This is a genomic window from Paenibacillus sp. TSA_86.1 (genome assembly GCF_052691815.1).
Genome location: NZ_JBQZGE010000005.1, coordinates 173,015 through 230,685, shown reverse-complemented (window position 1 = coordinate 230,685; position 57,671 = coordinate 173,015). Strand labels below are relative to the sequence as shown.

Here is a 57,671-nt window from a genome sequence, read left to right as displayed (position 1 = left end):
ATTCTCCTGAAAACTTTTCTGCGAGATGGATGTTACGCTGCTGAGTGTACCCGCCGTAATCGTTGCTCCGAGCACACTGGTGATCGTACCGTTCAGCAAATTCGTCAATGTTCCGGCAGTGACTGTCGCTCCTAGTACGCTCGTGATCGTCCCTGCTGTGATTGTTGCTCCAAGTACACTGGTGATTGTACCGTTCAGCAAGTTGGTCAGCGTTCCGGCGGTCACTGTCGCTCCCAACACGCTCGTGATCGTCCCTGCTGTGATCGTTGCACCTAACACACTGGTGATTGTACCGTTCAGCAAGTTCGTCAGCGTTCCGGCGGTCACTGTCGCTCCCAACACGCTCGTTATTGTCCCTGCTGTGATCGTTGCACCTAACACACTGGTGATTGTACCGTTCAGCAAGTTCGTCAGCGTTCCGGCGGTCACTGTCGCGCCTAGCACGCTTGTTATTGTCCCTGCTGTGATCGTTGCTCCGAGCACACTGGTAATCGTACCATTTAATAAGTTCGTCAATGTTCCAGCAGTTACCGTGGCTCCAAGTACACTCGTGATCGTACCATTCAGTAGGTTCGTCAACGTTCCGGCAGTGACTGTCGCGCCCAACACGCTCGTGATCGTTCCTGCCGTGATCGTTGCACCTAGCACACTTGTGATTGTACCGTTCAGCAAGTTTGTCAATGTTCCGGCGGTGACTGTCGCTCCCAACACGCTCGTGATCGTACCATTCAGGATGTTGGTGATTGTACCTGCATTAATAGTCACCGTGGTCAGACCTGAAATGTTGCTGATCGTCCCGTCCAGAATGATACCTACTACATTTCCACTTGTATCCGTTCTGACGGGCTGGGCCGTACCCGTACTATCCTGACCAAAAATCAGTGTTCTCAGGTTATCCGGATTTGTATTAAACGTTGTAAAGTTAGGCATGAGCCTCGTCCTCCTCCCTGGACAATCTGGGTAATAAAGCTACCTTACGAACATACGCTGTGCCTGAAAATAAACATCAAGCCGGGTTGGCTGAGCCGAATTCACAGGCAAGATAACTAACCGGGTATAATGCAGAAATCGCAAGGGAACAATCGCCTTGGTCTGGCCTCCCTCAATGACTTCCTGACTATCTACTGCATAATCTACAGCATTCGGGCTGACCTGAACTTGAACGATAGCTGGATGTTTTCCACGATTCACGACGCCATAGCTGTACATGCTCAGAGATGAGGTATCCTGAGGCGGGAGGGCATATTCACCTTGACTTGTCTCTGCTCCGGTATAGGTATGCTCTGTAAAACAGTGTGTAGCACCAGGGAGTTTCGTGCGTGAGAAAACACCCTGTTTGAACCGGGGACGAGTAATCCGGGAACAAGGGGGCTTCAGCAGTTTGGCGCGGCGAGAACAACGGGATGCATGGCGACTGACATATTTGGTTGTCTTTTTGATGGTCTGCTTGGCTGATGGTTTTGTTCTCTTCCTGCTTCGCTTCGCTGTTCGACTCATCTCGATTTCCCCTTAAAAAAATGTGCTTACGCATCGTATGCCCGAAATAGAAATACGGGCACGGCACCCGCCGTTATTTGGAGATTCGTATGGAATCCCCAAACGCTTTTCCTTCCTTTTACATATCATGCTAGTAATGAGGACAGGCGAAATAACGCAGGATATAGGCTTTTTCATCTATTCCATGGTTCAGAGGAGGTCAAGCGGGATGACCAATACGAATGTGTTCAACCAGTCCAATGGCCCTTTATTCACACAGCTGACCAACACATTTGCGGCCCCGGGAATCGGAGCGGCTCCAGACACGGGTGCGGCTGCGGCAGGCAGTTTTTTCGCCCTGACCACGAACAATACATCGATCCCCTCCAACCAAAATCTACTTCTGCAAATTTTGAATGCAGCAGGTAGCGGCAGAACGATACGCATTGCGAGCCTCTCAGGGGGCACAACAGCAGCAGCTACACTCGTAGTCTATTCCGGCGGAACCGTGACTGTCGGCAGCACACCCGTGCCTGTCAATACACTGCTGGGCAATGCCAATACCAGCATCGTAACGACAAGACAGAATACAGGGACTCTCGGGGGAACCTTCACAAGCCTGCTCAGTATCCCGCTCACTTCAGGCCTATATGCTTTGGATTTGAATGGCTCCATTGTTGTTCCCCCAGGACAATCGTTATCTATTAGTTTGGGCATTGGTAATCAGACCGGAGCGATTAACCTGTTTTGGTGGGAATTCTAACCAGATTTCAGATCAAAGGTGGTGCACAACGTGCCAAATAATAATGTGTTTAATCCATTAAATCGCCCCGTCTATACGTCGAATACCAACACATATATCTCGCCCGGTATTGTTGCCCCACCCGAGAATAGTGCGGGCAGCACAGGTAACCTGTACAATGCAGGTTCCACTAACTCCACCACACTGGGTTTGCTTGGAGGAAGCGTAACGGCCACTTTGCAACTCGCCAATCCAACTGGAAGCGGCAGAACATTGTATGTTTCCCGTTTGTCTGGTGGAATTACTGTTGCACTCAATCTGCTGTCTTCGTTCAGCGGCACGTTGACCCTGACTGCAAACGGTACACTCTCATCGCCAAATACACTTACAGCCGTAAACAGTAATCTGTCCAGCAGTAACACAAGTGTTGCTCTTGTTCGATTTTCTACAGCAGCCCCATCCGGTGCTACCGCTATCATGTCCATGCCTCTGCAAGTTGGTCCATTTCAATCCAACGAGTTCGGTAAATACGTGATCCCTCCTGGTCAGGCCATAAACCTGTCCGTCACCGGATCACTCTCCGTTGCCGGTTTATTAGCCTCCACAACGTATTTCACTTGGTGGGAAGTGTGAATATCTGCAGCCACATCTGATAGATAAATATCAAAAATAGCCACGTTCGGATAAGGACCGAATGCGGCTATTTTGCATGCTAAGATATGGTGGACAGAGCCAAGAGGACTTAACGCAACACGGTGTCCATCTTTTTGAATTGCATTCCCCATTTGAAGAACTCCCGCGATGCAAACAAGCCATTTATGAAATCCCCTGCTGTGCAGATCCCACCTTTTCACTCGAAGTGGATCTTCTGTTAAGCGACCACAACATACGCTGGAACAGGATGCCTGTCAGACCAATGGCTAGCGTAGCCAGACCGATCATTTGAAACGTCGGGCTTGGTCCCGCCGAGCGGATAATCGCACCGCCTGCCAGCGGGGCAGCGACCAGCACAACGCTGTATAACGAGTTTTGAATGCCGAATACACGTCCTACATAGTCAGGAGAGGTCTCTTTTTGCAGCAAATAATTCATCGTGACCATAAACAGTCCATTCCCCAGACCTGTACACAGACCCAACATAATAATCCATGCCGTCGACGTATCCGGACCAACCCAGCCAAGTCCTGCAATTCCGGCGCCAATGAGAAAATATCCACCACCTAGACCCCATCCGTACCCTATTCTTGGCAATCGGTTTAACAGCAAAATGATCACAACAGCTCCTGTACCAACCGATGAACCGAGCCAGCCGAGCATAGATTCATTCCCTGGCTTGATTTCCCGAAACAGGGTCGTAAATTGATATTCGACCATCAGAATAGACATGAGGCCAAGACAGCCAAACACGATGGTATTCCTGACTGTGTGGGTGTGGCGTAGATACTTCCAGCCCTGCTGCCACTGCTTGAAGAAGGTCTCGGGTTCCTTCTGATTCTCTTCGTTATGCTCATCGGTTACTCCAGCTTCTTTCTTCTCTACCAATCGTCGCAAAGGCCATAGTACAGCACCCGATAACAGCCGAGCACACGCATTGATCAGAATACAGATTTGTGGAGAGAAAAAGGCCAATACGACTGCACCCAATAGAGGACCAGCTATCTTCGCACACTGATTCACGAACCCGTTCATCGACGAGGCCTGAAACAGCTGCTCCTCTGCAACGATCTGCCTAGTCAATGCCTGCTGGGCAGGAACGTGAAACACACTCATCATCGCACGCAGAGCCAGAAGTGGCAGCAGCCATGCCGGACTTGGAGCAAATAAGATGCCCACCGTTAGTGCGATGGTAATACCATCACAAAGTATCATGATTCTCACTTTATGCAGCCGATCAGCGAGAGCACCAGCTACCGAGCCAAACAAGATACCCGGCACAGCCATACAGACAGGGATCAGCGCGATGATCAACGGATCGGCTCCCCAACGGTAGGCGACCATCACTTGGATAGCGAGTGTATCGAACCAATCGCCAAAGGTGGCGAGTGCGTAAGCAATAAACAGACGCACAAATTTGAGATTAGTCCAGAGGCTTTTCGAGGTTTTTGCAACAGATTCACCAGATGAATTACCTGCTTTAGACGAATCGGATGTGTCGTTTCTTGATGAGTTAGCTGTCATACATGTACTTCCTCCCTTGATTACAGCGGTTTTGCGAACATGATGTCCTTGGCTGTAATCTTAGGTGAGTTATGTCAGAGGAAGATCAGAGGATAAGGAATCAGCGGATAAAAAGTCACGGATCGTCTTCACGATCTGCTGCCCATATACGGGAACGCCATAGGATTTACTAATTTCTGTATAAATCTGTTGATATTTTTTGCGGAGCCTTCCTTCAACTCGGTGATGATCCATGAACAGGAGAATTTGATACGCTGAATTAAGATAAAGCGGTGCATGGAGTGACATTTTCAATACTTCCAGACCATCATCCATTCGCAGTTCAGCTTCTCGTACCCGTCCCTGCCGCAGTAGCCATAAGCCCTCCATCACCTGGAAACGGCCGATTTCTCTCAGATAAGGAGCGTCTTTTAATTGAGTTCGCAGAACGGCTATACGTTCCTCAACGGCCTCACCGCTCCCACCCCATAGTTCAACAGACAATGCGGCAATACTCACAGGTAACTTGAAATAGATTAACTGGTTTGCTTCCATCACCCGATATGTTTCTTCCAACTGCTTCTTGGCTTCCTGATACTGGCCTGTCTCGGCATAGATATCGATGATATTAAGAATCCTAAGTTCCTGGCAGTGCTCTGCGGGCAGAACAGATGAATGAATCGCTTGTTTGTATAACATCAGACTTTCCGTAGGTTCAACGAGAGCATGAACATAGATCAGCAGCCAATACAGACGCTCCTCCAAAGGAAACTCCGCTGTATTCATTAGCCACTCCAGATCTCCCTGTATGAAATGCAGGTATAACTGGTAGTACGGTTCAATTCGTACGCCGAGTGCCTCCTGTTGACGAACCAGCATCTGGATTGAATTCCCTTGGCCAAATAGATGATATTTCCGAAGCAGTCCATGCACAACTTCCTGCATCTCGGGATCATGGATAGACGGATTCGGGGGCAACATGGCTTTATAGTCCCGTAAAGCGAGCCGATATCCATAACCACGAACCGTATCCAGACTGACTTCATCCCAGCGCTTCAACTTCTTACGGAGACGATAGATGTGATCGTCTACCGTGCGTTCCACCGGATATTCTAGCGGCCATACCCGATCCAGCAGTTGACTGCGTGTGAAGACCTTATCTTTGTTTTCGTACAGAAAATGCAAAAGCGCAAACTCCTTCGCCAGCAGGCGAATGGAATCCATTTGCTGAGATACCGTATAGGTTCCCTCATCAAATTGCAGAGACATCCTCGTTCCTCCCTTGTGTGCTCTCATATATGTCATACACAGATCAGCAATCTGCTTTATCTTTTCTTTCTAATGTATCTATGTATCTCTCAAGTATTTTTCAATTGTCACTTTCAACATACCATAAAAAGGCCCTTTGCGATAACGCAAAGGGCCCTGTTTCTCAACGATAGTTGTGGATCTGACTTCACATGAATTCCACCCGTTTTGGGGTAAGAATGTGAACTGCATTTCCAGAAAGAATCCCTGCACATTGGTAGCTTATCCCAGTATCACGCGGTCATCTGCCATCTTCTTGCCGCTAATCCGCTCGAATTCGCCAAGCAGCTCAGGCACCGTAAGTGTACGTTTGTGTTCCTCGCTGACATCGAGAATGATTCGGCCTTTGTCCATCATGATCAGACGGTTGCCCAGACGAATCGCCTGCTCCATATTGTGCGTTACCATGAGTGTGGTAAGCCTCATCTCGCGGACAAGTGTCTCCGTCAGTTCTGTAATGAGTTCGGCACGGGATGGATCAAGTGCTGCCGTGTGTTCATCCAGCAGCAGAATCTGTGGCTGGGTGAAGGTCGCCATCAGCAGACTAAGTGCCTGACGCTCGCCACCAGACAGGAGACCCACCTTGGCATTCGGCCGTTTCTCCAGTCCAATGCCCAGCTTCTCCAGCTGCGCGTTGAAGATTTCACGTCTGGCGCGTGTCACGCCAAAGCCGAGTCCGCGTCCTTTGCCGCGTTTGTACGCCATTGCCATGTTCTCTTCAATGGACATATGCGGTGCCGTTCCGGCCATCGGGTCCTGAAAGACGCGTCCGATCCAGCTGCTGCGTTTATGCTCTGGCAGATTTTTGATCGAACGATCGTTGATGAGCACGTCGCCCATATCCGGTTTCATCACCCCTGAGATAATGTTCATCAAGGTTGATTTCCCGGCGCCATTACTGCCAATGACCGTGACGAAATCGCCCGGATTCATCGTCAGATTCACACCAACCAGAGCTGTTTTCTCATCCGTTGTACCCGGATTAAACAGTTTGGTGACTTGTTTAATTTGCAACATACTACATGCCCCCCTCTGCCTGTTGGCCGCCGGATTGCATCAGTTCTTCGGTTCGTTTGCGAGCGAGACTGCGCTGTTTCATCGAACGCTGTATCGTCGGGAAGACAAGTGCGATAATAACGATCACAGCCGTGATCAGCTTCAGATCAGATGTATCAAACCATTCCACTTGCAAGGCCAGTGCCACCACAATCCGATAGATAATGGAACCTATAACTGCTGCCAGTGTTGCCCAGAATACCGTTCTGGCACCCAGGATCGCTTCGCCGATAATGACGGAGGCCAAACCAATGACGATCATGCCAATGCCCATTGTAATATCAGCAAACCCGGATTGTTGGGCAATAAACGCACCAGACAAGGCCACCAGTCCATTGGACAAACTGACTCCAATAATGGTCGTTACATCGGTATTCGCGCCAAAACTGCGAATCATCCGTTTGTTATCCCCTGTAGCGCGAAGCGCAAGTCCGATATCTGTTTTCATAAACAGATCCAGCATGATTTTAAATACTAGCACAACGATGATGATCAGGATCATGACATGTTCACCCGAAAACGGCGTTTCTACGCCCATAATGGATTTATTCGGTGCACCCAGAATACGCATGTTGATCGAATATAGGGCAATCATCATCAGAATCCCGGACAACAGTCCGTTAATTTTGCCTTTTGTATGCAACAGACCTGTGAGTGCTCCAGCCACCATGCCGCCAGCCATGGCAGCCAAACAAGCCAGCCAAGGGGAGTAATCATTGGAGATCATGACCGCCGCAATCGCGCCTCCTGTAGTAAAACTTCCGTCTACGGTAAGATCGGGGAAATCCAGAATGCGGAACGTAATGTACACACCCAGTGCCATCAGCGCATATAACAGCCCCAGCTCAATAGCCCCTTCAATGGAATTCCAACTTATACTCACACTGCTTCCTCCCTGTCTATCTCTATCCGAAAAGAATGAGGCGAACCCACATACACGTTCGCCCCCCATCCGTCTGCCGAAGTATTGTCATACTGTCAGCTTCTCAATAAATTAATTTGGTCTTTGGTTTATTATTTGATAATGTTGTTCGCCTGATCTTTCACTTCCGCCTTCATCTCGTCCGTTACTGTAATGCCTTGAGCTTCAGCCGCTTTCAGGTTCAGGATCAGATCCAGCTTGTCGGGCACGGTAACCTTCATGTCGCCTGGTTTGGTTCCATTTTTCAGGATGTCCGCAGCCATCTCACCTACTTGATAGCCGTGGTCATAATATTTGAAACCTACTGTTGCAAAAGCGCCTTTCTCCACCGTATCCCGATCACTGGAGAAGAACGGAATTTTATTTTTGTTCGCTGTCTGGATAATCGTATCCACCGCACTTACCACCGAGTTGTCAAGTGTAATGTAGAACGCATCCACTTTGCCTACCAGCGAGTCTGTTGCCTGTTTTACTTCCGATGTATTGGTCACTGGTGCTTTGACCAGCTTGATGTTGTGAGTTGCCAGAGCCTTCTCTGCATTGTCAGCCATCACCACTGCATTCGGTTCACCTTCGTTGATGACCAGTCCCACCGTCTTTACATTCGGTAGATTTTTAGCAATAAAATCAGCCAATTGTACAATGGCCTCTGGATTGGTATCCGATGCACCAGTTACATTGCCGCCCGGCTTGTCCATGTCACTCACGAGCTTGGCACCCAGTGGATCGGTTACAGCTGCAAACAGGAGTGGCTTGTCCTTTACTTGTTGCGCGAGAGCCAGTGCTGATGGGGTAGCAATCCCGAGCACGAGGTCGTTTTTGGAATCGCCTGCAATTTTCTGTGCAATGGACAAGTTATTCGTAGAATCACCTTGCGCATTGTTGTAATCGATCTTGAGGTTTTTGTTCTCTTCAATACCTGCATCTTTCAGGGCTGCGATGAAACCTTCGCGTGTAGCATCCAGAGATGGATGTTCAACAATCTGGGAGATGGCAATCTGGTAGGATTTTTCGGCGCTGCCTCCACCTGTAGTACTTTCTGATCCTTTGGACTCCGAGCCTGTACCGCTGTTATTTCCGCAACCTGCCGCTACGATCATCGAAGCAGCCATCATCAGTGACATCCAAAACTTTTTTTTCATCTGTAAGAACCCCTCTCCAATGGTTAAAATGTGGTGTCTTCTTATAAGTGTTGCCTTAGTCGATAAGGCGGGACAAAACGACCGCTTCAACGCATTGTTGCTTTGATCGACAAAAGCAGACAAAACTAGACTTTTGGCATGCGACGGAAGTCCATGCTGTGTTGCTCTTTTATTGTTTTCCTAATATTAAAGTGCATCCCGCCTTCCGTCAATGGTTGAACCGCTTCCATTTTAGTTTATTTCAGATACGTGATAGAAAACTTTACATAAATAAAAAAAGACAACCCCCATATCATGCGGGTTGCCTGATTTCACATGTCTATTTTAATAAAACATGACTTCATAAATACCTCTTAGTCTATTGCGTATATAAAACTACAATTTAAACTTCTCAATCTGTGAACGCAGTTTCTCTGACATGTCGGCAAGTTCTGCAGATGAGGAAGCCACTTCCTCCATGGAGGCCATTTGCTGCTGTGCAGCGGCCGAGACATTTTGGGTCTCTGCTGCCGTCTCGCTAGCTGACTCCGATATGAGGCGAATGGAGCCCACCAAGCTCCCTGTGCCAGAGACAATTTCCTCCGCGGCAGCCGTCACGCTACGGATACTGTCAGCGACCTGCTCCACAGAAGAGCGAATATTCGTAAATAGCTCACTTGCAACCTCGCCTGCCTGTTTACCCTGAGCAGCCTGCTCAACGGTCTGTTCAGATGCATGAAGTGTACGCTCAATTTCCACCTGAATGCGCCCAATAAAACCGGCAATCTGCTCTGCGGATGCAATCGACTGTCCAGCAAGATTACGAACTTCATCTGCCACGACAGCAAATCCCCGGCCAGCCTCACCAGAACGTGATGCCTCAATTGCGGCATTCAGGGAAAGGATATTCGTTTGCCGTGCAATGTTGCTAATTACACCTACAACCTCACCAATAGAATTGGACAAACTGCTTAGGTTCTGAATGGTGTTCGACAACTCACGAATACCATATTCCATCTCATCCATCTTCTTGCCCATATCATTCATCGCAGCAGATCCATCTGTTGCCAACACATTAGCCTCCGAAGCAACGGCTGATACATTGGAGCTATGTGTGGCAACACCGTTAATTTGCACTGCAATATTTTCTGCTGCCTTGCTACCATCTTGTACACTGGACGTTTGACGCTCCGAGCTCTCCGCGACAACCATAATGGCCTCCGTAATGCTCTGTGATGCATTGGAGCCTTGCTCGGCACCGACCGCAAGCTGTTTCGCAGAATCGGTTAATTGGCCGGACAAATCCGTAACACTTGTCATCAACTGATGTAGTTGCTCACTGGATCTATTAAATGAATGTAGTGCTACGCTAATATCCGTTTTCCCTTTTACAGGAATACGATACGTCAGATCTCCTTGTGCCAGCAGATCAATTCCGTGTGTCAGTTGACGAATCGGCCGTACAATTTTGGTCGCGATTAAAATACTTAGTAACAATGCTGCCGCAACGATAATAATCCCTACGGTAAGTATAAGTCTTAGTAGATCGTTAACCGGTTTCGAAAACTCACTCTCATCCATATATGTAACAACAACCCAATTCAGTTCTGTTTGAGTCATGTAGCCAAGTCGATTTACACCATCTATTTGAAAATCAAAAGCAATGTAATTGCCCTTTACCGCTTCAGAAAATGCTTTATTCATATTGGTGTTACCCATATCCGTAATATTACTATTCATAATCTTCGTCTCATCTGGAGAATAGATAAAGATTCCACTCGCTGTTGTCAACACCGCTTGTCCCGTGTTGCCGTGCTTAAATGCACTTACATCTTCAACCAATTCATTAATCTGATATCCAGCTGTATAGAAACCAACCGGCTGACCATCTTTTATGATCGGCGCACCAATGGCAACGCCAAGTTTATTATCCACTACAGAAATTAACGGTTCAGAGACATAAGGACGCCCCGCCTGAATTTCTTTTAAATAAGGCCGCTTCGATAAGTCATATTCTTTACCTGTCGCGTCCATCGCAAACTGTCCTGTTACATCAGGTGAATACAAAACTGTAGTAAACTCAGGATGCTGCTCTTTTAAACTGGAGAGAAATTGCATCTGTTGCTCTTTATTGTCCCCGATCGACACACCTCGCTCGGCGATCATTTTTACGACCGTTTGTTGCTCTTTCATTTTGATGTCCATTTCTTTGGCCAGCAATTTTGTATCTAATACGAGCTGTTTCGTTGAATAGCTTTTGACCTGATTAGATGTAGGAACATAGAAGGTAACCGAAAGGACCGCAACACAGACAATGACAATGATCAGTGAAGACAACATGATCTGTCCTGCCGTTTGCCGTAATGAACAAAATGTGAGTATTGAACGAAGAAAACCTGATTTTTTCCGAGCCATAACCTATCCCCTTTTTTCTAGAAGCTATATTTTTTATATTATATATATCGGTAGGATAGTGGTTGTTTTTAATCAGTAAATTACCCCTTTCTAAAAAAATAATTGGAATTACTTTCAGATAACAAGAGCTTTCCCTCACTTATGTTCATATTGAGATATGAATGTATACATTAAAGATATAGCGTTTTGAAGTAATTTTGTTGCGTATATACGTTTCTTTTGTACGTAAAAAAAGACTGCTTCGAACATTCGAAACAATCTCATAGATAAGCTTGCTATTATTACTTCCCTGACACCTCACGAATCTGATACGTGCATTTCTTGCCGCCATCGGCGTAACACTCGGTGCGCTCGACATCGGCTTTCAGCAACGAACGGAACAAATCCAGTTCACAGCGACAAGCCTGCTTGTATACACTTGCGACTTGCACAATCGGGCAGTTTAGTTCGGTAATGACGTACGTGCCATCTTCTTCTCTGGAGGCATCCGCCATATATCCGTTCGCATTCTGGATGCGTGCCAGTTCCTCCACACGTCCGGCGAGATCATGCCCCTCCATCTGTGGCAAACCACTGCGAAGCAGCTTGTCACGGCGACTTTCGAAAAGGCCATCCACGACACGGCTGCCTGCTGTGTCCGACAACTCTTCGAGTAATTCCAACGTTAATGAAGAATATGATTTGGGGAAATAACTATCTCCGCGATCTGTCAGATGATATACCGAGGATGGACGCCCCGCGGTAGCCCGGGCCTCGCGTACCTCAATCCAGCCATCCTGCTCCAGTGCTGTCAGATGGCGACGAATCGCCATACCGGTCAGTCCCAGCTCCGCAGTTATCTCGCGGGCCGTCATCGTTCCTTGCTGCTTCAGCATGAACAGAATCCGTTCACGCGTTGTACGTTCTTCTTCACGCTTCACGTTCAGCACCTGCTCTCCTGCTTATGCGTGTACGGGCGCTGCCTCCCGGCAAGCATCCGAGCAAAAGCGGTTATGCGTCTCTTCGCAATCCTCACAGCATACATGCTGCAGGTTGCAGGTCGGACAATTAATATATCGGTCATGTGTCGTGCCACAGTGATAACAACTGGCGATGACAATATCCTCATCCGTCTGATTGATCGGCACCGAGATCCGCTCATCAAATACATAACATTTGCCATCAAACAGACGTCCTTGCACCTCAGGATCTTTACCGTAGGTCACAATTCCGCCTTCCAGCTGGGCAACATCCTGAAAACCTTCCTTGATCATGAACCCAGTCAGCTTCTCACAGCGAATACCGCCCGTGCAGTACGTAATAATCGTTTTGTCCTTCATATCACCGAGGTTCTCCCGAATCCACTCCGGGAACTCGCGGAACGATTCCACGTCCGGACGGATAGCGCCGCGGAAATGACCGATCTCGTATTCATAATCATTGCGGCCATCGATGACGATGACGTCATCCCGTTGCAGATGCTCATGGAATTCTTTTGGCGAAAGGCGTTTACCACTGGTCTCGTTCGGATCAAGCTCTTCATCGACGCGGAACGTCACGAGTTCTGCCTTATGACGCACAAATATTTTTTTGAACGCATGCTCTTGCACATCATCAATCTTAAACACCATATCCTTGAACAGCGGGTTGGCATGCATGTCTTTCATATACTGCTCCGTCTGTTCAGGTGTTCCCGATACCGTACCGTTGATCCCCTCGGAAGCGATCAGAATACGGCCTTTCACTCCCAAATCTTTGCAGTATTGCAGATGCTCCTGCGTAAACGTCTCGGGGTCTTCAATCTTCACGAACTTATAATATAAAAGCACGCGGTACGCGCTGTTACACATGTATATCACCTGTTCCTATTCAATGTTGTTGGTAAAAAAGAAAAGAAACAGCCGCTCGAAACATCGTCTCGAACTGCTGCCTTACATTCGACTTTATATTCCTGCATACTAGTTTATCGGAAGCGGAAGGACTTAGTCAATATAAATGTATAGAAAGGCATGAAAGATATGGAACATCTCTTCTATGCTGCCACCATTCTTTTTTTCAGTAACTATTCCGAGATCGTAATAATAGAGGTCACAAAGTGGTACTTCTCATTTTCCATCACCGATTGTGACAACAGTATTTTATTCCCCTCCGTACTCCAGGCTAACGGATCGGACGCTAGGTCCATATTTGCCGAAATCTGAAATTGCTCTGCGGACTCCGTGTTAGACACGAATAATCCCTTTTCATTATCTTTCTCGGAATTAATGGTGTACGCGATCTTCGAATCGTCACCTGACCAGCTTGTGCCAAAAATCTGAGTGCCCCTGGCGAGTGTGGCCTTCTCATTCCCTTCCAGATCGGTGAGCACCAGCGCCCGTTTGGTGTCCGCTGTTCTTTTCACAATGGCAAGCCTTGTTCCGTCGTTCGAAGGAATGACCCACTCCACGCTTTTAAGCACCTGTCGTACTTCGCCCGTCTTTGCATCATAGGCATTCAACTGACCGTCTTCTCCCGTGATGTAATAGATCACGTTGTTTGACGCTTTGATACTACGCACATTGAAGTTGCCCGTCTCCACCAGTACTTTCGTTGTACCGTCCAGTGCAGCCGAGATCAGATCGCCTTTCATATTGGAAAAAACCACATGTTCATTGTCCAGCCATGCACCCTCCTGAATGAATCCATCCTGTTTACCCGCAGCTACCGCTTCTCCGCTCTTCAGGTCCAGAATGAAAGGCCAGCCTGTCGTCTCCTCCGTCTGCCAGTAGAACAGATGCTGCCCATCTGGCGACACCTGCGGTGCTCCCAGACTGACCTCACTTTCCTTGATCGGTGTATCTGTGCCTTTCGTCAGATCATACATATACAAGTTATGCGGATACCGCTCTTGTCCCTCTACATTAACCGATTTCATGGATGTGTTTTCTTTGTCTGTAACCATTGAACTCTCGTTCAACCAAGCGATTCCGCGCATATTAGGCAGCTTCTCTATTTTCTCCAGCTTGAGACTCTGGTAGACGGATGTGTTCGTGTTATCTTTCACTGTAATATCTGTGCCTGTTTTCGCACCTTGTGTATTGCCAGACGGCTCTGTTGTGCTTCCACAGGCAACCGTTGTCAGTAACGCAGCTGCTCCCAGCGCCCCAAACGTCGCTTTCATCCATTTCATCATGTCGTGATCCCCCTCGGTTACTTATGCTATACACCCATCATAAAGCCGGCATACTTCCAAAGTTATTCAGACTTGTTTCCAACTTGTAAACTTGTATCTCGATCTTAATCTACGAGTGGGAATACGAGTTGAAATGTCACGCCTTCCTGATGCTCATGATCACTGGGCATTAATGTAATGGTTCCGCCCTGCTTCTCGACAAACTGCTTCACGAGGGATAGACCGAGTCCAGTGCCGCCTGTTTTTCGAGCTCGATCCTTATTCACGGTGTAAAAGGGTTCGAAAATCTTCTCCCTTGCCTCTTCCGGGATTGGCACACCTGAATTATGGATACGAATGACGGCTTGACGCTCGTTCATCCGCAATTCGTTTTCGACCCGAATAATGCCGCCGGGGATGTTATATTTGATCGCGTTATCCAGCAGGTTAATGAAGATATGCATCAGACTCTCCCGGTCACTGTGAATGACGGCAGGTTCAAGCTTCATTTCCATGTTCAAAGCGAACTTTTCCACCTTACCTCGCATGCGTCCACAGGCATCCTCCAGCAATGCCTTAATCTCTACATCTTCTGCCTGATTTTCAAAATCGTACTTCTCGAGCGCAGACAGATGCAGCACCTTCTCCACCATTTCATATAATCGCTCGGTTTCTTTGCCAATACTATTCGTAGCATCATCCAGCAGTTGCGGATCATCCTTGTACATGTTCAGCAGCTCCACATACGCCTTGATGGACGTCAGCGGTGTCTTGAACTCATGGCTGATATTGCCGATATATTGTTTCTGCTGCTGCTCGAGTGCCTGTAACTTCTCAATGGCCAGCTGCAGCTTCTGCTGCTCGGCATGCATGGCTGCAATATTCTGTTGAATAGACGTGCTCATATAGTATATCCCTTGTCCCAGATCACCCAGTTCATCCTTGCGTTTGACGGGAGATTCGGTGATGTAGTTCCCCTCCTGGATGGAGGCCGCTGATTTTTTCAACCGGGTGATGGCTACAGCAAAACGGTTGTAGAACAGATACCCCAGAATGAAACTCAGGGCAACTACCGTGATACCTGCCCACAGGAACAATTGTTGAATACGGGCGTAGAACTCCTGATAACTCTGCACAGAATATTGAACCCAGATCGCACCGATCTGTCCCTCAGGGCCATCCAGCGGCGCGGCATAAAGCAATGTCTCATCTTGCTCATGATAGGCTATTTTATTTTGCAAAGCATAATTCAGGGTTTCCTGAACCAGTTCACTTTCACTTGGGAGGAACGAGGCTCCCACTTGTTTTCCGCTCATGTCATATAATGCAATCGGCAAGCCTGTTGAGTCGGCAAGAGCTTGCACCAACCTGCGCCCATTTTGCTGCAAAAACAATTCCGGTTCCTGGCGAATCGCTTCCGTATAGTACGCCTGGCGCACATTCAGATTAATCAGACGTGTCTGCTGGGCGAGAATACTCTCCACCTGTGACTGCTGATTAAGTTCAATCCCTCGCAGCACGAGTGAGCTCAGCACAACCACGGTGAGAATGAGCAATGCTGCCAGAAACACACTGAACTTCAGCTTGATGCTGACCCTCATACCGCCCCGCCTGTTTCGGGGGCCGTCGCTTTGTAACCGATACCGTATACGGTCTGCAGCATTTGCTGATCCGTATCCCCGATTTTTTTGCGCAAACGCTGGATATGAATGTCTACCGTCCGCGTACCGCCCGCATATTCCATACCCCACACCCGATCAAGAAGATCATCCCGCGTGTACACCCGTTCCGGGTTGGACATCAGGATGGTCAACAGGTCGAACTCCTTCGGTGTTAAATCCAGCTTCTCTTCACCAACCGTGACCGTACGGTGAGCAACATGGATACGCAATGTCCCGTTGACAATTGCCTGGCTCTTGGAATCGTCCTGCGGTGGCGTACCGCTCTTCTCCACACGACGCATCAGCGCTTTTACACGGGCCAGCAATTCACGGATTTCAAACGGTTTGGTCATATAATCATCTGCGCCCATTTCCAGACCGACAATTTTATCAACCAGTTCGTTTTTGACAGTAAGTAAAATAATGCCGATATCCTCTCGGTCTTCTAACCGGCGGCAGACGCCATATCCGTCCAGCTTGGGCATCATCACATCCAGAATCATCACCTGAGGATGGAACAAAGCAACCTTTTCCAAGGCCTCTTCGCCATCATTTGCCGTCTCCACTTCATACCCTTCGCGCCGCAGCGCATATGCAATGGCACTGACGATGCTCGATTCATCATCAACAACAAGTACTTTTTTATTCATCGGATTCATCCTCTTTATCTGTGTCATGAGTTATGAATTTATGTTAACAAGATCGCGATCATTACGCCATAAACTTTGGTCGTTCCCAGCAGAATCTCGATTCTTCTCCGCAAGGACGTTGCCCTTCTTCTTTTATACCCTAAAGACAGCAAAAAGAGCCATTCCGCAGATGGGTTGGCTCAATATTTATCTATTAAATGTTGACTGTGGCAATGTAAAATTCACCGATAATATTTAAACTCTATTCGCACTTACTGCTAAGGTAGCAGCTTTCGAATCTCCTCTTCGGAAAGACCCGAGGCTTTCACGATAGTGGACATGTCCACACCGAGCCCCAACAACTCACGAGCCATCTCTTGCTTGCCCTCCCGTAAGCCTACCTGTTTGCCTTCTCGTAGGCCTTCCTGTTTACCTTCTCGTAAACCTTCCAGCCTGCCTTTGACCGTCCCTTCGGCCCGCGCACCCTCAATCATCGACTTCTCATCGCTCAGGGCCTTCATCCGGGCATCATACGCCATACGGGTAGATGCATCATGACTCAAAAATTCCAGCGTATCCATCGCTTTCTTCAACATCGGTTCATTCATGGCCAGCACCTCCCAATTTGATATGTTGATCCCTTTCAGAAATAACCCCCACAATTTGATTTCTTATTCCTCAAACGATAGATTTAAAGGCTCGTCCGACATCTCATATTCTGTCTCCATATGGGTCAATGGTGTGTTCAGATCCACTTCCTCGAAGCGGAAACTGTCCACCCAGACCTTGCCTTTCCCGTTCAAGAGTACCCCAAACGAGATCACCGCACTCTCTGCCGGTACATCCAGCACAATGCTGTACTGATTCCATGGCTGCGTACCGGAGATCGGCCGGTCATGCATGTTATCAAACTGCAGCACATCGTGCACTTGATTATCCACACGCATCCATAGTCCGCAGAAGGCTTCCACACGATCCGTTTTGATAAAACCGGTCAACTTCATCCGTTTGCCTACATATTTATCTGCCCGGAACTGCTGCATCATCGTAGCAAATTCATTCGGTTCCATAGGCGTAACAGCCTTCAAATAACCTGAGGCCTTGCCTTGATGTACCTCGGCAGGGTCAAGTCCCATCTCATAGTTTTGCGGGTGACTTCCCGTTAACATCCAACCTTTGATTACCGTTGCAGAATTCATCTGTAATTCTCCTCCTCTGGTTTTTCCACTGAATAGTTTTAGATCGAATAATTTGCGAAAACGTCCAGGCGGCATGCCATACATTTTGCGAAAAGCACGCGTAAACGCTTCCTGACTTTCAAATCCGCAGGCAAGCGATATGTCCAGAATCCCTGTATCCGTAGAGCGCAGTGCGGTGGATGCCAGACTCATCCGCCGATGGCGAATGTAATCAACCACCGTCATACCCACCCCATCCCGGAAGACCCGATGATAATGATAAGGCGATAACGATGCCTCGGAAGCTACGTCTTCCAGTCCAATCTCTTCATGCAGATGGTTCTCGATGTAGATCAGACTGTTCTGAATCATCTCCTGATATCGACTCAATTGAGGATGCCTCCCTTCCATATCTTTACTATACGTGTTCGCACAGGAGCCGTTTTGATCATTTTTGCGGAAAATAAAAAAAAGAAAAGCCAGACCAGGGACAACCATGTCCCTAACCGACTCTTCGTAGATACTGTTACTTTAGGCGAACCGAGACCACGCCAGTCCACCGTGCGACAGCTTAACTGTTCTTTACTTCGATACTCTCAAAACCACAGGCGGACTTATACTGCTGGAACCGGCTGTGCACTAACCTCTTCTTCATCATGCTCTACCAGCTCATGTTTCTCCCATGCACGGCTCTTCCAGCGGAAGTACATAATGACCGCTCGAGTCCATTCATCCGCTGCAATGGCAAGCCACACGCCTGCCAGCCCCATATTCAACTGGAACACGAGCAGATAGCCAAGAGGCAGACTCATGCACACCATGGAGATTAGACCCATGTAAACCGGAAACTTCGCATCCCCTGCCGCACGCAGGGAACCAATAATAACGATATTGCAGGTACGCCCGGTCTCAAGCACGAGACTGAGCAGGAGCACTTGTGCGCCCATCTTGATAATCTCCGGATTCTCCGTGAAGATACTCATCAGCGGTACACGGAAAATAATAATGACCACATCAATAACAACGGTTGCCAGTAGCGCCCATTTCACGCTGTCAAATACACGTTTGTACGCATCATCCTTACGGCGCGCTCCTACAAGTCGGCCAACAATGATCGACGTTCCCATACCAATCGCCATACTGAACAGATAAATGTAGCTTGAAATATTGCCCGCATATTGCTTGGTTGCCATCGCTTCTGCGCCCAGATAAGTCACGTACAACGTAAATACGAGCTGGCAAGAGTGATATACCATGGATTCCATCGCAGATGGAATCCCGATCCGCAGAATTTTCCCAATAAATTGTTTGGACAACTTAATGTAATATTCAAAATCGACACGAACCTCACTTACACGGTACAAGAGCCAGAAGAAGATCAGCAAGCAGATGAAACGGCTACCTACCGTCGAAATTGCTGCTCCTTCTACGCCCAGCTTCGGCAAGCCGAAATGTCCAAAGATCAGCGCGTAGTTACCAATCACGTGAATCACGTTCATAAACACCGATACATACATCGTTTCCTTCGTATAACCATGTGTACGAATCGTAGCCGCCAGTGCATTAATGAGGGCCTGCAGGAAAATCCCGCCGCCGACAATGCTTATATAGGATCGTGCGTAATCATAAATTTCACCTTGTATATTTAAAAGCGACAGCAGATGTCCACCAAACACCAGGAAGATCACACTCAGAATCAATCCAACCGCCAGGTTAAGCGTGATGGCATTACCTGTAACCTGAGCTGCTTCAGTCAGCTTTTTCGAACCGATATATTGGGCTACAACAATCGCAGCACCATGACCAATGACTTCGAGTACCAGAATTGCAATGGAGATAATCTGGTTGGCTGCACCCACCCCGGAGACGGCATTATCCGATACCGAGCTAAGCATGAGCGTATCCACGCTCCCCATCAACATAAACAAAAAGAGTTCCAGGAATATAGGCCAGGTTAACCGAATCAGCTTCAGATCCTGGGCATCTGAACGGAGAGACTCTTTGGTCGAGGATATTGCTGTCATTTTCTCACCTTTCCAACGTTTGCTTTAATTCATAGGGTATGTTAGCACAGGTGATTTGAAAATGCAGTAGTTTTGCGAAAATAATTGAAAGTTTTTTGTAATTCCAGAAATAGGAATTGTATTATTTTCATAAATCTGGTCTTGTAGTTACTCATGCATGGCTCTCTGCCACATCATCAAGACACAATAAAACCCTTCCACCACGCATATCCTGCGATCAATGGAAGGGTCTCAATTTTATTACATTTTAAATATCAGAAGCATCTTATACGCACTGACAGACAATCATCCTTTCACCGAACCTGCCGCAATCCCCTCCACAATTCGTTCACTCAGCACAAGGAATGCAATCAGAATCGGCAGGATGCTGATCATCAGCGTTGCACCAATGGCTCCCCAATCGGTTGTATACTGCCCGATAAAGTTCTGTACCCCGACGGTCAGCGTTTTGTACGCATCGGAACTGATGAAGGTATTGACGAAAATAAATTCGTTCCAGTCATAGATCATATTAATGATCGCGGTTGTTGCAATAACGGATGCTGTCATCGGCAGTACAATGCGGAAGAAGATGCGGTTCACCGAGCAGCCATCCATCACCGCCGCCTCCTCGACCTCTCTCGGAAGCGCATAATAGAATCCGAGCAGAATCATAATCGTAATCGGCATATTAAATGCAATATAAGAAAGAATGACCGATAACGGATGATCCGTAAGATTCAACTTCAAGAACAGGCTGAACAACGGAATCAGCGTGGAATGCACCGGGATCATCAGACCCACCATGAACAGTCCGAGCACCAGTGAACGTCCCTTCCAGCGCATCCGTGTAATGGCAAAGGTTACGAGACTGGCAAACAGCACCGTAAACACGACAGAAACCACCGTAATCCATACACTGTTGAAAAAATATAAGCTGATATTACCTTCCGTCCATACCTTGACATAGTTCTCCCAACGCGGCGTAGCCGGTAGTGCAAAAGGAGCCATGTCGAATACTTCCTGATTATTTTTGAGTGAAAATAACAGCAACCAGATTAAAGGCAAGATTTGAAGCAAAGCCACCAGAGACAGAAGCACATATAACAGGACGTATCCTAACCTTCTTATCCATGCAGAGCGATGACCTGTCTCCGGTCTCACGGGCAACCGAACAGCCGGTTCCATCTTCAACGGAATGACCTCCTTTCATTGTACGTATGCGTCAGGAATATTGAATTGTGTCTTTGGATGCCGTTGCCTTGCGCAGCAGCCAGGTCACGACCAGACAGATCAGAAGCAGGAAGAACCCTACCGCACTGCCGTATCCAAAGTCAAAACTGCGAAACGCCTGACGATACATGTAGGAGGCCATGACTTCGCTGGAGCCATTCGGACCGCCATCTGTCATGACGTAGATCAAGTCGAAATATTTGAGTGATCCTACCACGGCGAGTACCACGGTCACTTTAATCACTTCGGTAATAAGCGGCAGCTTAATACGGAAAGCAATCTGCCACGGGTTCGCACCATCAATACGGGCGGCCTCCACCAGTGATTCCGGAATGTTTTTGAGTGCCGCATAATAGATCAAAATATAGAAACCTGCATACTGCCATAGAATAGGCACGAACAGTGCATACAGCACGAGTGATGGTTCCGCCAGCCAGGCTGGCGGATTGCTAAATCCGATGGCTTCCAGAAAGCTGTTTAACACACCATTGCTGGGGTGATAGATTTTCAGCCATAACTGGGCGATGGCAACCGAAGATAGCAGCATCGGAATCAGATATATTTTTCGAAAAAAATTCGCGCCCTTAATCTTGCCTGACAGCACCAGTGCAATCATCAGATAACCAATGAGACTCAGCGCAGAGAATAAGGCTAGCAAAAAGGTATGATTGGCACTCTGCCAGAACGTACTATCCTGAATCAATCTGGCGTAGTTATCCAAACCAATAAACGTCATCGCTCCAATCCCGTCCCATTGCATCAACCCGTAATATCCGGTGAGCACAATCGGGATGTAGACCAGAACCAGCAGCAGAAGCAGCGCAGGAAGCACATATAGCGCAGCCACCAGACGGTTTGACATGACTTTGTCCAAGACGTAATCCTCCCTTCAAGCGTTTAAACATTCCTGTGGTGTACGTGTCGGTGAGGTGTACATCAGTTGCCCTTGTCGATGGCCGCCTGATGGTTCTTCACAAAGTCTTCCGGTGTAACTGCTTTGCCAAACAATGCCTGAATCATGTCCAGATGTGCCTGAGCGGCTGCCGGTTTCATCTGCACGTCTGCAAAGAGGGTCAAGCTACTCGCCTGATTCAACTCGTTCAGCAGATCGATGTAAAGCTGTGGCAGCTGTACCGTAGCTGTATCCACTTTGGTCGCCGGGATGACCCCTGCTTGGGTCACCGAGCTTTCGCCCCATTTTTCCACAAAGTATTGAATGAATTTCTGTGCTTCATCCTTCACTTTTGAGTTCTGAGCCGCAAACAATCCTACGCCTGGCCCGCCTACCCAGCTATTAATGTCACCTTTGCCACCATCAATCGTCGGGAATTTGAAGAATCCAACCTTATCTTTGAATTCCTGTGGGATGTCCGGGTTCGTTGTAAAGTTTGGTAGTTCCCAAGTTCCCATCAGATACATTGCCGCTTTGGAATTCATGAATTCGGATTTGCCCTCATCATTGGACAAACCGTTAAACCCTTTGTTGAATGCATTCATATCTACCAGCTTTTGCACTTCAGCCGCAGCCTGTGTCAGTGCCGGATCATCAAACTTACCGGAGCCGTTAATGGCTTTCTCAAGCGCATCCCCGCCTACACGATTCGCCAGGTACATGTACCAGAGTGACCCCGTCCATCGGTCCTTGTTCCCCAGTGCAATCGGCACTTCACCGTTATCGGTCAGCGTCTTCACCACGTTCAGGAATTCATCATAGGTGGCTGGCGGCTGCAAATTATATTTTTCAAAAATCGCTTTGTTGTAATAAATAGGTGAGATATTCAGCTCGATCGGCAGTGCATACGTTTTACCGTCTACCGCGTAAGCCTCAGTCGTTCCAGCGATAAACTTCTCGCCCAGGTCCCCTTTCAGCAAATCATCGAGTGGTGCAAACAGATTACCCTTCACATAAGGCTCCAGGAATCCCGCAGCCCAGGTTACGCCCACATCGGGGAGTTCATTGGAAGCAGACAGAATTTTCAGTTTGTTCTTGTATTGTTCATTCTCCAGCACTTCCTGTTTAATCGTCACATTTGGGTTATCGGTCTGATACTGCTGGATAATATCGTTGACCAGCTTGTTCTGTTGTGCGGAGCTGCCTGCAGGCCAAAGATGCATGAACTTTAAAGTTACCTTGCCATCTCCGCCACTGTCACCGCCGCTTGCATTACTGCCGGATTCCTTGCCTGAACCAGAACCTGCATTGTTGCATCCCGTCAAAATGACAGCCAGAATCAGCGTCCATGACAGAATCATAGCCAGTGTCTTTTTATTCATATTTCCAACCCCCAATAGTGGAATTCCGGTTAATGTAACCGCTTTAACAAAATTGTAGCATGGGCACCTCTAGCCAATAAGGGTAGAATGATTTGGAAAAACTCCACTATTTTGAGTGTTTATTACCTGTTTTATTGGACGAGAGAATTTTTCTTAAGCGGATATGTTAACTCTTTTCATTTACGGCATGGCGATATTTGCTTGGACTGATGTCCTCCAGGCTTTTGAATACTTTGATAAAATATTTATCGGTCTGATAGCCAACTCTCTCGGCAATTTCCGAGATGGGCAGGTTCGTCTGCACCAGCAGTTCCTTCGCTCGCTGTACCCGTTTGCGCATGAGATACTCACTGAAATTCAGTCCGACCTGCTCTTTGAACAAAACGCTAAAATAACTGGAGTTCAGGTGCAGGGTATCCGCAAGCTCACGCATGGTCATCGGCTCGCCCAGATGTGCCTCGATGTAAGCCAGAGCTTCCCCAATGGGTGTATCCTCCTGCTGCTCTCTCCGTTCCCGGATATCAACCAGCTTCGGATCAACCATCTCCTGCATCGTTTGAATACGCCGTTGCTGCTCATGCAGTTGAAGAGCCTTCTGTACGGTCTGAAGTAGCTGCTCTTTATCAATTGGCTTGAGCAAATAATCCACCACGCCCAGCTTAATGGCCTGCTGAGCATAATTAAAATCCGCATACCCTGACATAATCAGAACCGCTGGTTTACTCGGAAAATGCTGAATGGCTTCCACTAAGGATAGGCCGGAGAACTCTGGCATACGCACATCGGTAATCAGGAGATCCGCAGGCTGACTTGCAAGCCATTCCCTGGCCTCGACACCACTCGCAGCCGTCTGAATTCGGTTCTTTCCGGCAGACCATGCCTCCAGTGTCTTGCGAATCCCTTCTCTTGTACGCGGCTCATCGTCCACAATCAGAATCGTTCTCTCATGAATCATGTTCAGCCTCCGTTCCCCTCGGAATTTCAAAACATATGACTGTTCCTATTCCTAATTTGCTCTCTATTGTTAGTTTGGCGTGTTCGCCAAGCTGGCTGCCAAAGTACAGCCGGAGGCGTTGATGTACGTTAACCAGCCCTACACCGGTTCCTCTCCCAAGAGCTACCGGATCACCATTGTTGAGTGCATGTCTAATGGTCTGAAGACGTTCCTCATCTATACCCGGCCCAGTATCACGGACCTCGACACACACCTCACCTGTCTTCGAAGAAGGATGAATGCCGATTTCTATCCTTCCAGGCTTTAAAGAACTCTCGATGCCGTGCAAAACTGCGTTCTCCACCAGCGGCTGAATCAGCAGCTTAGGCATAGGTACATTGCGTAGTTCATCGCTGAGCTTGATCTCCCACTGCATTCTGTCACCCAGCCGCATCTGCATAATGTTCAGATACCGCTCTACATGTTCAAGCTCGTCCGCCAGTGTAACCCATTCATCCTGATGGGGGTTGGAGATAATGTAGCGAAATAACCGAGACATGGCGATAACCATACGCGCCATCTCCTCCTCTCCTTTTTCCTCCAGTGACCAGTAGAATGCTTCTAATGTATTGAACAGAAAATGAGGATTAATCTGGGATTGCAAAGCCTTCATCTCAGCCCGGGACTGCATAACTTCCTTCTCATGTACCACCCGTGTCAATTCATTCTGCCTGTAGACCATCTGGTTATACACCTCATTCAGCTCATTGATCTCCAAGGTAGAACTGACCATAAGGTTAGGTCTCATCGCCCCCGGCTGCGCACCTCGCATCGCCCGCATCAACCGAATTAACGGACGAGTAATCATCGTGGAGAGGAAGAAGGACATGATCAGAAAAAGCACAACGCCAATGATACCCGATACGAGCAAAGCTGTTCTCAAAATCGATACGCCTTCAGTGGTCTCTCGCAGTGGTGTCAATACAGCCAGTGTCCACCCCGTTAACTCGGATTGCTGCTTCACCACGATATAAGATTCCTTGCCGTTCTGAACAACCGATTCACTGTTCATCACCGCTTGAGGATCGAGATGCACATCCAAATTAGACGTGACCACTTCACCGCCGCCGTCCAGCAGCATAATCGAATCCTGTGAGCCGTCTGTCCCGTCCGAATCATTGAGTTGAAAAAAACTGCGCTGCATACGCACGACCACGTATCCCCCATGCTCGAAGGAACGATCCAGCAAGCTGATTCGCCGAACAGCCAGAAGAATGCTTGGATCATCGGGATCAGAGCCTGCCCATACCAGCCGTCCCTTCCCCTCATCTGCCTTGACAATCCAGCTCCGTTCCAGCCTGTGATTTAAGGAGCGATCATCCATCGGGAAGATACGGCTATAATCGGTCGTGTAGATTTCCATGCTCTGTGCGCCATTGATAAAGGATTGGTAACTGCCCGCAATCTGCAGCAGTGCCTGACGCTGATTAAAGGTCGCCTTCTGTCCCCGCTTCTCCTCACTGAGCAGACGCTGCACGTAAGTATCATCTGCAACCTGAGCAGTCAAGGAATTCACCTGAGCGATCAGTGCATCCAGTCTACCACTGGCCTGCACCGCGGTTTGATGGATATGCTTTTCGGCATTGCTTTTCAGCAAAGCCGCTACACGGTCATAGGCTGTGATGCCAGCGAGCAATAGAACAATGATCATGACCATCACAAAACCGACAAAAATCTGATTACGAAGTGAGTTAAAATGTCTCGTTTTCCGCTGCAATGTCCAAACGTCCTCCTCTTTCTGCATGTAAAAGAAACCACCATCTCACGCCCTTATGTTGCATAACGGGATACACTCGATGCCGGATTCATCTACGTTATTCTGTTAAGGTGATATTGAAGCGCTTGCAAGAGAAATAAAAAAAACGATCTCGCTTATGTTGTTTTTCCTCTGAGCGGTTCTACTTTGTTTATTGATTAAATTAACGAGTTCAAAATATCACATATTAGTTTATGAATCAATGGATTTGGCCGTTCTCCGTAAATCAAAACAGAAAAAGAGAGAGAAGCAAGCACTTTGTTTGCTCACTTCCTCTCTCTCTCTTTCTAATATGCTCTTTTACACCTTTTTTAAGGTTTGAGCTGACTCAACAATTATACCAGTGACAAACTAGTTAGCATTGACCTTGTAGTTTACTGGAATTTTCCAATCTAACGTCTCTACTTTCGAACCTAGGAAACTAACATCAAATTTCCAATTAATATAGGCTGTAGTACTTTCGTTTTTTGTTTCTTGAGATCTCCAAGTAGAAACGAAAAGACCTAAATCAAGGTAGTGACTAGCATCGTATAGATATCCAGATTTATCAATTTTATAAGAGAAGCCACTTGTATTACCAATTACATTCTCATACGTATTATTACTTACATTTGTAGTGGTTGTATTATACGAGATACTTGTAAGTACATCATATGCTGATTTTCCAGCAGCATAGTAAGGTATACTTTTTGTGAAATAGCCTACAATAACTGGCCAGTTAACTTTAACTTCTGAACTAGATTTTTTGTATACCCCACCAATCAATCTGGAAGTTATTTTTGTATTCTGGCCCGCTGCGATAGTTCCAAGAGTCTGAGTTCCTCCACTTGTCACCCCGCCTATTTTATAACGTTGCTCAATACCTGTTGTTGTATTTCCATTCACTCTTACATGTTCTGCAACTGTTAGTCTGGACGTCCAGTTGGCACTAGATGATGAACCAACATCAACGATATCACCCTCAACTTTAGGACAGAAATAAAATTCTGCTACATCTAAGCCAAAAGGGACTTTGGAATAGTAAACAGTGGAACAAGATTTAATGTAGGAATGAGTTGAAAAAAGGCTAATTTCATCGTTAGTAATTTTATGTGACTCCGCAGGCGCAAGAATTTGTTCAAACCAATTGCCATCCAAAAGGCTATCTACATATGATCCATCCGTAGTGATTTTAGAAGTATCTATATTTAAATTATTTAATTTCTCTTCGAAGTACAAAATACCGCCTTTTTTATCTTGAAGGTATAATTTAATATTGGCTGTGTTTCGTAAGTCCGTAGAAATAAGACTTGTGTCGGCTTTATCATTGGTTTTTATCTTGAAATGTAAAACTTTAAAGTTATCATTATTCTCCTTCAAATCTCCAACATAACTTTCAATTCCATCGGATTGTTCTCTACTTGAATACATTTTACCATCCAATTGAAGTGGAATAGCCCCCCCATTGTATCTAACAAGCCCATTAATATGTACAGCATCGCCATCCAGCGTTAAATTATCTATTAATAGTTTAGTCCGATGCACTAACTTCTCTTCAGCGATGTAATTTGAATATTCTTCAGATCCTATGACCCTTTGAATGTTCTCTTTCGAAACCATATATCCCGGAATAGATGTTGCGGTTTGAGGAATCTCCCCTTTTTCAATAACAGACTCACTCGAAGCGCTACTAACTCCACTAAAGGATACGACTAGTGTAATAATTAGAGACAGCAAGGTTACATTCTTTAATACCGCTTTCATTTTACAATACCTCCCATTTGACCTTATTTAAGTTATAAATATATTTCAGGATACATATATTGTCAAGGAGTTGAATAAAATGGATAATGCGATTAAGATAGAGTGTATGCACAGTTGTACATCAAAAGTTATTCTAAGGAGAACCTTAACTTATGAAAAAAATGAGCCAAAAAAATCTTATTATTATATTAGCTCTTGCTCTTGTAGCGTCTCTAGTTGCAAATGTTATTGGTTATAATTCAAGTAATGGAAAACTAAAAGATTATTTAAATCAACAATACAGTCAGGTACTATCAGATTACGAGAGCGGTATTCTTTCCACTTCGGATTCAATCTTGTCAACTTTGCAGAGCGCTATAGATAAAAAGAAGATTAGTAAAGAGGATTTACTATTCTTATACAAGAGCTATGAACAGTTAAATCAAAATCAGAATCAATATGCAAGCTATGTACAGATATATAACTCTCCTGATGGAAAAGAAGCTTTCTCTCTGGACATGACAGAACCTATTACTCTTAATTATGTCCCTGGTTTTATCTACTTTAATTCAAGTATAGCTATGTTTGAAAAATTTCTTTTGCAGAGCAACTCTACTCTCGAGGTAGTTGTAACAGATAACCTTGAAAAAAGTTTAAATCTTGCAATTGAAATCGTCCAAATAAACACAGCCATTTATAAAAAATATATCAATGAAAATTTTGCTCAATTGTCAAACGAAGAGGCAATCATGGCCCGGCTATACTTACAAAAGGATCTGACAACCTCGTCTGCAAAACTAGCTGAGCTTGATGCAGAACTATTCAAATCATATGACTAAATCCTTTAAAAAAAGTCACAATAACAAAGAGCCGAAGCAGGATTAACCTCTGCTTCGGCTCTTTTGCCACCATACATTAGACCAATCATTGGTTATATCCATTAACGTTACCCTTTAGGCAGTGCATTACGCATACGCTTCTCCCGATACCGCTGATATGCACGAATCAGCATGCCGATGATGATCATCACCACGCCAATGTTAATTGCCACATCTGCGAGGTTTAATATGCCCCGTCCTGACGGAAACACAAGAAAGTCCGTCACTCGAGCATAAACAAAGCGGTCTATGGCATTGCCGAGCGCACCGCCGACCATGAATCCTGCCCCGGCCTGCATCCAGAATCCCCGTATCTCACCTTTATGCCGATAATAGAGCATACCTGCGATAAACAGCACGGCAATGACCCCGAATAAACGTGCATTACCTTGAAACATGCTTCCGGCCATGCCACTATTTTCATAATGCTGCAGCTGCATTCCTGAATCCCCGAGCCGCATCACTTCGCCAACCTCCATATACATCCGAACCGCAATTTTGGTACCCTGATCCACAAGCGTAACCAGCACCGCGATAAAATAAAACAGCATCGTTTTCCCCCTGCCCGCCTGAGCCGCTCTTTATTTTCTCAATTGTAGAAAATCCTTATAACGTTCCCCTTACTTTACCACAGCGGCTACAACGTCTCCAAATGATCCGGTCTTGAATCTCTTCTAACATCAGATAGAGTGTGTAATTCAGTGCGAGCAGGAAGAACAGGAACTGGTATGGGATACGTTCAACTCCGAAACAGCGCTACAACTCGGCCTGCATCTAAATCAGGAAGCGAAGCGCCGGTCACAAGCTGTGACCATCGATATTACACTAAAGGGGCATCGTCTCTTTTTGCATGCGATGGAAGGCACTCACCCCGGTTAAGGACGATCACGGTATCAGGTCTGCCTGATGAGGAAGATCATGATCTTGTTACCACAGGCATTCGCTTTTTTTTAGAGGGTAACACGTACTTACAACTGTGTTTCTTGGACGTTTTACGCATAAAACCCGCCTTATATGATTGAATAAGGCGGGTTCAGTATTTTTAACTTTTCCGCTCCAGAACGCAGTTAAGGATCAGGATGGCTTTTTATTTTTCATAATGTGATACACGTTGCTAAAACTGCCAGAGAGAATGCCGACGATCGGGAAAATCGCCCAGTTAATATCCCAGCGCTGGTAGACGAAACCCGTAAAGAGGAAGAACGCTGTCGCGAGCGGCCAGACCACAGCCTCGACGGCTCGTACTGCTCGTGCCTCTTCTCTCTTGACTGCATTCAAGTGCTGATCCTCCAGCAACATCGTATAGGAACCCTGAATATTACCGTAATAGACAAACAGAAACACACCAAGCCCCGCCGTCGCCAAAAGAGCCGACACCCCGTAAGCTGCATACGTATCATTCACATAGGTCCCTGCAAAGATGAAAACAGGAGAAAGAATGCACAGACACACGCCCGTAATGAGTGCCACACGATATGTGAGTGCAAAGCTTGCCTTACTACGCTGAATAGTCATCATCAGGGAACGAGGGAGTTGGAACCCTTTCTCCATATACTCAAACCGCCCCAGTTTCATACCACTGTAGATGAACATGCCCACAGCAACAGCCGCCAGCACAAACATACCACTCATGCCAAGTACAGAGCCAATACCAACCGCACCTTGATCTGATGATGTACCCATGCTTTCGAACAACGTATCCATTAATATGAGGAAAGCTATTCCCGCCGAGGACAGCCACACGCCAAGCCCCGTCCAGAAGCCTGCACTTCGTTTAGCCGCGAGATAGGCCTGAACCTCTTCTTCGGTCAGCACGGGATATGTTACCTCGGCATCCTCAGTCTGAATACCGAGCTCTTCCATCAGTTCCTCAATATTGCCAAACTCAGAGATGACAATGCCAACCGCCTCATTCTCCGATCTGCCCTCCTGTTTTAACTCCAGATACTTATCTTCCATACCCGAAAGAAGCTCCTGTTTCATGCGCTCCACCTCAGGACTTCTCGGCAATCCCGCAAACATATTGTCCAGATACACCATTATTGTCTCCATATCCGATCACAGCTCCCTGATAAACAGATTAACGACCTCTTGCGTAACCTTCCATTCCTCGCATTTTTCCCTATAATAGTCCAGGCCAGCTGCCGTGATCCGGTAATACGTGCGGCGTTTGCTCAGACTTTCATCCTGATAAAAAGATTCGATATATCCGTTTTTCTCCAAGCGGGTGAAGGCCGAATAAAGAGTGGTCTCTTTCATGACATACTTCTCATCCGTCAGCTGCCTGATGTTCTTGGAAATCTCGTATCCGTACGATTCCCCTTCAAGCAACATGTAGAGGATCAGCGTATCATTATAACCGCGTATTACATCACTGCTGATCACAAAAGATATTCCTCCTCATTACTTCATCTGTCGTAGTAGTTTAAGTATAGCACAGTTACTACGACAGATGAAGTAGTTTAGTTGAACATAGGCAAAATAAAAATCCGCACCTGGTTAGAGGTACGGATTTGAAATCATATATCCTTTTCATCTGACAACGATCTCTACAATCACCCATCATTTTCCCTATAGATTTACCGAGTGCTCCCTTGCTTTTCGGTTTAAACTACGGTGATGCGCCCTAATTACTTAATCGCTGACAGCACATCCAGCAGCATGGACTTGAACTTCGGACGATCAATCGCTTCACAGACACGTACATTCGGCGCTTTGCCCAAACGTCCGTTGATATCTACCACGCTATATCCTCGCGTCAATTCCCCTGCTGCTTCCACATCGACATAATAATGCCCGGACTTCGTCATGAGTGACTCATCTGCCGCTACCGCCATTAACAGCGTATCGGGGTGTGTTGTTCCGTTCAGTTTATGTACCGACTTGTTGAACTGCATGACCACTTTATTGATCGCTATGAAAAAATCGGAACCCGAGGTATCCAATGCATCAATCTCGGCATGATCGTCATCGTCCATGACAGAATATTGAGTACACATCTCCCAGCCAACCATCGTAATCGGGATGCCTGCATGAAGTACAATTTTGGCTGCCTCCGGGTCTACGTAGAAGTTATACTCTGCTGCCGGTGTAATATTGCCCAGTGCATTGTTCGTCCCCCCCATGATATATAGATGAGCAATTTCAGGGATAATCGTTGGATCTTTCTGAATAGCCATCGCAATGTTTGTTAGCGGCGCAATCGCCAGCAGTTCGATCTCCCCCGGGTGTGCGTGCACCTTCTCAATAATAAAATCAACCGCGTGGCCGCTCTCCGGACGCTGATCCGCCTTGGGGAAATGTGCGCCGCCCATGCCGTCATCGCCGTGCACGTCCTCCACCGTACGATGCTGAGCTTGACCATAGGCCATGAGTGGACGCTCGCAGCCCTTGTATACTGGAACCTTGCCGCCGTGTCCGGCAACTTGTACGGTGTACAGTGCATTTTCAACCTCTTGGTCAAACTGCACGTTGCCGCCTGTAATCGTAATGCCTTCCACCTGAAAATGATGTAGTGCCGTCAGGATCGCAATCGTATCGTCTCCTGCTGTATCCGTATCAATGATGACTCTTCTCATGCTGCCGTGCTCCTTCTTCTGTATAATATTCGTTCTATATCCGTTGAACGTCCCTCGTCTATATCACCATGTTCATTCAACGGACATATCTATGCGTAACGTCAGGGTTTATTTTACATCAAAAACGTACCAATGACGATGGAAACGCCGATAATTACGGAACGTAACAACTGTGCTACCGCCATATTGCCTCGTGCAATTTCATCACACACTCGCATTTTCGGGATCAGGAAATCAAATATAATATAGACCAGGCACAGAATAAGGATACCCAGCACCGACCACAGCAGCATATCCAGCCACGCATGCGTCGAGAAGGACACCATCCCTACAATGATGCACAGTCCCAGCAGCTTGCTACCCATGTACATACCTGCGGCTTCATTTCCTTTTGCAATCTCTTCACTATCGTTATAACGAGTCAATTTACTGAACGCAAAATATCCTACAATTAATACCACTAACAGAATGCCAATCCCCACCGCAACATTCACGAGGTTCAATCCTAGCTTTTCCATTCCTTCTCCTCCTCGTCAATCATCTTGTCGCGTACTGCAGCGGCGCAATAATACGCCATATCTCCGGTCACTTTCTCCCCGACCCTGGGCAACATCCCGGCAAAACGTCCGCCAATCACAAATACACCCGTCAGCAAATAACCACGGTATTCTCCATCCTCTGTCTGAATCACAGCCTGTTCCATCGGCACGAGTTGCTGATATACCTTGGGCTGGTTTTCATAATAAGCAGTCACATCTTCATCTTCATCTTCATCTTCATCTTCATCTTCATCTTCTTTGTTCAGGAGTATAGATTCGTCTGCTGTATTCGTATTTTTATCCGTACCTGTACCCCTATTCGTATCTACGACTTCCACCGAACCTTGGACTGCTTTATGATCCAGCAAAAGTGTTCCACGACCCTCGCGCCCCCAATAGCTCTTGGCTACGTAAGGCACATCGCTCTGCTCAAACGGCTCCGCGGTGAAGTAGGTTGGCAGCAAATAACGAGAAATCACTTCCAACTCCGTTTCGTCAAAAAGCGTAAATCCACAATACTCTGGCGTCTGCTCATTCCGCTCGTACAGCGACCAGATAGCAGCCATAAAACCTTTGCTCTGCATCAGCACATGCTGGACAGGATTCATCAGGCCAAGTTGCCCTTCTCGTACCAGTTCAATCAGAGCAGCGCCAATGTCCACATCGGTCGTCTCATCCCGATCACCAATCAGATATTCCAGCGGGTATAACCGATATAACAGGCGAATCTCACGTCCCTGATGATACAGTGCCTCGCCCGGCACAATCTCAAGCTCCTCCAATGGAGCATATAACACCTCGTATCCGGCTTCACGACAGCGTTCCATCAGGTAGACGGTGTTGGTTCGATCCTCCACATGATCGCCGTAAGAGGTGAATGTGACCGGCCCTTCCAGCCCTTGCTCGGCATAAAAGGTTAACCACAATCGGAAACACTCTCGAATATGTTCATCCATATGTGCGGAGGGTGCAGTCCATGCCTGGTCAGCTGTCTGGCCGATCAGAATACGTTCGAGTGCCGCCGATTCAGGGATACCTGTTGGCGTATCCGTGTTATTTTCAATACATTTCAGACCAGCTTCGCCAATAATCCAGTCCTGACGAGTGATTCCGCCGATAACCGCTTCCATGCGTGCTGCGGGGATCAACCCCGGATGGATGCCAAGAGGATGCTCCAGAAACGAGTCTGGCATATTTCGCTGAATAAAACGCATGACTTTACTGTAAATCGCATCCACCGCTTCCGTCGCAGTGCGTAGCTCTTCTAGTTCTTCCGGTGTATAAACCGTCAATGCAGGCACACAATACTGTTTGCCATACATGCGATGATATGGGATCTGCTCTCCAGCTTCACCCGAGAAAATCTCCTCGTGACGGAATGGCATCGAGTACACTTCCCTCATCCTGCCAGCCTCCCCCAGATGATACGGTGAATATTCGCTTGCTTCATAATGCAATCAACCTCCGGAACTTCGGAAAAAGCTACCGAAGCCGCTCGATTTCGATTTGGATGAGCTTTTATAAGAGCTACTACTGTCCTTGCTACCCCGATAAGATGAGCCGCCGTATCCGCCATAATAGTAGTGACCGCTGCTGGAATCGTACTCACAGCCTGTATCATATTGGGGGTCACATTCGTCATTGCTACTGCCACATCCCGTAAGCACCGCAGGTACAGCCAGCATTAGTGAAAATGCAACCAGTTTGGCTTTGGAGCCCGGTTTTGGTTCTGATTTGGGGCTTGGTTTAAAGCCTATTTCAGAGCCTAATGTGGATGATGATTTTGATTCCAATGCATTGCCAGATGCCACTGCAGTCTCAGAACTAGACTGTAATGCGAATGCAATTTCATCACTGATGACGGCTCCAGACACTTGCCCGGATAAGGATCTTAGCACCTCTTCTTCCTTCATTACAGATCCACCTCTTTCATAAAAAACAGAACTTTCTTCCGATCCGCATCCAGCACCGAGTACAAAAATTCGTACGTCCTGCCTTCGCGTACCATGTAGTGATCCAGCAGCTGCTCGGCCAGCTCCATCGTGTAGCCAGAGGATTCCGCAAGCTCCAGCTCATCAAAAGAACGTCCGTTCCACAGCATATATTCCGGGCTGTACATGGAAGACATTTTACACATTGCCAGTGCTGCATCCGCAATAGCAGCACCATGCCCTTCCGGCATCTGCTGTTCATATGCTGTTACATAAATGGCATGATCCCGCCGATCCTGACACTCATTGGACAGATGGGCCCATAATTTGTTTTTCATCAGGGTAGCATCCACCAGCTTGCGCATAAACAGTTCATCCCGCGTCACTGAAGCCTGCTCAAGCGCACCCGTCTCTGCCTGTTTATCCTCCGACCAACTGCGATACATCAATGAATAATACATGGTGATTCCCTCCCGATCTGCAAGCTCGTAGATGAGCCGATTCAATATACACAAACGTATTAAACGCATGAGAAGGAAAAAAGTTACACTATTCGCCGAGACATGTAAAAAGAAACATGGGAAATTTATGATGTGCCTTTTAACTAAACTCCAGTCTGGCTATCAGACCTACTTATCTACTTACCTACATCATCTGCCTGCCTAACTGCCTGCCCGCCTCACAATTTTATCTCCCGCTCATTCGCTAACGATCACCACAGAGCTTATTGGGCGGAAAAACAGGCTGCCCAAATTCTAACGATCAGGAGAAACGTTATTTCGGAGAAAAGCCAGTGAACTCAGCTAAAATCTCTACATTTCACGGAAATAACGTCGCTGGTGAACGTTAGAATTTTAAATCACTAAATTACAGCCAAATAGCCTCTCCTCAGACCGTTAGAATGTGCTACGTCACAGACAGCACTCTTGCGTCAATTATAGTTACCCTTGAGCGCATGAAAATCAACACACTCACCTCGACAGGACTAACCCCTGAATTACTCTATCGCAACGCCCTCCAGAAAAGTAATATCACACAAAAAGGACTGCCCCATGGCAGTCAATGCATACCAAATGCATATCAACTGTGAGACAATCCTTTTACGTTCCCTTTTGCGTCCTTACGCTCTAGTTAGTTTCCTACACCTTTAACTATTGGGCTTCAACAATCAGCCTTGCATTCACACTTGTTCAGTGAGGGATGGCTGTTTTTTGTTAATCGATTGTGCCATGCTTTCGCTGTTCGTACTCTACCATCACATCTCAGCCCATTGAGCTAATAACTCATCGTATGCCCCGGATAACTGCTCCCGCTCGTTCCAGATTTGTTCCAGCGCTACCGCATCATTGGCTAACGCTTCAAGCTGCTGATCAAGCTCCTGAATCTGTGTTTCCAAACGAGCCATTGCCTGCTCCAGGTGCTGAGCAGACCCGTGATTCCCTTGACTCCCACGTTTGCCACCAGTTCGGCTTTGACTACTACTGCGGTCACCGTTCCCATTACTGCTATCGCTTCGGCTGCGGCTTTGATTGCTAACGCGGTCACGATTTCCGCTTCCGATACTCTTGTTCCCCCGTCCAGCATCCAGCTCAGTTTGAGCTAGCTCCAACACACTCGCTCTGCTTGCAGATGCAGCATCATGTCCGTCGCTTCCGGCTTTCAGTCGGGCACCTCTGCTCACTCCCGTCTCTGCTGACTTCCCGCCGATTCCTGTTCCTGTTCCCGTTCCTTCCACTCTTCTCCCCGTCTTCGATCCGTTTCCAGAACCACTTGCCCCAGATGCCCGTGATACCTCTGCCGCTATGCGAGCCTGCAAATCAAGCTTCTTCTCCCGATATGCTTCGTAATCTCCAAGGTATGTCTTCAGTTGCCCATCCTCCAGTTCCCAGACACGGGAAGCCAGACGGTTCACAAAGTATCGGTCATGTGAGATGGCAAGCACGGTTCCTTCAAAATCAGCCAGAGAATCCTCCAGTGCCTCTCTGGATGCAATATCCAGATGGTTCGTCGGCTCATCCAGCAGAAGTACATTCGGTTTGCGCTGTACCAGCAACGCCAGCCTCAGGCGAGTCCATTCCCCGCCGGACAGCTGTCCTACCGAACGGAAAACATCTGCACCATAGAACAGATATCGCGCTAGAATGCCACGAGCTTCCCCTTCCTCCACGCCTGCTTCCTGACGGAAGTACTCCAGTACGTTCAGCTTGGGATTCACAGGTTCCTCCTGCTGAGCCAAGTATCCCACATCAACGCGTGCGCCCCATTCCAGCTTGCCTGCATCCGGCTGTTCTTCACCAAGCAGCAACTTGAACAGTGTTGTTTTACCGGAGCCATTGCGACCGATCAAAGCCGTTTTGTCCCCATATTCCAGTAAAGCAGATACGCCTTGTAAAATGTCCCGGTCACCATAGCGTTTTTCCACGTCTTCCAGCACCGCTACACGTTTACCTGTCCGATCCGTCGGAAGCACATCAAAATCCGCCTGACGACGCTCCAGCACAGGGCGCTTCACCTGCTCCATCCGCTCCAGCGCTTTGCGCATGGAGGCTGCACGACGGAAGAACTTTTCGTTACCGCCGACACGGCCCCATTCTTCCAGCTGGCGGATTGTTTCCTTCATTTTTTTCATAACCTTCTGCTGCTCTTTGAACTCCTCAAACTGCTTCAGCAGCCGCTGTTCCTTGACCTTCATATATTCGGTGTATCCGCCCGCAGCGATTTCGGCCTCTCCGTCCTCCAGCTCCAACGTGCGTGTCACGACCCGATCCAGGAAATAGCGGTCATGTGAGATCAGAATAACGGTACCGGAATAATCTTGCAAAAATCCTTCCAGCCACTCCACCCGCTCCAGATCCAGATGGTTCGTCGGCTCATCCAGCAATAACAGATCAGGACTGACGATCAGCTGCGAAGCCAGCACGACACGTGTCTGCTCGCCGCCAGAGAGCGATCCGAACCGCCAGCCGTAATGCGCCTTCGCAATATCCAGCCCGTCTGCAACTTGGTCAATCCGTGCATCCATCTCGTATCCACCTTCGCGTTCGAACCGCTCCTGCAGTGCTGCATACCGTTTCAGCAGACGCTCCAGTTGTTCTGGATCTGCCGCACAGGAAGGATCGGACATCTGTTGCTCCAATTCGGTCATCTGGGTACGGCAGGCGATAAGTTCCCGAAAACCAAGGCCCAATACATCCAGCACCGTGCGGTCATCCATTCCTTCGGGTACTTGGGCAACATAACCGACTCGTGTATCTTTTTTCAGCATCAGTTGACCTTCATCCGGCTGGCTTAACCGGGCCATCAGACGCATCAAGGTGGTTTTGCCGCTTCCGTTGCGGCCGATCAGGGCCACCTTGTCCCCTTCCATAATTTCAAATGTAATGCCGTCCAGCACCAGATGTGCTCCGTGATATTGTTTCAGCTGTTGCGCGCTAATAATCATCATAATAAGGTTCCTCCTATGGTGTAGAAGAGCCCGACCGCAACACAAAAAGAGCCGCAGGAGGTTAGCTCCGCGGCCCTTCAGAATTCAAGCAAATATGCTTATCGTCCGAATGAGGTCAAGGCAGGCATCTTCTCGTACATGTTAACTTCCGTATATTCATAATTGGACAGACTTCTCCCGTTGTTCGAAAAAGTGTGAACAATGCCAGCCATAGCAATCGGCAGCTGGCTAATACGGTTGTTAAGCATCTCGTGATTCACCTGTCTTCACCTCCCTTGTCATAAGTAATGTCAATATATCACAGACGGTTGCATCTCTGCAACCATCTCATGCAGCTAGCTTCCTGTCATGTTCCCTGTGCCATTGATATGTGGGTGCACCCATGGTTTTCATAAAGCCATTCTCCATCAGCATTTTCCATTCCCTGACTACTCTTGCTGATCTCGTGCCGATCTTCTACCGATCTTCTACCAATCCTCAGCCCAGCAAGCCAATTATCATAGCCAAGTCATCTGGATATCCACTAGAGTCTGCAAATTAATCTCAATGCGCAGTTCCTCATGCTCATTGATCGCAATTAATGTATTACCGTTGACACTTAACGTTTTGATCGGGTTGGTATCCTCAAAAAAGATCCCCCAAACCAAACGGTCTCCTGCATCAGTGCAGGCAATAAAGCCCTCATTCCCCATCTGCCCGTCCCCGCCAATGATTTTCCCGCCTTGATAATCCACACTTGTCCATGCATCCACCATCGTCCAACAATCATCGTTATATTTCACAATACTATCCATCGTTGTATCACACACCGGAGAACAATACATGGTACGCTCTTTGTTGTTAGGGTCGACATATGTTCGGATATCCAAAATGATGACCTTGCCATCTGCAAAAGCGATGCAATTCATACCGGGCAACTCACGCTGTTCAGCAGACCAATGTTCCATAATTAAGCTGTTCATCATATGTTCCTTCCTCGACGCCGTAGCACCAGAGCTGTAATGGCGACTGTGATCAGCGTTAGCAATCCTGATGTACCTAGAGCCGCACCAAGCAGCGCGTACCCGAGACCGTTCCAACCGCCAATATCGATACTGATCATAATCACAACTGCCCCGCCAAGCAACGTCAGACACGGTAAAATGGACTGGATCCACGTCATCTGACGCCCCTGCGCCCGATACACGATCCACTCGATCACTAGCTGCACCACCCACATGCCAAGCGTCCACAAAATAACGATATCCACTAAATCCTCTCCTTATGATTGGATATTCATATCGGCTGCTACGAAGCTGTACTCTTTGTAACCTCTTCATAGAGCATGAACTGAATGATCAGCCTGACAGAATGACATAACATCAATACTCTGCAATCCAGCTTTACCGAACGAGCCCGTTGTACCAGTACAATCCGTACCTTGGCGCCTTACTTCAACCAGTCTGCAAAAAAGTTCCGATACCCTTCCTTCATCATGGTTCGTGAAAAGGCACCAAACGCGTACTCGCGGTTGTCTTCCGATACACTGCGCGGCGCAGCCGCAGCCATGTTCACCAGTTCAAACCAGTTATCCTCGTTGCCGGCAAAGGCATGTGTGGATCTGATGTGACCGTAGCAGGCATGCTCGGGCTTCACGACCATTTTCCCCATCGCCATCGCTTCCGTCAGTGGCATCGCAAACGTATCAAATGCGGAACAACTCCAGTACACCTTGGCCGAATTCATCAGCGTAAATATCTCATCCTGAGTAAGTGCAAACTTCAGCTTCACGTTGCTTGGGATATCATATTTCTTCATGGTCTCCTGGTAGCGCACACCGCCAAATACCATGTACACTTCTTTGTCCGGGTTCTGCCGGGCATATTCAAGCACAAGGTCGGGGCGGCGGTTCGCCTCATCCCGCCCGATCCAGAGCACGCGATTATGCACGACCTGACTCGGGTCATAATGGCGGTGTGCCAGCTCTTCGTTGAAGCCAATCGGAATGACGTTCACGTCATGCACGCCGAAATTGCGCCCCAGCTCTCTTTTCAAAAACTCCGTCTGCACAATCGCTTTATCCACCATCGTATAGAACGGCTTCATCATCTCATATCCCGTCAGTGCCGGGTCTGGGAAACTATGTGGAAACAGTACACTCTTCGGCAAAAACATTTTCAGAAATGTAAATCCCGATACCGTATAGATCACATGCTCGATATTTTGGCTATGAATCTGATCCAGCACGATGTCATAGTTCACCAGGTCACCCTTCTCATGCTCGTACCCCGGCAACCAGTCGTATCCACTGACATGACGCTCGGGCGAGATGAACACGATGTCCACACCCAGCTCCAGCCCGATCTGCTTCAGTCGATCCGCGAACACCCGCGGCCCCTGAGCCTCCGTGAATTGAATTTTACGCATAACCAGTCCGACTTTACGCAAATCTGTCACCCCTTATTTCCATATTGCACTTCAACCGTCTATTCTCTCATCCCGTCCAAATGCCCCATGCATTGCTCCAGCGTTGCAGCCGTCTCATGCCATTGATTGCGCAGCTGTTCCTGCGGCCACACACAGTCCGGATTCTTTAGATCACCGTTGATCATACGTAACATCCAGAGCGAGAATACAATCGCATAAGCGTCATACCACTTGGCAAAAGAACCCCCTTCAACCTGCACGCCGAGGCTCTCCAGCTTGTCCAGATAAACCTTCATCACACGCGCCCGCAGCCCCGGCGTCATCGTACGAGGAAAGAGCGGATGCGACAAGTCCAGCAGATGATATACGTCCCACAGCGGCGTATTCAGGTGAGCATGCTCCCAATCCAGAATGACCAATCTGCCTTCCACCTCGGCTACGTTGCCGGGATGCAGATCGCCATGACACAGAACTTGTGGCAGCTCATCTTCTGCCGTGAGGATCAGCATCGTTAGCTTGTCCCAGTCCGCTGCGGACAACGCCAGATTTAAGCTGCATAACAGCTCATCTGTCCCTGACTGGTACAAACGCAACTCATGTAACATGTCCCGGATAGGCGGTTTGTGTCCGACCCGCGGAAGTTCTTCCCACGCTGCAACGGGAAGTGCATGCCAGGCTGCCATATGTGCGGCAGTAGTGGGCAGGGTCGATTCGCACAAATGATGCTCCAGCTGTCCCATGTCTTCGTAGATCATCCAGCTCTGTGAAGGAGCTGCCGCCTGATCCGAAGCCGCGATGAGCTGCGGATATACGGGTGGCAATTGTGCCATCACATGCTCGTACATCCAGCGTTCCCGTCCGTACTGTGCAGAATTCGTCAGCGGTTTGAAAATATAAGACTGGCCGGATTGCGCAGTAAACCGTTCCACATGCCTGCCGTTCAACCCTTGATAGAGAATCTGCCGGCCTGTAATCTGCTGTTCATCTAATATTCCTTCGCGTGTCACCCAGCGCTCTGAATGTCTGTCTTTCTCCATATTCCCCATGTCCCCGAAATTTTCTGTGTCCTCTATATTATCCATGCTCTTCATATACTCATCCTCCCATCCGTCTGACCTTTCCGTACAGGATTTCTATTCATCATACGTTCCAGGTGAACGACCTGCAAGGGTAACTGCGGCGCAAATTAGGTATAAATAAAAACAATATTGACGGTATATATACTCCGAGAGTCTGTTTAAGAGTTTAAATAGGGTTATTCGTACCTGTCCATCGTATGTGGAAATCATCTCCTCATCCTATCGATATGAAATAAAGGAAATTGCCCAGCCTACAATCCATAAGCACATAAAATAACAATATCCCAATCCCTTCGTAAAAGAGGCCAAGCCGGTATTCCCGACTTGGCCTCCTTTACTTTCATATGAATTACATTTAATAACAATCATGATCTCGCTGACTCTATCTATCAAAAAACATATTAAAAGAAAAAAATGAATTTATCTATCCTAGTTGTAGGATCTCAGTTTCATGCAACGTCTATCTAAATAGTATTTTAATATATTTCAAAAAATCATAAAACCAGCTATAGAAAGTAATTAGGCTCCATTAAAACTTATTTTAATGCAACAAATACTATAATTAGTCAGGTTGTTATGAGATTTTATCAATGATATATTTTTTAGGATAAATTATACATATTTTAAATAATTTAAATTCAGGAGGTCATTATTAGATGATACTACAAAACGAACAATCAATGGATAAATTCTCCTCGATCTTAAAAAAACTGGTAGACATTGCAGCTGAGGATCATTATAACCCCTATAAGGAGTTTGAGTGGGTAGATAGCCTTGACCCCAATCAAATGTGGATGAGCCCGAGTTTAATGTCTATTTACAATACTAACTTTTATAACGATCTGCCTGAAGCCCAAATTCAAGCATTAAGTAAATGGGAGAGTATCAATTTTTACAGTTTGAATGTTCATGGGATTCGCGAGTTGTTAATAGAAGTAATAAAAAGAATACATACCGAAGGTTTCGAGCTGCCATCCGAGTTCTTTCACCATTTTGTAGGTGAAGAAAATGAACATATGTGGTTTTTCTCGAAGTTCTGTCTCAATTACGGAGGAAAGATTTATGTCGATAAAAAAGTGAAAGTTGAAAACAGTGGCAAGGAAGTGTTCGAAAACTTCTTAGTCTTTGCTCGCATTCTTATTTTCGAGGAAATTGTAGATTATTTTAATATTTGCATGGGAGCTGATCAATCACTTCATCCTATCATTAGAAAGATTAATAAAGTTCATCATATGGATGAATCACGCCATATAGCTTTCGGCCGAGAGATTGTGAAATTGTTGCACAGTGATTTAAAGGAGACCCAATCCATCGAACAGTTATATTTACTTGAAACATATATTAAACGTTATATGGTCTCAAGTATTCATTCTCTATATAACCCTACAGTTTACAAGGATGCAGGATTTGATGAACCTTACGCTTTTCGCAATACATTAATTGATCTTCCGGAACGAATCGATATACATGAAAAAATCTTGAAGAGAACCACTGACTTCTTTGTTAAAAGTGAGATTTTCACCAAGAAGGAGTTGTTTTAAATTGCAAGACCTTACCCAAAAAGAAATGGTTCAAGTAAAACAATGGGTCCTTCAGAATAACACCTCCTCGACTGAATTATTATATGAAACGGATTTAATTGAAAATCGAATCATTGACTCATTACAATTCGTTGAATTTATTTTGTTTTTAGAATCAATTACAGGTAAAGAAGTATATACAAAAAATTTCAATCTCGAAAGTATACGATCTTTGCAAGCTATTGAGCTCAATTACTTTAAGAAAGAGGATTTGCATGGATAAAAATAAATATTTCACTATATCAGATGGCCTTGCAGTATTTGGTCCTGAGATCATCCAAATATTGAATAAATTAGACGCCATTTTTGTAGACATGTCGAAAGATTTCATGGCAGACAATATGATTTTCCCTGCCTTGATGAGAGTGGAAGACCTAAGTTCTCTAGATTATTTCAATAATTTCCCACATTTAGGTTTGGCAGTGGCTGGATTAACAGATGAAGCCTGTGGCTGTTTGACATCACAAAAAGAGAAGGTTACGACTATCCGTCAGAACAACATCAAAAATAGTGATTATCTATTACCTTCTGCTGCTTGTTACAACGTGTACCTCCATCTTCGTAATGAAGTAGTGACTCAAGCCAAATATTATACAACTGCAGCTCGTTGTTTTAGAAACGAAAGCGAGTACAAAGGTTTAGAGCGTCTATGGAGCTTTCAAATGAGGGAAATTATCTGTATTGGTAGTATGGATGAAGTTCAAGCTTTTCTTTCCGTTTACAAGGATAAGGTATCCTCACTAGCAGAACAGATTGGGATTATATTTGACATTGAAGTTGCAACAGATCCTTTTTACGACAAACAAGGAACTAAAGCACTCATGCAAAAGCTCCAACCTGTTAAAGAAGAGTTTGTATTTGAGGGCACGGTTTCAGCAGCATCATTGAATTTCCACCGCAATTTTTTCGGAGAAAAATGCAATATCCTAAACAATACGGGGGCGGCAGTATTCTCCGGCTGCGTTGCTTTTGGCCTTGAACGCTGGCTTCATGCTCTTCTTAAAACATATGGACATGACCTGGAAACGATTCATGGGAAATTGAATAATGTTTGAATCTCTTTTCCTCTCCACCTTCGAGCTTAAGACTCCTCTCATTCAAGCTGGAATGGGTGGTGTATCTGGTGTTGAACTGGCTGCTAGCGTGTCTAATCAGGGGTGTCTGGGAGTGTTAGCTCAATATAAAAACTCTCCTCAAGAAGTTATACGAACAATACAGGAAACACGTCATAAAACTGCCTGTTTCATCGGTGTTAATTTTATTCCAGAGGTCTCAGGAACATCACTACTGGATAAGCAAATTGAAGCATTAATTCAATGTGGAGACAACAAGTTAACCATTGTAATGTACGGTTTACCACCGAAGCATGTAGCCGAGAAGATTATTTCATCCTCTATCCCACTAATTATTCAGGTTGGTACCCAAAAGGATGCAGAGGCAGCTTATCTAATGGGTGCCACATGTATCGTGCTTCAAGGAATACAGGCTGGAGGGCATCTTTTAGGTGAAGTAACAACTGAAGAATTACTTAAGGATGTACTGAGTTGCAAGTTTGAGGTTCCTCTTATTGTTGCAGGAGGAATTTCAAGCGGTATAGATTATTTATACTACAGAGATCAAGGCGCAAGTGGCTGTATGTGCGGAACAATGTTCGTAACGTCACATGAATCGAATGCCCATCCGAAGTACAAGCAATTAATTGTAGACTCCGCTGCAAAAGATACGATTATGACAGACCTCTTTCATATAGGGTGGGAAGGTAGAATACACCGAGTTTTAAAGAATGAGACGGTTCGTATTGGACAGGAACAATCGATAACGTTCATTGCCGAATCTGAAATCTTCGGCAAACGATATCCCGTGCCACGCTTTAGTTCAGCTGCTCCCCTAAAACAAACTAACGGCGCTATTGAACTGATGGCCTTGTACTGTGGAGAATCTTGCGAAAACATACAACGAATCGAGCCTGTAGAAGCAATTCTCGAAAGATTTTGTTCGGAAATAATCTTGCATGAGTAAGGACGATGAGTATGAAAGAAATTTTTATCATTAGACATGGGGAAGCCGAACATTTGGTAAATGGAACCGGTGGAGGCTGGGTCGACACCCCCTTAACAAAAGTAGGACGTGACCAATCACGACGTGTAGCCTACCGTCTTAAAGAATTAGTAAGTGACAAGCCATGCGATATTTACTCAAGCGATTTGACTAGAGCACACGAAACGGCAACCATAATTGGAAGTGTTTTAGAAAATAATCTTTCCACCAGTCCGCTTATTAGAGGCTTGTCACTGGGCATTGCTGGAAGCATGCAAAAGCAAGATGCTGAATTAGTTAAAAACCCAATTTCAATGCCATTATTTGATTGGATTCCATACCAGGATGCTGAAAACTGGGCAATGATGCAAGATAGAGTTGATTCATTTATGACAATGTTATGCGAAAGCAGACATGACACCTCCATTATTGTAACTCATGGGAATTCAGGAGTTTCCGTTTTATATTGGCTATTAGGAATTAATAGAGATTTACTGACCAAGTTGGTTAAACCCTCCTTTCAATTAGATCCTTGCAGTTTGACTCATCTAATAAAAAAAGAGGAAAACAAAGTCAGATTGGTGAAAATTAACGATATGAGTCACATCAATATATGACATTAAATGAGGAGCAACAATGAAAGAATTAATTATAGTTAATAGCAAGGTTGATACAAACCAAATTTTACTGCCTGAGTGGGAAAGCAGATTAAAAAACATAAGCAATAATATAAAGAAATACACTGGTGAAAATTATGTAAGCTTATACAACATTGGCGGAGAACATATGTATAATACTGCCGATCGTTTGTCCACTGAACTAGAACTCCCTTTAAAAAAGTGGGACGAATGTTCTACTTATAGTCAGCCGAAGAATTCCCATCAACACGAACTTCATGACTCAATGGATCGTTTATATCAAACTGAAAAAAGCACAGTTATTGTCACTATTTTAAATCAACAACTATCTGATCTCATTGGTTGGTGGTTAAAGTTACCTTATGGCCTATGGAGTAATTGGGAGTTAGTAACTGAGCAGATTGGATTTCATGTGTTGAATATTAATAAATCAGGCGATCGTACCATTTATAAGTTCAATGAGAGCTAACCAAGCCGACCATTCAAGGGAGAACATTTATGAATGCGAAAAGAACATTGGTAATCAGCGATATCCATGGTTGTCACGCGGAATTCAAACAACTCTTGGAAATTGTTAATTACAATCCAGCGCAAGATAGACTTATTCTTATTGGAGATTATGTTAGCAGAGGTCCTGATAGTAAAAAAGTGGTTGACTTAGTAATTGAATTGGTGCATGAAAACGGCGCAATTGCTTTACAGGGCAATCATGACCAACGTTTTGTAAGAGTAATCAAGAATCAGGCAAGTGAAAAAGAAGTTTCCAAATTTTTTGACAAAGGTGGACGTGAAACTTTACAAAGTTACTGCCAAACTAATATAGTCGAAAATTCATATCATATGAAGGAAGTCCAAGATTTCGTTATGGACCAATTCTCTCATCACATCGATTTTCTAAAAGATCTGCCTTACTTTTATGAAGATGATGAGTACATCTATGTGCATGCAGGATTGAATCCCCTTGTCTCTAGCTTATCTGAACAAGATCCTCATGACCTACTGTATATTAAAGAGTATTTTTACACGAACAAAAATCCCATGGACAAAATTATTATTTTCGGACATACCGTTACAAAGGATATTCATAATTCTTTTGATATCTGGTTTGGTGGAGACAAAATAGGTATTGACGGTGGTTGCTCCTTCGGAGGTCAACTTAACTGTTTAGAGTTAGTTAATGGAAAAGCAATCCAAAATTTCAGCATTAAAGCTGGGGGTCATCATTTGTGAGTACTGTTCAAGTCGAACAAACCCCCTTGGAACAGAAGCAAACATCTGTAATTAAAATTTACCTCTGGGTATTATCCTTTATGAAGCCTTATTACGGGATGACCATTTTATTAATTTTGATGGGGGTCATCGTCTCAGGTTGTGAGTTAATGATACCAAAAATCATACAATACTTTATTGACATTGTTTACCCAACCGGAGATTACCAAACATTCATTCAACTGTTCATGATTCTGCTTATAGTCACAGTTACAATCATACTATCTACAATGGGACAAAATTTACTGCAACGTATACTCTCCGAGAAAACAGCTAGAGATCTTCAACTAGCTGCATTCCGTAAAACTAGGGAGTTAGGAATTCCGTATTTTGAAAGCAAGCCGCCTGGTCAAATTCTATCTTTACTGAATAATCAAGTATCCGCCATACAAGAAATATACAAGTCATATATGCCCGTATCTATTCAATTCTCCATTTATTCCATTCTATCCATTGCAATTATGTTATCCATGAATGTCAAACTAACCTTAATCATGATACCCGTATTTCTCATTTATTATATAATAGGGCCGTACTTTGCTCGTCGAGCCGTGCTTTTCGGAAAGCAGTCTGCCGATTGTAATATAGAGTTGAATAAACAGATTTACGATAGTGTGTCGGCTTTGCAAGAATTCCGCGCAAATGATTGTCACGATTGGGATATGGAACGACATGAGAATAGCGTAAAACTCTATTTAAAGGCTTATTTAAAAACTAATTTATTCTCCTTTCTAAGAGGGAGCGTACGGCGACTTTGTAATAATGCCGGTGCAATAGCCATATTTGCATATGGATCTATTCTTTCAAAAACAGAAGAGATCACTGTTGGTGAATTTGTTGTATTCATACTCATCTACTTCTACACCATTTTTGTCCTGACCAAGATTGTTTCTCTAGCAACTGAGCAAAGACAATTACTTTTTCAGGGTGAAAAGCTCTACGAATTAATGAATAGTGAACCTGCAATTATTGAGAAAGAAAACCCGATTCTAATCAAAAAAGTGAGAGGCAATATATCGTTCAAACAAGTTCAATTTGCATACTCGAAAGATAAACCCATTTTGAAAAATTTCACTTTGGATATCCGTGCTGGAGAAAAGGTGGTTTTAGTAGGAAATAGTGGTTGTGGCAAATCTACGATTTTAAAATTGGCTAATCGTTTCTACGAGACCTCAAGCGGAAGTATTACATTAGACGGTGTGTCTATAAAGGATCTTTCATTGAAACAACTTCGAGAAAATATAGGCTGTGTCTTTCAAGAAACCTATTTATTTGGCTATTCAATTCGAGATAATATCGCTTTTGGTAATCCTTATGCATCGGAAGAAGATATACTAGCCGCAGCTAAAGCCGCTTGTGCTCACGATTTTATTATGGAGCTTAAGGATGGGTATGACACCTTAGTAGGAGAAAGAGGCGTTAGACTTTCTGGAGGACAGCGACAGAGAATCGCCATTGCCCGAATGTTTGTGAAAAATCCATCCATTATTTTATTAGATGAGGCCACGTCTGCACTGGACAATATTAGCGAAAGGGATGTTCAGGAAGCTCTAAACCGATTAATGGACGGGCGGACTACAATCATCGTAACCCATCGAATGACTTCTGTAACCAATGCTGACCGCATTGCTGTGGTAGATGAGGGAGAAGTTCTTGAAAGTGGGACCTATGATCAGATTATACAATTGCGAGGGAAGTTCTATAATCTAGTCCATGGGAAGATACTAAAATAAACAAGTTGTGCAGCGGAGGAATAATGAGCTACAAGCAATGGATTGTTCCAGTACTAATGCGACATAAATGGAGTTTCATCATTACATCCATCTTATTGATTACACAGGTAATATTAGAAATTATAATGACTGGATTGCAAAAATACGTCATTGATGATGTTTTTATCGCAGGAAATTATGGACGACTGATTCCTCTCTTAATTATTTTTGGTGCGGTCATCGCTGGCTATACAATACTATTCACTGTGGTACCGTATTTAACCAAAAAAATCGAAACCGAAATCTATCTTCTGTTAAGTAAAGGTCTAAAGGAACAGCTACACCGATTAACCATTCATCAAATTCATAACAAAAGAACCGCTCAGTTTATTCAATTGTTAACATCGGATACGAAAAAGGCTGCTGCTTTTATTGGAGTTGATTCGTTTAGCGGGATTCGTCATACCATCACAATTGTCCTATTGATTATTATTATTGGCACTATAAACTATCAAATTCTTTTATTTGTACTAATCATGAGCATATTTTATATTTTCACAGCTAAAAAGTTCTCCCCTAAACTTCGGAAAATATCCAAGTCCATAGAAGAAAGTCGGGGAAATCTATTAATTCACTTGGAAGAAGGTATTTCATCCACGAAAGAAGTCCTTTCTTTTAACCGATTAGAGCACGAGGAAAGTAAGTACCAATCCTTATTTAACCGCTACTTGGAGAATGTGGTCAACGAAGGCAAACTATTAAATAAACAATTAGCAATAAGCGGGCCTTTAAAATGGGGGGTACGCCTGGCATTATTCGGTTTCGGAGGTTATGAACTACTTCAAGGTAATATCTCATTAGGAATTTTCGTTATTGTTTGGCAATTCTCATGCAACTTAATTGATGAAATTTATTCCTTGTTTCTATTTGTATCCCACATATCGATAAACCTGGCTTATTTAGATCGGCTTAAGGCTGTCCATGATGAAACCCAAGTTGCAGACGGCACCATTTACTTAGAAGAAAAGATAATCAGGCTTTCTTTTGAAAAAGTATCATTCTCATACAACACGCATTCACCTCTTATACTCGATCAACTCCACTTCGACATTCCCATCGGTAAAAAAATTGCTTTTGTTGGTGGAAGTGGAGGTGGAAAATCCACAATTGCCCAACTACTGATTCGCTTTTTTGAACCTACTATGGGAAGTATACATGTGAATGGATACCAACTTAGTGATGTGAAGCGTAGTTCTTGGTTGCATAAAATAGCTGTCGTCTTTCAGGATCCATATATACTATCAGATACTATTCTAAATAATTTAACTTTAGGTCGAAACGAAAACTTGAGCAAAGTAAAGTCCTATGCTCAAATGGCTATGATTGATAATGTAATTGAAGAATCTACTGAAGGCTACGGAACTATAATCGGTGCCCGGGGAACTACATTGTCTGGAGGACAACGACAACGATTAGCGATAACCAGAGCTTTGATCCGGGATGCAGAAATTTTAATTTTTGATGAGGCCACGTCATCATTAGATATGGAAACGGAAAGAAATGTACAGCACAACATTGATCAACTACGAAAAGGAAAAACAACCATAATCATTGCTCATCGTTTATCAACTATTCAAAATGCTGATGTAATATACGTGCTTGATCGTGGAAGGATCGTAGACAGTGGATCTCACGAAAAATTATTACAATCATGCGATTTGTACAGAACATTACACCTCGCACAAAAAGAGCAGGTACAGACATCTGTCGAAAGACAAGTTGTAGAGGAGTTTATTTGATCATATAACAACGATTTGATGATACTATGCAAAAGGGGAGATATAAAACGTGCACAAAGTACTTCCACTTGGTAAACCCATTATTGAGAGTTATTTGCACCATGCCTATCAAACCTCAATTATTGGTCTTGAAGAAGGAACTACGCCTTGGCTGCTCTCGAATTATATTCAATTATATTTCGACGGTAATGATTCACTGCCTTTACAATTTTATATGCCGGATGAAACCGGCTATACTTGGAACTTTGGTTGTCCATTTTTAGATACACAAGTAATCAAAAAGGAGACTATAACTGAACTATATAAAGACATTAAAGAGTTTATCATTTATGCTTTGAAACATGGTAATTACGTCATGACTTATATTAATGAGAAGCATGTTCCCCAAAAGTCCAGTTATAAAAAAAATGATTTCTCTCATATGTTTTTCATTTATGGATACAATCTGGAAAAGCAAACTTTTCATCATCTAGGCTACAATGTTGAAAATAACAGCAGAAGGTTCGGAACGAGTGAGATAACATTTGAAAGTTTCATGAAAGCGTATCACAATAATCCAAATTACTTGTTCCACACTCATGAAAATGTATACCTCACTAGACTGAATGATAACTTTCAATATGATTTTAATACTTCACAAGTATTAGACCAATTAACAAATTTCTTACATTCAAGCAGACAAAAAAAGTTCAATGACGATCCCAACCATGTATTTGGATTGAATGTCTACGTAAATTTAAGACGAATACTCAAACAAAATCTTGAATGTAGAATTGATATGAAATTGACTCCTTTTTTACTTCTAGCCGAGCACAAAAAACTAATGGTGCAAAGACTGGAATACATGAGCACTCTAAAAATAATGGATAACTTTCTGAAAGAGCAGCACACATATAAACAGTTGGAGCAACGTCTGATTTTTCTAAGAAACTCTGCCTTACTATATAATCGAACGAAGCGTGTTGATGTAATGGATAACATGTTAGATGAGTTAATCCATATTCAAACTGAAGAGGCAGAAGTACTCGATGCTATTCTTCATAAAATGCATATGGGTTGAACACATCACTCAAACACAATCCGGCCTGACGGATGCTCTGGCAAAATGGACGACACCAGCTGCCGGACAGCAGGCTGATCCGACTCCATAATTGAACCTGAGGCATCCCCGGTATAGACCAGCCTTCCCTGATCCATCACGGCAATGCTGTCGCAGATCGTCAGCGCGGCGCGGATGTCATGCGTGATAAACAAATAGGATAGCCCATACGACGCTCGTAACTCTGCCAGCAAGGACAGGATCTGTGTCTGGTGAACCATATCCAGGCTGCTGATTGATTCATCCAGCACGATTAACTTCGGCTTGAGTGCGATCGCTCTGGCAATGTTGACTCGTTGCAACTGACCGCCGCTAAACTGATGGGGAAGCTTGCTCGCGTCCTGCGGCGTGAGTCCTACCTGAACAAGCAGCTGTTCAATGGTTCGCTGCTTTTCCTTGGCGGACAATCGCTCGTAATTATCCAGCGGCTCTCCAATAATCTGCGCGGCGGTCATCATCGGATTTACAGCGGAGTAACAGTCTTGAAAAACAACCTGCAAATCACGCCGCAACCCTTTAAGCACCGTTTTATCCGCTCGGTAGATGTCCTGGCCTTGGAATAGAACCTGACCTTGGCTTGGTCTTTCCAGCCCTAAAACAATTTTGCCCAATGTGCTTTTGCCAGCCCCACTCGTTCCAAGCAGTCCAAGACAAACACCTTGTTCAATCGTAAGTGACACATCCGCCAGTACAGGAGGGCGTGATCCCGAACGATCCAGCCAGCTCCGCTTGCCATAGCTATGACTTACTTCAAGTACTTGTAACATTCGAATCATCACCCTCCTTCCCTAGTTTCCATACTCCATACCACTCATCCAGACCACTTCTAGTGACCAAGAGACAACTTCGGCCGAGCATTCAACAGCATCTGAGTATATTCATGCTGCGGGTGATCAAACAGTTGGTACACGTCTGCTTGTTCGATGATCCGCCCCTTCTGCATCACGGCCACTTCATCCGCCATCTGAGAGATAACCCCAAGATCGTGGGAAATGAGCAGAATGGATGTGCCGTGCTCCTTGCGAAGCCGATCCAATTCCCGTAATACATTTAACTGGTTCACGACATCCAGTGCTGTTGTGGGCTCATCGGCAATCACCAAAGCAGGCCGCAGGCACATCGAAACAGCAATCATGACCCGTTGCAACATGCCTCCGCTGAGTTGGAACGGATAACGTTTCATCAACTTTGCCGGATCAGGCAGGTTCATATCAGCTAGCGCAGCAATGGCCTGCTCCCGTGCCTCCGCTTTGGATATCTTCGTATGGGTTCGCAGCGTTTCAATGAATTGAGATCCAATGGTATACACAGGGGTAAAAGCATTCATCGGATTCTGCATAATAAATCCGATATCCTTGCCGCGTATGCGCCGCATCTCTTCTTGCGATAAGTTGCTAAGCTCCCGTCCGTTCAGACGAATACTGCCTGACGATTCCATTCTGCGCGGATGAAGCAAACGCATCAGCGCATTACACGTGACCGTTTTGCCGCAGCCGCTCTCGCCAACCAGGCCAAAGACCTGCCCTTTTTTCAAATTCAACTGAACAGGTTCCAGTAACGGGACGGCTCCCTTCGCTGTCTTGAGCTTAACCTCTAGATCACGAACTTCAAGTACAATCTCTGCCTCGTCCATCGTCACATTCCCCCCTTGTTCAGTTATTTTCACGATTACTTCTTGGAAATCCCGTAACGATCGGATAACGCTTCTCCCAAAATGTTAAACGTCATTACAACAAGTAAAATAGCCACACCCGGATAGATCATTAACTCCGGATGACTGCGAATATACCCTGTACCTTCGTGAATCATGGCTCCCCACTCCGCATTAGGCGGCTGAATGCCTAGTCCGAGGAAGGACAGCGCCGAGATATCCATAATCGCCCAGCCCATCTCCAGTGTCCCCATAACCACGATGGGCCGCTGCACATTGGGAATGATATGTTTGCGAATGATCGTCCACGTGGAGGACCCGCTAATTCGAGCGGCTGCAATAAAATTCCGCTCCTTCAAGCTGACCACCATGTTCCTACATATACGCGCATAATGTACCCATTGCACCATCATGAGCGCAAGCAGGACTTGCATCAGACCTGGGCCGAAAATGCCCACGATCCCTAGTACCAGTACCAGCTGTGGAAATGCCAAAATGCCTTCACATAAACGCATTAGTACATTGTCAATCCAGCCGCCCAGATAACCGGATATCGACCCAACGATAAGGCCGATTACCAAAGACGACAGGAAGATTAGCGTTGCAAATCCAATGGAAACCCGCGCTCCATAGAGAAGTCTGGAGAGATTGTCTCTCCCCAGATGATCTGTACCGAGCCAGTGCTCTGCAGATGGATCCTTCAGCTTCTGCAGCAGATTGACCTTGACAGGATCATGCTGCGCAATCCACGGAGCCAGCAACGCCAGGATGAAGAAAAGGATTATAATTGCAGAGCAAATCCAAATCATTTTTTGCCCTCGAAATAGGGTAAGCCATCGGTTCATCAATGCTCTGCCCGTCCTTTCGCTGAAATCCGCGGGTCCATATACAGCTGTACCAGATCAACGATCAGATTACACACGATGAACAGACATGCCGAAATAAAGACATAACATTGGATTACGGGAATATCCCGGTTAAAGATCGCTTCGACAAAGTAACGTCCGAAACCGGGCCAGGAGAAAACTTGTTCTACAATAATCGTTCCGGTTAACAGCCTGCCCATGCTCATGCCGAATCCTGTGATAAACGGGGTGATGGCAAGCTTGAGCACATGTTTCAGCATGATGACCCGTTCACGTATGCCACGGGTTCTCGCGTATTGCACGTAGGCTTCCTGTAATTGCTCCAGTACACTGGTGCGCAGCATACGGGTGTACAGCGCAATCATCACCATGGAAAGCGTCAACGTAGGCAACACCAGGTTCTCCCAAGAGCCGCGCCCTTCAACGGGCAGCCAGTCCAGTTTGACTGCAAAAAAGAAAATGAGCAGATACCCGAGCCAGAACTGCGGAATGGAAGCACCAAAATAAGAGATGGCCCGGCTGACCATATCAATCCAGCTATTTTTGTATACCGCCGCCAAAACCCCCAAAGGGATGCTCACCAGTGCAGAGAACAGAATGCTCCATAACGCCAGTTCTGCCGTAGCCGGGAACTTATCCTTGACTTCATCAATCACCGGTTTATTGGTGAGATACGAGGTGCCAAAATCCAGCTGAGCTATTCTCTTCAACGTATCTACATACTGAGTGAACAAAGGTCGATCCAAACCGAACTCATGGCGTTTTTCTGCCAGCAGCTCTGGTGTTGGATAGATATGTGCTGCTGTCAGATACGCTTCGGCTGGATCAACAGGTGAAATATGGATTAGCCCAAAAGTCACAAGTGTAGCGATAAAAACGATAGGAATGATCGCGATCATTCGTTTACCTATATAGCCGATCACCAAACTTTCCTCCCCTTTTACCATGCCACACAAGCTCTTGTTGCCTGATGTGTTACGTGTTCATGAATACGTTCTTCGATGATGCTTATGGATTGCTTAACTTCATCCCCACAAACGGATTCTCATCACGATTCGCCGGGAAGACAAATTGAGCAATTTTCTTCTGATATACAGCTGTTTTCTTCACATAAGAGATCGGTACAATCGCCGATTGTTCCTGCAATGTCGTCAGAATGGATGTATACAGTTCCTGACGTTTTTTCTCGTCTGTAGAGGACAGTGCTGCATGAACCTGATCGTCCAGTTCCTTTTTCATCGGCAAGGCAGTAAGTGTCTCGGAGATCCCGAATCCCGGGCTTGCTACGACGTTAATGAAAGAATGCGGATCGTACGGCGCCCCGTAATTGTACCAGAAGTACAGGTCAAAATCATTGGCTTTCAGGCGTTTGATCTGTACCGTTAACTCAAGTCCGGTAAGGTTTACTTTGACCCCCAGCTCGCTCCATTCAGCCTGAATGGTTTCGCCCATTGCTTTCTGAATCGGGTCGGTTTTATCAAAAATCAGTTCGAATTCCAGCTTCTGTCCGTCTTTCTCACGCACGGTTCCACCAGCCGGAAGTTTCCAGCCTGCTTCGTCCAGCAATGTTTTGGATTGCTCCACGTTATATTCAATCGGTTTCAGGTCAACATTAGTGTACGGATAGTTTTTGGACAATGCAGTATCGGCCGGTTCTTCCAGACCCAACGTGACACCTTCTACCATGGCTTTCTTGTTAAAGCCCTGTTGAAGTGCCATCCGCACTCTCACATCAGACAACTTCGGATTGGAAGAGTTAAGCAACAGGTCACGCGTACCTACAGGATCAGACAACTCACTTACATATTTGTCGTTGTCACGAAGCTGCTGGAACGCATCCAGACTGATCATACCTTCACCGTAAATCAGATCCAGATCGCCTTTTTCAAAAGCAAGCACACGTGTCTCTGCATCAGGGATGATTTTGACCGTAATTTGATCGAACGCCGGTGCAGTACCCCAGTAATTCGGGTTACGTTTGAAGACCGCATACTCATCCTGCTTATAATCAGCGAGCATCCACGGGCCCGTACCCACCGGCTCTTTGATGCCTTTGGATGTATCCCCATCATCCGGGAATCCAGCCGCGCCCAGGAAGCGGAACGGACGAACCACGGACAAATCCTGAAGTACAGGATAATACGGCTCGGTAAGAGTCATGCGGAACGTATGATCATCTACGACTTCTGTCTTACCCAGCACGCCGATAATGCCCAGCCAGCTATGTGTTTTTTTATTTTTCATAATGGAGTCAAAATTCTTTTTCACAATTTCAGCATTAAAAGGTGTACCATCGGAGAATTTCACCCCTTGGCGCAGCTTGAATGTATATACTTTGCCATCATCGGAGATGGTCCATGATTCGGCAAGCGCAGGTTCCAGTTTGCCATCCTTCTGGTAACTCACCAGTGGTTCATAGATCATGGATTGGGCAAACAATTGGGACGGATTGTACGTATGTGGATTCATTGTACCGATATCCCGTGGCCAAGACATCGTAATCGACTTCGCCGAAGCCGCCTGATCTCCCGAAGCAGAAGAAGACGCCGAACTGCTCTCTTTATTACTGCAACCCACGATAAATAACAGCAACAACAGTGTTGTCACCATCATAAGGGTAGTAGAACGTTTGTTTTGTTGTCCTGACATAGATATAAACCCCTTTTCTCTCTTCTCTCATTCTTCACCTGATCATTATCGTGATAATGATTCTCATATTCATTAAGAATATGAAGTAGCCTCCCTTTTGTCAACAAAAATCGACATAATATGTATGCCCATTAAATAGCCAAAAAAGCCCTCTCCATAGGAGGAGAGGCTTTATTAGGTGAATATATGCATATTTACTGCATATTCTCTGTATATTTCGTCTTCATTTCATATCTATACACCATTTATCTAGTCATTTCTGGATGCGCAGGTACAACCCGATGTTGCTTCAGCTTCACATCTTTCATATACACTTGCTGTCTTACGTATAAAATTCAGTGCTACCCGTTGCAGAGACTCATTATAGTTTCCCTTCCTCGCGGTCGCCAGCAATCACTTCATCCGTTTCCTTGACATAGTTCACGATCTCTTGGGCCGTTGTGTAGGCCACACCTACATAGGTATCAGCTGCACCGTAATAAATGGCAATTCGTCCAGTATCGGCATCGTGCAGGGTTGCACATGGGAAGACAACGTTATCAACAAAGCCCTGTTCCTCATACCATTTCTCCGGCGTTAGTACAAAGTTGGATGAACGATACTTCACTTTGGACGGCTCATCCAGATCGAGAATAACCGCACCCATACTGTACACAAAACCGTTGCACGTCCCGGTTACACCATGGTAGAACATCAGCCAACCTTCGGATGTCTCGATCGGAGCCGGACCACCGCCAA

At 45.8% G+C, this 57,671-nt stretch carries 54 protein-coding genes and 1 pseudogene (2 of these 55 running past the window's edge); 13 read left to right on the top strand and 42 right to left on the bottom strand.

Features of this window, described 5'->3' with window-relative positions:
- Positions 1-930, bottom strand: partial view of a DUF6385 domain-containing protein gene (locus ACUTVW_RS13805; RefSeq protein WP_445646330.1) — the 5' portion only. Its footprint begins 312 nt before the window's first position; the window shows 930 of its 1,242 coding nt (coding positions 1-930); the start codon lies at positions 928-930; the stop codon falls past the left edge of the window.
- Positions 931-969: 39 nt separating this feature from the next.
- Positions 970-1,497 (bottom strand): DUF6385 domain-containing protein, encoded by a 528-nt coding sequence (locus ACUTVW_RS13800; protein ID WP_445646329.1) that lies wholly within the window; start codon positions 1,495-1,497, stop codon positions 970-972.
- Between the two features lie 208 nt (positions 1,498-1,705).
- Between ACUTVW_RS13800 and ACUTVW_RS13795 the strand changes: the two genes are divergently transcribed.
- Both ACUTVW_RS13795 and ACUTVW_RS13790 read left to right on the top strand, forming a co-directional pair.
- The gene (locus ACUTVW_RS13795; protein ID WP_445646328.1) at positions 1,706-2,239 is read left to right on the top strand and encodes a hypothetical protein; all 534 of its coding nucleotides are present in this window, start codon (positions 1,706-1,708) and stop codon (positions 2,237-2,239) included.
- Positions 2,240-2,269: 30 nt separating this feature from the next.
- Positions 2,270-2,851, top strand: coding sequence for a hypothetical protein (locus ACUTVW_RS13790; protein WP_445646327.1), 582 nt, complete (start codon positions 2,270-2,272; stop codon positions 2,849-2,851).
- Between the two features lie 183 nt (positions 2,852-3,034).
- On the opposite strand, the gene ACUTVW_RS13785 is transcribed toward ACUTVW_RS13790, so the two are convergent.
- The 20 genes and pseudogenes from ACUTVW_RS13785 to ACUTVW_RS13690 all read right to left on the bottom strand — a co-directional run bounded on the left by ACUTVW_RS13785 (position 3,035) and on the right by ACUTVW_RS13690 (position 27,798).
- Positions 3,035-4,396, bottom strand: coding sequence for an MFS transporter (locus ACUTVW_RS13785; protein ID WP_445646326.1), 1,362 nt, complete (start codon positions 4,394-4,396; stop codon positions 3,035-3,037).
- Between the two features lie 69 nt (positions 4,397-4,465).
- Positions 4,466-5,644, bottom strand: a complete 1,179-nt coding sequence (locus ACUTVW_RS13780; RefSeq protein ID WP_445646325.1) for a winged helix-turn-helix domain-containing protein — start codon at positions 5,642-5,644, stop codon at positions 4,466-4,468.
- Between the two features lie 261 nt (positions 5,645-5,905).
- On the bottom strand, positions 5,906-6,700 hold the full coding sequence (locus ACUTVW_RS13775) for an ABC transporter ATP-binding protein (protein WP_445646324.1): 795 nt from the start codon (positions 6,698-6,700) through the stop codon (positions 5,906-5,908).
- A gap of 1 nt (position 6,701) precedes the next feature.
- A complete protein-coding gene (locus ACUTVW_RS13770) occupies positions 6,702-7,562 on the bottom strand; it encodes an ABC transporter permease (RefSeq protein WP_445646415.1) in 861 nt (286 codons plus the stop codon).
- Positions 7,563-7,753: 191 nt separating this feature from the next.
- On the bottom strand, positions 7,754-8,803 hold the full coding sequence (locus ACUTVW_RS13765; protein WP_445646323.1) for an ABC transporter substrate-binding protein: 1,050 nt from the start codon (positions 8,801-8,803) through the stop codon (positions 7,754-7,756).
- Positions 8,804-9,178: 375 nt separating this feature from the next.
- A complete protein-coding gene (locus ACUTVW_RS13760; protein WP_445646322.1) occupies positions 9,179-11,197 on the bottom strand; it encodes a methyl-accepting chemotaxis protein in 2,019 nt (672 codons plus the stop codon).
- Positions 11,198-11,478: 281 nt separating this feature from the next.
- On the bottom strand, positions 11,479-12,126 hold the full coding sequence (locus ACUTVW_RS13755) for a helix-turn-helix transcriptional regulator (protein ID WP_445646321.1): 648 nt from the start codon (positions 12,124-12,126) through the stop codon (positions 11,479-11,481).
- Between the two features lie 12 nt (positions 12,127-12,138).
- A complete protein-coding gene (gene trhO / locus ACUTVW_RS13750) occupies positions 12,139-13,026 on the bottom strand; it encodes an oxygen-dependent tRNA uridine(34) hydroxylase TrhO (RefSeq protein WP_445646320.1) in 888 nt (295 codons plus the stop codon).
- A gap of 212 nt (positions 13,027-13,238) precedes the next feature.
- Positions 13,239-14,348, bottom strand: coding sequence for a hypothetical protein (locus ACUTVW_RS13745; protein WP_445646319.1), 1,110 nt, complete (start codon positions 14,346-14,348; stop codon positions 13,239-13,241).
- Between the two features lie 104 nt (positions 14,349-14,452).
- Positions 14,453-15,928, bottom strand: a complete 1,476-nt coding sequence (locus ACUTVW_RS13740) for an ATP-binding protein (protein ID WP_445646318.1) — start codon at positions 15,926-15,928, stop codon at positions 14,453-14,455.
- Entirely contained in the window at positions 15,925-16,638 is a 714-nt protein-coding gene (locus ACUTVW_RS13735; RefSeq protein ID WP_445646317.1) for a response regulator transcription factor, read from the bottom strand. Before ACUTVW_RS13735 ends, ACUTVW_RS13740 begins: the two co-directional genes overlap by 4 nt.
- A gap of 257 nt (positions 16,639-16,895) precedes the next feature.
- Positions 16,896-17,276, bottom strand: a pseudogene (locus ACUTVW_RS13730) (PD-(D/E)XK nuclease family transposase); the annotation flags it as partial.
- Positions 17,277-17,288: 12 nt separating this feature from the next.
- The gene (locus ACUTVW_RS13725; RefSeq protein WP_445646414.1) at positions 17,289-18,206 is read right to left on the bottom strand and encodes a helix-turn-helix transcriptional regulator; all 918 of its coding nucleotides are present in this window, start codon (positions 18,204-18,206) and stop codon (positions 17,289-17,291) included.
- Positions 18,207-18,409: 203 nt separating this feature from the next.
- Positions 18,410-19,819, bottom strand: a complete 1,410-nt coding sequence (locus tag ACUTVW_RS13720; RefSeq protein WP_445646316.1) for an MATE family efflux transporter — start codon at positions 19,817-19,819, stop codon at positions 18,410-18,412.
- A 285-nt stretch (positions 19,820-20,104) separates the two neighbouring features.
- Positions 20,105-20,986, bottom strand: a complete 882-nt coding sequence (locus tag ACUTVW_RS13715) for a carbohydrate ABC transporter permease (protein WP_445646413.1) — start codon at positions 20,984-20,986, stop codon at positions 20,105-20,107.
- 37 nt (positions 20,987-21,023) lie between these two features.
- Positions 21,024-21,905, bottom strand: a complete 882-nt coding sequence (locus ACUTVW_RS13710; RefSeq protein WP_434748945.1) for a carbohydrate ABC transporter permease — start codon at positions 21,903-21,905, stop codon at positions 21,024-21,026.
- 62 nt (positions 21,906-21,967) lie between these two features.
- Entirely contained in the window at positions 21,968-23,305 is a 1,338-nt protein-coding gene (locus tag ACUTVW_RS13705; RefSeq protein ID WP_445646315.1) for an extracellular solute-binding protein, read from the bottom strand.
- Positions 23,306-23,471: 166 nt separating this feature from the next.
- Positions 23,472-24,260 carry a response regulator gene (locus ACUTVW_RS13700; protein WP_445646314.1) on the bottom strand — a complete coding sequence of 263 codons (789 nt, stop codon included), beginning with the start codon at positions 24,258-24,260 and terminating at the stop codon, positions 23,472-23,474.
- Positions 24,250-26,043 (bottom strand): cache domain-containing sensor histidine kinase, encoded by a 1,794-nt coding sequence (locus tag ACUTVW_RS13695; RefSeq protein WP_445646313.1) that lies wholly within the window; start codon positions 26,041-26,043, stop codon positions 24,250-24,252. Before ACUTVW_RS13695 ends, ACUTVW_RS13700 begins: the two co-directional genes overlap by 11 nt.
- A 363-nt stretch (positions 26,044-26,406) precedes the next feature.
- Positions 26,407-27,798 carry a hypothetical protein gene (locus tag ACUTVW_RS13690; RefSeq protein ID WP_445646312.1) on the bottom strand — a complete coding sequence of 464 codons (1,392 nt, stop codon included), beginning with the start codon at positions 27,796-27,798 and terminating at the stop codon, positions 26,407-26,409.
- Positions 27,799-27,950: 152 nt separating this feature from the next.
- Between ACUTVW_RS13690 and ACUTVW_RS13685 the strand changes: the two genes are divergently transcribed.
- The gene (locus ACUTVW_RS13685) at positions 27,951-28,616 is read left to right on the top strand and encodes a hypothetical protein (RefSeq protein WP_445646311.1); all 666 of its coding nucleotides are present in this window, start codon (positions 27,951-27,953) and stop codon (positions 28,614-28,616) included.
- A 107-nt stretch (positions 28,617-28,723) separates the two neighbouring features.
- Here the strand turns inward: ACUTVW_RS13685 and lspA are convergent, their stop codons facing one another.
- Positions 28,724-29,206 carry a signal peptidase II gene (gene lspA / locus ACUTVW_RS13680; RefSeq protein WP_445646310.1) on the bottom strand — a complete coding sequence of 161 codons (483 nt, stop codon included), beginning with the start codon at positions 29,204-29,206 and terminating at the stop codon, positions 28,724-28,726.
- Between the two features lie 133 nt (positions 29,207-29,339).
- Here lspA and ACUTVW_RS13675 point away from each other — a divergent pair, with 133 nt between their 5' ends.
- A complete protein-coding gene (locus ACUTVW_RS13675; RefSeq protein WP_445646412.1) occupies positions 29,340-29,534 on the top strand; it encodes a heme-binding protein in 195 nt (64 codons plus the stop codon).
- A gap of 195 nt (positions 29,535-29,729) precedes the next feature.
- On the opposite strand, the gene ACUTVW_RS13670 is transcribed toward ACUTVW_RS13675, so the two are convergent.
- The 13 genes from ACUTVW_RS13670 to ACUTVW_RS13610 all read right to left on the bottom strand — a co-directional run bounded on the left by ACUTVW_RS13670 (position 29,730) and on the right by ACUTVW_RS13610 (position 41,645).
- The gene (locus tag ACUTVW_RS13670) at positions 29,730-30,707 is read right to left on the bottom strand and encodes a permease prefix domain 1-containing protein (protein ID WP_445646309.1); all 978 of its coding nucleotides are present in this window, start codon (positions 30,705-30,707) and stop codon (positions 29,730-29,732) included.
- A 6-nt stretch (positions 30,708-30,713) separates the two neighbouring features.
- A complete protein-coding gene (locus ACUTVW_RS13665) occupies positions 30,714-31,040 on the bottom strand; it encodes a PadR family transcriptional regulator (RefSeq protein WP_445646308.1) in 327 nt (108 codons plus the stop codon).
- Positions 31,041-31,285: 245 nt separating this feature from the next.
- Entirely contained in the window at positions 31,286-32,233 is a 948-nt protein-coding gene (locus tag ACUTVW_RS13660) for a nucleoside hydrolase (protein WP_445646307.1), read from the bottom strand.
- Between the two features lie 113 nt (positions 32,234-32,346).
- A complete protein-coding gene (locus tag ACUTVW_RS13655) occupies positions 32,347-32,751 on the bottom strand; it encodes a DUF350 domain-containing protein (RefSeq protein WP_445646306.1) in 405 nt (134 codons plus the stop codon).
- Positions 32,739-34,175: a glutathionylspermidine synthase family protein gene (locus ACUTVW_RS13650; protein WP_445646305.1), complete on the bottom strand. Its 1,437-nt coding sequence runs from the start codon at positions 34,173-34,175 to the stop codon at positions 32,739-32,741. The genes ACUTVW_RS13655 and ACUTVW_RS13650 overlap by 13 nt, the downstream gene beginning before the upstream one ends.
- A gap of 54 nt (positions 34,176-34,229) precedes the next feature.
- Entirely contained in the window at positions 34,230-34,685 is a 456-nt protein-coding gene (locus tag ACUTVW_RS13645; protein WP_445646304.1) for a hypothetical protein, read from the bottom strand.
- Complete coding sequence (locus ACUTVW_RS13640; protein WP_445646303.1) at positions 34,685-35,164, bottom strand: hypothetical protein; 480 nt, start codon at positions 35,162-35,164, stop codon at positions 34,685-34,687. The genes ACUTVW_RS13645 and ACUTVW_RS13640 overlap by 1 nt, the downstream gene beginning before the upstream one ends.
- Before the next feature lie 794 nt (positions 35,165-35,958).
- On the bottom strand, positions 35,959-38,148 hold the full coding sequence (gene abc-f / locus ACUTVW_RS13635; RefSeq protein WP_445646302.1) for a ribosomal protection-like ABC-F family protein: 2,190 nt from the start codon (positions 38,146-38,148) through the stop codon (positions 35,959-35,961).
- Positions 38,149-38,246: 98 nt separating this feature from the next.
- A complete protein-coding gene (locus ACUTVW_RS13630) occupies positions 38,247-38,408 on the bottom strand; it encodes a hypothetical protein (RefSeq protein ID WP_445646301.1) in 162 nt (53 codons plus the stop codon).
- A 237-nt stretch (positions 38,409-38,645) separates the two neighbouring features.
- Complete coding sequence (locus ACUTVW_RS13625; RefSeq protein WP_445646300.1) at positions 38,646-39,113, bottom strand: hypothetical protein; 468 nt, start codon at positions 39,111-39,113, stop codon at positions 38,646-38,648.
- On the bottom strand, positions 39,110-39,397 hold the full coding sequence (locus ACUTVW_RS13620) for a YesK family protein (RefSeq protein WP_445646299.1): 288 nt from the start codon (positions 39,395-39,397) through the stop codon (positions 39,110-39,112). The genes ACUTVW_RS13625 and ACUTVW_RS13620 overlap by 4 nt, the downstream gene beginning before the upstream one ends.
- A 179-nt stretch (positions 39,398-39,576) precedes the next feature.
- A complete protein-coding gene (locus ACUTVW_RS13615) occupies positions 39,577-40,575 on the bottom strand; it encodes a glycosyltransferase (protein ID WP_445646298.1) in 999 nt (332 codons plus the stop codon).
- Positions 40,576-40,613: 38 nt separating this feature from the next.
- The gene (locus tag ACUTVW_RS13610; protein WP_445646297.1) at positions 40,614-41,645 is read right to left on the bottom strand and encodes a phosphotransferase family protein; all 1,032 of its coding nucleotides are present in this window, start codon (positions 41,643-41,645) and stop codon (positions 40,614-40,616) included.
- Between the two features lie 644 nt (positions 41,646-42,289).
- On the opposite strand from ACUTVW_RS13610, the gene ACUTVW_RS13605 reads away from it, so the two are divergent.
- From ACUTVW_RS13605 to ACUTVW_RS13565, 9 genes are all read left to right on the top strand, one after another.
- The gene (locus tag ACUTVW_RS13605; RefSeq protein WP_445646296.1) at positions 42,290-43,174 is read left to right on the top strand and encodes a diiron oxygenase; all 885 of its coding nucleotides are present in this window, start codon (positions 42,290-42,292) and stop codon (positions 43,172-43,174) included.
- Between the two features lie 254 nt (positions 43,175-43,428).
- Entirely contained in the window at positions 43,429-44,268 is an 840-nt protein-coding gene (locus ACUTVW_RS13600) for an aminoacyl--tRNA ligase-related protein (protein WP_445646295.1), read from the top strand.
- Positions 44,261-45,232: an NAD(P)H-dependent flavin oxidoreductase gene (locus tag ACUTVW_RS13595; RefSeq protein WP_445646294.1), complete on the top strand. Its 972-nt coding sequence runs from the start codon at positions 44,261-44,263 to the stop codon at positions 45,230-45,232. The genes ACUTVW_RS13600 and ACUTVW_RS13595 overlap by 8 nt, the downstream gene beginning before the upstream one ends.
- 5 nt (positions 45,233-45,237) lie before the next feature.
- On the top strand, positions 45,238-45,867 hold the full coding sequence (locus tag ACUTVW_RS13590; RefSeq protein WP_445646293.1) for a histidine phosphatase family protein: 630 nt from the start codon (positions 45,238-45,240) through the stop codon (positions 45,865-45,867).
- A 19-nt stretch (positions 45,868-45,886) separates the two neighbouring features.
- Positions 45,887-46,357 (top strand): hypothetical protein, encoded by a 471-nt coding sequence (locus tag ACUTVW_RS13585; protein WP_445646292.1) that lies wholly within the window; start codon positions 45,887-45,889, stop codon positions 46,355-46,357.
- A 29-nt stretch (positions 46,358-46,386) separates the two neighbouring features.
- Positions 46,387-47,118, top strand: coding sequence for a metallophosphoesterase (locus ACUTVW_RS13580; RefSeq protein ID WP_445646291.1), 732 nt, complete (start codon positions 46,387-46,389; stop codon positions 47,116-47,118).
- On the top strand, positions 47,115-48,890 hold the full coding sequence (locus tag ACUTVW_RS13575; protein ID WP_445646290.1) for an ABC transporter ATP-binding protein: 1,776 nt from the start codon (positions 47,115-47,117) through the stop codon (positions 48,888-48,890). Before ACUTVW_RS13580 ends, ACUTVW_RS13575 begins: the two co-directional genes overlap by 4 nt.
- A gap of 23 nt (positions 48,891-48,913) precedes the next feature.
- Complete coding sequence (locus tag ACUTVW_RS13570) at positions 48,914-50,668, top strand: ABC transporter ATP-binding protein (RefSeq protein WP_445646289.1); 1,755 nt, start codon at positions 48,914-48,916, stop codon at positions 50,666-50,668.
- A gap of 49 nt (positions 50,669-50,717) precedes the next feature.
- Positions 50,718-51,728 carry a hypothetical protein gene (locus tag ACUTVW_RS13565; RefSeq protein WP_445646288.1) on the top strand — a complete coding sequence of 337 codons (1,011 nt, stop codon included), beginning with the start codon at positions 50,718-50,720 and terminating at the stop codon, positions 51,726-51,728.
- Positions 51,729-51,733: 5 nt separating this feature from the next.
- On the opposite strand, the gene nikE is transcribed toward ACUTVW_RS13565, so the two are convergent.
- The 6 genes from nikE to ACUTVW_RS13535 all read right to left on the bottom strand — a co-directional run.
- Entirely contained in the window at positions 51,734-52,534 is an 801-nt protein-coding gene (gene nikE, locus ACUTVW_RS13560) for a nickel import ATP-binding protein NikE (RefSeq protein WP_445646287.1), read from the bottom strand.
- 59 nt (positions 52,535-52,593) lie between these two features.
- Complete coding sequence (nikD, locus tag ACUTVW_RS13555; protein WP_445646286.1) at positions 52,594-53,400, bottom strand: nickel import ATP-binding protein NikD; 807 nt, start codon at positions 53,398-53,400, stop codon at positions 52,594-52,596.
- Positions 53,401-53,435: 35 nt separating this feature from the next.
- The gene (gene nikC, locus ACUTVW_RS13550) at positions 53,436-54,263 is read right to left on the bottom strand and encodes a nickel ABC transporter permease subunit NikC (RefSeq protein WP_445646411.1); all 828 of its coding nucleotides are present in this window, start codon (positions 54,261-54,263) and stop codon (positions 53,436-53,438) included.
- Positions 54,263-55,207, bottom strand: a complete 945-nt coding sequence (nikB, locus tag ACUTVW_RS13545; RefSeq protein ID WP_445646285.1) for a nickel ABC transporter permease subunit NikB — start codon at positions 55,205-55,207, stop codon at positions 54,263-54,265. The genes nikC and nikB overlap by 1 nt, the downstream gene beginning before the upstream one ends.
- Positions 55,208-55,292: 85 nt before the next feature.
- On the bottom strand, positions 55,293-56,933 hold the full coding sequence (gene nikA, locus ACUTVW_RS13540; protein WP_445646284.1) for a nickel ABC transporter substrate-binding protein: 1,641 nt from the start codon (positions 56,931-56,933) through the stop codon (positions 55,293-55,295).
- Between the two features lie 361 nt (positions 56,934-57,294).
- On the bottom strand, positions 57,295-57,671 hold the 3' end of the coding sequence (locus ACUTVW_RS13535; RefSeq protein WP_445646283.1) for a glycoside hydrolase family 130 protein. It continues 661 nt past the right edge of the window; 377 of the gene's 1,038 nt are visible here — the last part of the coding sequence; the start codon falls outside the window, past its right edge; it ends in the stop codon at positions 57,295-57,297.

Excerpts from the sequence above, each read along its gene's own strand:
- ACUTVW_RS13800 (WP_445646329.1), bottom strand. The coding sequence starts at position 1,497 with ATGAGTCGAACAGCGAAGCGAAGCAGGAAGAGAACAAAACCATCAGCC.
- ACUTVW_RS13795 (WP_445646328.1), top strand. The coding sequence starts at position 1,706 with ATGACCAATACGAATGTGTTCAACCAGTCCAATGGCCCTTTATTCACA.
- ACUTVW_RS13785 (WP_445646326.1), bottom strand. The coding sequence starts at position 4,396 with ATGACAGCTAACTCATCAAGAAACGACACATCCGATTCGTCTAAAGCA.
- ACUTVW_RS13780 (WP_445646325.1), bottom strand. The coding sequence starts at position 5,644 with ATGTCTCTGCAATTTGATGAGGGAACCTATACGGTATCTCAGCAAATG.
- ACUTVW_RS13775 (WP_445646324.1), bottom strand. The coding sequence starts at position 6,700 with ATGTTGCAAATTAAACAAGTCACCAAACTGTTTAATCCGGGTACAACG.
- ACUTVW_RS13770 (WP_445646415.1), bottom strand. The coding sequence starts at position 7,562 with ATGGCACTGGGTGTGTACATTACGTTCCGCATTCTGGATTTCCCCGAT.
- ACUTVW_RS13765 (WP_445646323.1), bottom strand. The coding sequence starts at position 8,803 with ATGAAAAAAAAGTTTTGGATGTCACTGATGATGGCTGCTTCGATGATC.
- ACUTVW_RS13760 (WP_445646322.1), bottom strand. The coding sequence starts at position 11,197 with ATGGCTCGGAAAAAATCAGGTTTTCTTCGTTCAATACTCACATTTTGT.
- trhO (WP_445646320.1), bottom strand. The coding sequence starts at position 13,026 with ATGTGTAACAGCGCGTACCGCGTGCTTTTATATTATAAGTTCGTGAAG.
- ACUTVW_RS13745 (WP_445646319.1), bottom strand. The coding sequence starts at position 14,348 with ATGATGAAATGGATGAAAGCGACGTTTGGGGCGCTGGGAGCAGCTGCG.
- ACUTVW_RS13740 (WP_445646318.1), bottom strand. The coding sequence starts at position 15,928 with ATGAGGGTCAGCATCAAGCTGAAGTTCAGTGTGTTTCTGGCAGCATTG.
- ACUTVW_RS13735 (WP_445646317.1), bottom strand. The coding sequence starts at position 16,638 with ATGAATAAAAAAGTACTTGTTGTTGATGATGAATCGAGCATCGTCAGT.
- ACUTVW_RS13725 (WP_445646414.1), bottom strand. The coding sequence starts at position 18,206 with ATGGAAGGGAGGCATCCTCAATTGAGTCGATATCAGGAGATGATTCAG.
- ACUTVW_RS13720 (WP_445646316.1), bottom strand. The coding sequence starts at position 19,819 with ATGACAGCAATATCCTCGACCAAAGAGTCTCTCCGTTCAGATGCCCAG.
- ACUTVW_RS13715 (WP_445646413.1), bottom strand. The coding sequence starts at position 20,986 with ATGGAACCGGCTGTTCGGTTGCCCGTGAGACCGGAGACAGGTCATCGC.
- ACUTVW_RS13705 (WP_445646315.1), bottom strand. The coding sequence starts at position 23,305 with ATGAATAAAAAGACACTGGCTATGATTCTGTCATGGACGCTGATTCTG.
- ACUTVW_RS13700 (WP_445646314.1), bottom strand. The coding sequence starts at position 24,260 with ATGATTCATGAGAGAACGATTCTGATTGTGGACGATGAGCCGCGTACA.
- ACUTVW_RS13695 (WP_445646313.1), bottom strand. The coding sequence starts at position 26,043 with ATGCAGAAAGAGGAGGACGTTTGGACATTGCAGCGGAAAACGAGACAT.
- ACUTVW_RS13690 (WP_445646312.1), bottom strand. The coding sequence starts at position 27,798 with ATGAAAGCGGTATTAAAGAATGTAACCTTGCTGTCTCTAATTATTACA.
- ACUTVW_RS13685 (WP_445646311.1), top strand. The coding sequence starts at position 27,951 with ATGAAAAAAATGAGCCAAAAAAATCTTATTATTATATTAGCTCTTGCT.
- lspA (WP_445646310.1), bottom strand. The coding sequence starts at position 29,206 with ATGCTGTTTTATTTTATCGCGGTGCTGGTTACGCTTGTGGATCAGGGT.
- ACUTVW_RS13670 (WP_445646309.1), bottom strand. The coding sequence starts at position 30,707 with ATGGAGACAATAATGGTGTATCTGGACAATATGTTTGCGGGATTGCCG.
- ACUTVW_RS13660 (WP_445646307.1), bottom strand. The coding sequence starts at position 32,233 with ATGAGAAGAGTCATCATTGATACGGATACAGCAGGAGACGATACGATT.
- ACUTVW_RS13655 (WP_445646306.1), bottom strand. The coding sequence starts at position 32,751 with ATGGAAAAGCTAGGATTGAACCTCGTGAATGTTGCGGTGGGGATTGGC.
- ACUTVW_RS13650 (WP_445646305.1), bottom strand. The coding sequence starts at position 34,175 with ATGAGGGAAGTGTACTCGATGCCATTCCGTCACGAGGAGATTTTCTCG.
- ACUTVW_RS13645 (WP_445646304.1), bottom strand. The coding sequence starts at position 34,685 with ATGAAGGAAGAAGAGGTGCTAAGATCCTTATCCGGGCAAGTGTCTGGA.
- ACUTVW_RS13640 (WP_445646303.1), bottom strand. The coding sequence starts at position 35,164 with ATGTATTATTCATTGATGTATCGCAGTTGGTCGGAGGATAAACAGGCA.
- abc-f (WP_445646302.1), bottom strand. The coding sequence starts at position 38,148 with ATGATGATTATTAGCGCGCAACAGCTGAAACAATATCACGGAGCACAT.
- ACUTVW_RS13625 (WP_445646300.1), bottom strand. The coding sequence starts at position 39,113 with ATGATGAACAGCTTAATTATGGAACATTGGTCTGCTGAACAGCGTGAG.
- ACUTVW_RS13610 (WP_445646297.1), bottom strand. The coding sequence starts at position 41,645 with ATGAAGAGCATGGATAATATAGAGGACACAGAAAATTTCGGGGACATG.
- ACUTVW_RS13605 (WP_445646296.1), top strand. The coding sequence starts at position 42,290 with ATGATACTACAAAACGAACAATCAATGGATAAATTCTCCTCGATCTTA.
- ACUTVW_RS13600 (WP_445646295.1), top strand. The coding sequence starts at position 43,429 with ATGGATAAAAATAAATATTTCACTATATCAGATGGCCTTGCAGTATTT.
- ACUTVW_RS13595 (WP_445646294.1), top strand. The coding sequence starts at position 44,261 with ATGTTTGAATCTCTTTTCCTCTCCACCTTCGAGCTTAAGACTCCTCTC.
- ACUTVW_RS13590 (WP_445646293.1), top strand. The coding sequence starts at position 45,238 with ATGAGTATGAAAGAAATTTTTATCATTAGACATGGGGAAGCCGAACAT.
- ACUTVW_RS13585 (WP_445646292.1), top strand. The coding sequence starts at position 45,887 with ATGAAAGAATTAATTATAGTTAATAGCAAGGTTGATACAAACCAAATT.
- ACUTVW_RS13580 (WP_445646291.1), top strand. The coding sequence starts at position 46,387 with ATGAATGCGAAAAGAACATTGGTAATCAGCGATATCCATGGTTGTCAC.
- ACUTVW_RS13570 (WP_445646289.1), top strand. The coding sequence starts at position 48,914 with ATGAGCTACAAGCAATGGATTGTTCCAGTACTAATGCGACATAAATGG.
- nikE (WP_445646287.1), bottom strand. The coding sequence starts at position 52,534 with ATGTTACAAGTACTTGAAGTAAGTCATAGCTATGGCAAGCGGAGCTGG.
- nikD (WP_445646286.1), bottom strand. The coding sequence starts at position 53,400 with ATGGACGAGGCAGAGATTGTACTTGAAGTTCGTGATCTAGAGGTTAAG.
- nikC (WP_445646411.1), bottom strand. The coding sequence starts at position 54,263 with ATGAACCGATGGCTTACCCTATTTCGAGGGCAAAAAATGATTTGGATT.
- nikA (WP_445646284.1), bottom strand. The coding sequence starts at position 56,933 with ATGTCAGGACAACAAAACAAACGTTCTACTACCCTTATGATGGTGACA.